The organism is Lysinibacillus odysseyi 34hs-1 = NBRC 100172, assembly GCF_001591965.1.
GTDB lineage: Bacteria > Bacillota > Bacilli > Bacillales_A > Planococcaceae > Lysinibacillus_B > Lysinibacillus_B odysseyi.
Map to the genome: position 1 here is coordinate 230687 of NZ_BCVX01000006.1, position 57131 is coordinate 287817.

Here is a 57131-nt window from a genome sequence, read left to right on the forward strand (position 1 = left end):
TTGTTATTTCTTCACCATTATCAGACTTGATTAAGGTGTCATCTGTTATTTTTACTTTACAAGAATAACCAATGTCATCATTACTTTTAATGTTTTTTTCTCTTGTAACATAATTTGAACAAATTATTTCCAAGGTGTCCTTTTCTATATTAGTTATTTCACCGTTAATTGAAGAAACTTCTTTTGAACAAGCGCTTAAACAAATTAAACAAAAAATTAAAGCAAGTCTTTTCATAAAGCACTCCTTTCGTCAACTATAATTTAAAGGGGTAAAAAGGTGCTCCCTTTTTTCAAACAGTATAACTTTATTTTAAACGGTACAGCTTTTTTATAAACGATATGACTCTATTTCAAATCTACACTTTTCAACTAATAAATTTTCTAATTCATCAACCAAACAGTTGCCGCTATTGATTTTATCTACTAGATTCATAGAGTGTGCTCCTTTTCCCTCGTATGTAATTAAAGTCCTTTTCATTTGTGGGTAATTACTTGTCATTCAATTTGCTTTCGGAAAGGCAGCCTTATTTCCCTCTATTAGCTATATGTGATTCAACAGCCTCATCTAAACTCATCGCTTTTTCTAAATCATCATCAACAAGTATAAGTAAAGGCCCCTCTAACATATCTTCTTCTAAAGTTCTAACTTCAAAAGTAGCAGCCCAATATTTCATAGAAATTTTAGATACCCCCACCTCAATTAGTTCTAATTTGAAGTTTTTATTCTTATCTTTATTTACATAATCAAGCGCCAGTTGTTCTGCTTTTTCCCTTGTTAACTTCACTATCGAATTCCTCCATATTATGTTATATACCAGGTAGCATGTAGCTTTTCGTTATAATGTTCAATACCAAGGCTACCTGCTTCCTCTACATAATCAATCGTAACCTTACCATTATCAACTTTCTTGCCACTATCTTTCACGCTACCTAGAGCATCCGCTATACTGTCTACAGCTTTTGGAACCAATACGGTCCTGATGTTTTCCGTAAGAAATCAAATACAACTTGGTAGCTGATCTCCCTCACCTGATGTACCAGAGTACCCGTTTACTTCCAGCACTTTCTACATTTCTCCATATGTTGATAAGTTTTATCAAAACAAAAAGCACTTGCTGTCCAAAATACAATCAAGTACTTCTGTATATTTTCAAGTTTAATAATATTAGCGACTTTTTATAATTTGTTTTGTTGCAAAAATGCTGCTAACATCCTTTCAATAGGTAAACTGGCGTTTTCCTGTAATTTCTCTACTTTGGTCTTTATTTTCTTATTAGACACAATTAATTTTCTATACTCTTCATCATCAAAAGAACGTAAAGAATCTATTGCATATTCAGCCACCTCATCACTCTCATTAAGTAGATCTAGCAATAAATTAAATCCATATACTCCGTTACCCTTATCTATACAGTAGGCTAATCGAATTTTATATTTATCACCTTTATCTTTTAACCTTCGGATGAGTTTCTCCCAATCATTATTAGTAAAATCCTTCATCAATTCTTGCACATACAGAAATTCATCGTCATAAAAATAATTATCTGCACTATTTTCAGATAATACTACGTCTACTTTTTCGTACATTCATTTTCCACCTCAATTTAATGGAAGAGACAAATAATAAAATCAAATTCATCAAAGGACATGGATTCCGCTACTGAAATGATGTCCCCCAAATCCTTCTATTACGTTTGGAAATAGGACATTAATTTTATTATCCCCAACTTTTGGTGATGAGATATCTACTTATTAATGCTCATTATACAAATTGATTAATTCAAATTTGAAATCTTCATACATTAAAAATGCCGTTTTTAATATCTCTTCTAATTCTTCATAATTTCGATAGACCGGCTTTTTTATTCTTACACTTGAATCGATTAATGATCTAGAGTAAACACTCCACGGGCTCCCCAATCTTACTTCATTTTTATGATAAACAACCCAAATAAACTCCGTCATTCCATATTCTAAATTCACATTGAACCATACCATATAATCCGAAGAATTATCTACAACCCCTACCTTAAAAAATCTCTCTTTGTTATCAAAGGCTGCTTCATATCCTAACTTTATAAATATTTCATTAACCTTTTCTATGTCATAATTACCTAATCTATCATTTATATCATTCGGATTTCCCCTAAATTGTTCAGACAATACTTTATACCGGTTAATAAATTCGATTTTTTCTAAAACTTTCTTGATTTCAGGTTTCATCTCCAAGCTCATTTTCTACTCCTTCATAAATTTTAATTTTATTTCATCTAACCTTAGATTTTTCCGTTTACTTCAAACTGTATTATTCTCTTATTGCAAAGCCTTATTTCTTAACATGTTCATTAATGTGAAAAGATGTCACAAAATCATTAAGAGAATCTTATAATTCTTGAGACGATATTTCATCCTTTAAGAATCTCTCAATTAAATTAGACATGTCATTCGGTAGCCCCACCAGCAAAAATTTTAAAAAGCATGAATCTAATCAAGGCCTTATCTTATCACCAGTCCCCTTTATCAAAGTTCTCGTTATCAATTTCTCTAATGTATACCGAAATCCATAACACAGTGTTTTCAACAGGGTCAGTCTCAATATAAATCCCTTTAGGACTACAATATACTTCTTCAAAATCGTCGTATTCAAAGCTTGGCTCTATTTCTAACACCTCGTCAATAGGCATACCAATATGAATGACATCAAATAACTTTCCAGTATAATTTTTTAGGGCAGTAATTTTAAATAACTTCCCATTGAATAAATTAAACCACAAGTCAACTTCATCTCTAATCTCATATCTTACAAGAGATTTTCCCAATAAAGCATCAGTATCATCGAGATTATTAATAATTTCATAAAAATCGCTGATATGACTATAAAGTTTTATTCCACCCATTTTTTCCCACGGAACAATGGGAGCATTCAATAACACCATAGTTAATTCCCTCCTTCGTAAATTAATATTGCTGTCTCTTTACCGGCCGTTTTCATACCAATTGCTGCAGTGATAACAGGCAATTTAAAAAGCTTATTCCTTTTTATCGTTAGAATTAGAATAAGCTTTTTTGAAATAATTAAGTAATTATTAATTTAAAAAAATTTATTATTTAGACTCTTTCACCAATCATATAAGGAGATTATAAAATCTGATAAAGTATCACTGACCTTATTAAAATCATCTGATTCTATACTTTCATCATAACAATATACCGCTGGATCGTCGCCATCATTTAAATAAAAAAACCAGAACATATATCCTTGGTGCATCATAAATATAAATTGATCATCTGCAATTTTTCTTGCGGAGTTATTTTCCTCTAAAAGTTCAATAGCTCCCTCTTTTAAATCAAAAATATCCCCCATGGAATAATCCGTACCAACTAAAAATTCAATTCCATTACCAGCTTTATTCATAAAATCCAAATAGATTTTAGGTAGTGTTCGAGTTGGAGACAATTTTACTAATTTTGATATATCATCCTTACTACATGGTTTCATTGGATAAGAGACCTTTTCTAAGGAAGTGAAGAAATCCTCTATATTGCGATTTTTATAAAAGTTCATCCTAAATCTCCTCCACATTCTACCCATCTGATATTTATACTTCCGTTATATTAATGTTTGGTAAACCTTTTTTAAATTGAACCATAACATCGTTACCACTCTGACAAGTTGCCTTGTGACAAGTGATTTCAATATTCCCATTAACCTTACTAGTCAAGACATTATGATTTTATTGTATTCAGGTGAGGGTGTGCTTCTTCATGCTATAAAGATTTCAAATATTCTATTTCCTCATCTGTCCATCTCCTATGAATTAATACATCCAGTTTTTTTAGTTTTTCAAATATTTGCTCCCACTGTCCTGATGTTTTTATTGCATTAATATTCCAATAAGGTCCATTTACCATTTCTAATAATTCATTTCTTATGTTACTTGAAATATCATAAATATTTTTATCAATAATTCCTTCGTTTTCTAATCTATCCAACGTATAAGAACTTATATATGCTGTTATATTGCCTAAAAACTCATCAAAAATATAATAATAAAGCTCTTTATCATTCATTCTTGTAACGTCGTCACGCAATTTTAAGCTCCTTAAATAACCATCAAATGATTCACCAACTGTTAATCTCTTCAATTTGTTCCCCTTTATTCAATTATGATTATCTTTACATCATCCTCTGGTGTTGGGATATAGTTATCTCCTGGAGGATAAAATACTTCCATCTCTTTTATTAATCTATTAAGCGCATTAACTCTTTTAATTCGCTTTCTATACATTGGTAATAAAATTATTTAATTTCAATTCAATAAATAAAAGTTTTGCTACATTGATATGTAATTGGACTATTAAAAGCTGTTTAAAACGAAGAAATTATGCAATATTTGTACATAAAAAGATAATAAAGTTCTTTAATTTTTATTTCATTAATCTCCCCAGTAGTTTAATACGAAGGCGAATAAATTTCATTTGTATCAGTATCAATAACAAAATCGACCTCTATATTACAGTCATAAGGCATTAGTTCAAATTTATAAAGTCTACAAAATATATGCGGAAAATCTTTAACATCATAGGTTAACTCTTTAGTCTGTAAATACTTTTGTTTTAACTGTTTTTTAGAACACCTTTTTCCGGTAAGTAAAGATTGATGAAAATAACCGTCAATTTTAACTAACAATATACTCACGACTGGTTGCTAGTCCGTCATATAGCTCTGATTTTTAATGAACTTTCCCTCATTTTACCATATTCTTTTGCAAAATCTGCCCTTTAGTGATTTTTGAACGACTTTGTTATCAATTTAACAACTTTATTATTCATCTACACTTTCTACGCAGCTCCTTCTGCTATGATGCCAGCACTTGCTATATGAAATCCTACTGCTATTTTATATCTTTATACGGGGCATCATATGGGTTAGATACTCAAATGGTTGATGAGATAGATTCATTTAGTAATGGGTAGCCTATACCAATAAGCTAAAAAGGCCAAGATGAAATTAATACACTTCTATACCAGCCCTGATCATGAAAACGTATATACCACCGATCCTAATCGGTATAAGTTCGGATTTAAAAACATCAAATTTATTACCCATGAACAAGTAGTATAAAACTCTACACTTGAAACCCTTATTTATCACCATGTGTTTTATCATTTTAAATAGATCAAAAAATAGAACTAGCTGACTTTCTTTGTTATTGTAACCAATATCACACATGCCCTCATCATAAGTTTTTAATTCTTCGAATTACAAAAAACAAAGGAAGTTATCTTAAAGATACCTCACTAATTTCACTTTAATATCAATCCCTTGAAATCTAATATTTACAAGATCCATTCTATTTCAGATTTAATTCTATTTAATGTATTTTCAACTACCTCCATATCGAATTCTCCTGCTAAATAGTATAGTTTTAACCAATAAGCATTATTATCAAGATTAGTTTCAAGCGCTTTTCTAATATTTCCCTCTGTAATTTCGTTAACAATAATCATTGGAGGCATGGCAGGTAGATATTCAATGTTTTCTCTTTTCATTAATGTTTCAAGGTTTTTGGGAGTACAGACAACTAGAGTATAGGTAAAACCATCATCTAGTTCCACAAAAATATCAATATTATCGTCTTTACCATTATTTACTTGTAGTAATGAAATTGGAAAACTAATTTTATTAATTTTCATCCATACTCTTCCTCTCTTTTCCTATAATACCTTTTTTGTTAACTTAGCTATTCACCTTATAACCCCTTGGAATATAAAAAGCACCTGACCAAATAACCACTATTTTCTACCATTTATGTATTATAATAAACTCCCTTAAGGGTATTACCGCCAGAATTTCTCAACTCTCAAACAAATCATTTTTTTGTTGTCTCCTACAAATGTCCGCTGCTTTAATATAAATTAATACAAAAAACCTTGAAAGGTATATAGCCAGTCAAGGTAATCAAATTATTTACTCATTTTCATATACAGTAATGAACAATTCTCCGTCCTCTTCCTCAAACACCCTTACTATTATCTTCCGCTTTGGGAATCTGTTCTTAAAGCTAAGTGACCAAAATATTTTAAGAACCTCTCCTAAAGCCTGTATTTGCTCCTCCAAGTTCTCATCTTCCTCAACATTAATATGAAAAAAATCTCTCACTTGATATAAGTTCATCATTTTTTCTATGTTAACATTATTTCCTTGATATTCCTTCTTCCACATTTCGAAATGTTTTTCCGAAAACTTATCTTTTAATAAAAAACAGCCTTCGACTTCCAAAACATCAGGATAAAAAAATTTCGCAAACCCAAGTGCTGTTTTTATATCTGATTTCATATTTACATAGCTCCACCATGTAAATTTTCCTTCATTAACATCTTTAAATTCCATAAACTCACCATTTATTTCATCATTGAACAAGATTGTCACACCCTAATCTTTTCATAGATTATATTTACATGTTTATTCATTCTTCTCGTTTTATTCATAATCCACAACCCTCGTTAAAAATTTATATATTAAAAATGAAAATATTTTTTTGGTGCAGGAACTGGATATGTAGTAACTAAACTACCATTTTTATCAGTTATTACTTGTATCCATGTAGTTTCAGTGCCTTTTACATCTGGGATACTTGGCTTTACAGTACCTACAGTTTTCATCTTCTCTACAAAGAAATCGTTATTAGGTAGACCATAACAAGAAGAGAAAGAAACCTTGAAAGTCATTTAACCAATCCAGGCTTCATTATATAATTATTTTAGTTTGCTTATCTGATTTGAGAGATAAACTCCTTGGTATTTGACCATACCTTCCCCATCGCCAAATTCAACCTTATAAGCTTTATTATGTATATCATAAATTATTATTATAGTACCTACCTCTCTTTCTCTCCCACTACTTTTGATTGTATCTAGTTTTTTCACGTTCCCTGCTTGCTTGTTACATTTTCTATATCATATTATTTAATTTTATTTTTTATTATGTTTACATAGCCTTTATACATTTCCTTTTCTTCATCGGACATGCAAACATCTGCAAAATCTATGAAGTTGTTCCTTTCCACATTTTCAATCATCCTATCTAATTTACTCTTATGTGCTGAGAGTATCTCCGGACTAATGGATGACAACCTTTCCATCATTTCCGTTGAATCAATGTCAGCATAGAAAGATGTGTTCTGTTCATCAATCCTTTCAATAATTTCAAACGCTGCTAAATCTTTAAAAACATCTTGGCTAATACAGCGAATCAAATCAAAGTTCGATAACTCACATAGACATTTATTTGTAATTTCTAAGTACCATACAGGAAGTGACATATCAGAATATTGAATTGCATTTTGTATTACACCTTCATATTCTTCATTGGTCAAAAACTCTTTTAGTTTCATTTTTCTATTCATTACATACATTACTCCCATTATTATTTAAGTGGTTACACCCGCCATTGGGGGTAAACATATCTTCTAATTATTCTGGGCAAAAATCTAAAAGATCAAAAAACAAAGCATATTCAACCGTTACCTGGGGACCAAAAATCGTAACTTGCGGCTTGAATGATAAATCAGGGATAACTTCATTTAATTCCCCATAGGATAATATTGTATATCCTTTTTGGGTAAATATATTTTTAATTAATTCGTCAAGCGCTTGTTGCTTTCTAGTATACGGTTGGGTATCATAGCCATCAAGAGTTGAAGACATACTATTCGTATCCTTATTTTCAACTTCAAATTCATGCTGAAGATAAATTAATGGAGCAAGTTTAGATATCAACAAAGTACTGCTATAGATAACTTCAAATTCTCCTTTCTTATATTTCTCATATCCAAAAATCAATTTTGAAGAGGGCCATATTTCCCCCCGCTCATATCGATGATTTCTATGTCGTTCTCCTCTGCAAACAAATTTAGTTCTCGCGGTATTTTTATGCTTTCTTTACACCTCACTAAATAGTCTTCTGTGTCCTTATTTCTGTAATATTTCTCAATTCCCTTTTTGATTACTTCATTCATCTGGTGCTACTCCTTACTTCACTTTTAAATCACGACCACTTGTTTTAGTTAATTTTGAATTCCATTTCCAACTTCTCTGCTTCGCTATGTCAGCAGCAGGAGTTCTTATAAACGCTATTTTTATTTACCTTCATTTTTACTTATTGCCTTATCAAAAGTTGTTATATCAAATTAAGATTTATCTTTACTATCCATCTTCTCATCCAGCTTTCTGGCCATGTAGATGGTCTTGTTTTTTATATCATTCGTAAAGTAGCCCAAGAGTTTAGAATCAAACACTCTGCCCCCTTCTGCAGCAGGGACTTTATATAATCATCTTACACTTTCTTGGTCACGTCTTTCATCTCGTTTGTATAAAGGACATTTTCCACCTATTCCAAAACTTCTCTTCTCATGTTTCTTTCCCTTGTAGTTTGATGCCTGTAAAAAGTTTAACATTTAGTAAGCTAACTAAATAACCTTATCTTTTCAAACTATGTACATGAAGCTATAAAAATATGAGAAAAAGCACATATTACCCGCAATAGATAATCATGTGCTTTCAGTTCCTATATTTTCTCGTTTGTGCTGTAATTATGAAAACCATTGGGGAGTCCTAACCGAGTTCACGGTAAACTCTTTAAGAGCTATAAGTGCTTCTTCAATTTCCCCTTTTATAGTTCCTTTATTTATTTACATAAAATAATTTAACGTTTAATAAGATGATTCATATATTAATTGAGTTATCTAGCTAAATACGATTACATTTGCTCATACATCGTAATAGAAAGACCTAATTCCCCCATAATTCCATCCCTTATTTCAATAATAATATTTTTATCGGGAAATAATTCTTTCACCCTTTTATCCCAAAAATATACTAATACCTTAGCAAATTCATCCATTATTTTATCATTCTTCATTGACCGAGTATAACTACCAATAAAAAAATCACCTAAGCTTCTACTATTTACCCATTGTTCAATTTTAATCTTATCACCATTAAACTGTTCTTCAAGTCTTCTAATTCTTTCTAGCGCCGCTTCTCCTTCTGCATCAAATAAATCTGCAATAAAGATATATCCGTTTATTTCTATTATATCTGGACAGAGGGTGTATGCTATTGCTAAGAAATCATCTATACTACAGCAATTTGCTGAATGATTAAATAGAGTTACTCCCTTTTGCTCTTCGAATTCCTCAAATACTTGATTATCAATAACACTTTTATTTAATTTATACTTCATCATTTTATTCCCATCCAAATTCATTTTTAATAAAGTTGGGTATAGCTCTATTTGACTTATAATTCCTAAAACCTCTTTTTCCACAGGGTTAACATTGATTTTAAAATGCTTTACCTCTTTATCTACTTAAATCATATGTATGCTATGCTTCATCAATAATGGGTAATCCAGTAGGCTCAAAAACATGACAATGTGGTAAAGTTTTTATTTGTGTGAGCAACCGCTTTATCTTTTTCAGTCTAGGCCATTTCACACCTCCAAAATTCTAATAGACTGGGCCGCTTTTTTACTAACTTAAGTGTCTCCTTAAAATTTGTAGAATGCTATGGCATTGTTTTACTCCGTAAGGGAGGTAATTAAACTTCTATCACTTTTTCATTGCCCCAAAATTCTCTCAAGTTGAAGCCGAGTAAAATTCCTCTAAAGAGATTGCCTCAATAGAGCTGCAATAAAATTCAATAAATTTATATCCATCATTTTCTCCATATCCGCTATCATCATGAACGTGATACCTTTGAGTGCTATCCCATCCCGACTCTTTTTTATCATGTATAATTAAACTATTTGTTAAATAAAGTTTTGTCACTTTCTTTAAAGAAAAATCTGAAACATTATAATATCTTTTTTTCAATTTAAAACATTGTTTTGTTTTTATTATTTCTACTTTAAAGGTAAGATCCAGTACCGTTATATAATTATCTTCATAATCTGGTTCGATATTATATTTAATTTCAGTTATTTCTTCAAAAGTCCATGCTCCCTTACAATTCAACTTATCTACGATATTTTGATAATTTTCAATATACACCTCAAGTTCTCCTCCTATTAATCAATAAGTTCCATATGATTCATATCTTTGGTTGTCTTTGCTGTCCCCTACCTTCCTATTTGATTATAAATAACCCTTTTTATTCTCAGTATATCCACCCTTTTCTTACTTCCTTATTTCAATACCTAATCTCTTTTTGATTTGGGCTAAGTCCCCTTCAACAATTAATTTATCCTCAGGAAATATGGATAGGTACTCCTGGGCTATTTTAAGTAAATATTCGAAAAACACCTTATAATCCACAATTGAATGTACTTCTGTACCAGTTACTGGTGGGGTTGTTGTAAAGTTTACTCCAGTATCTCCAAAGTACTCCTCATCATTCGGAGTGCATTCAGTTGCAAAGTAACAGCTAGTATAACCAATACCAAATCCTTTCCCGTTTTTAAATTCATTAAGGGCTTCTAAAAAATATCCATAACCTAAAGTATTGTAGTATGCTTCCATATTCTTGACCTTTTCTTGGGTGTCTTTTACATAATAAATTTCATTATCCATAAGTTATTAAACCTGCCTTTTAATTATTGTTTCGAGTTTACAGGGAAGACTTTATCTTTAAATTAAATTGAACTCGAAACCCAGAATTAGTTACTCAATTTATTTGAGATAATGTAATGGCTAATCCAATCTCTCCCATATCATTTAAATAAATTAAGTCATATCTATAGTTTGCTTTTAAACTATTTTTCCTTAGCCTCTTTTAAAATCTTTTCCTCTTGAATTTTTGTAGCACCAATCACTCTGGTACGGCATGCTAGTAATTTTATCTAGGTCCTCTAGAGTATAAAACCATTCTTCCTCTACCCATATTTTTGCTGCCGGATAAATCTTAAGTATAGCGTGTGAAAATCGCAATAATAAATCTTCATTATCATCAAAATCGTCAGATACTACTGCTTTAAAATATTCATTATTCGTATCATCCCATTTAAAACTCACTAATTGATATTCATACGGTTCATCATATAAGCTAAAACAAATAGTTCTTGAATAATTCTCCCTAAATGGTATGTCACTTATATAAACTCGGGTGTATTTTAGTGTCCCGTCTCTATCGTAAGTTTCTTCGTCATTATCAAAGAAAAGATTCTCCTCTATACATATTTTATTAAGATCCCTCAATAAATCATTTGCTGGAATACTTTCTCCACGTTTAAATAATAAAAAAGATGACATTCCCATTACTACAGTACTCCCCCTAACTCTTCAAGCTAATTTACAACTGTTACACCCTTGCTGTTAAGTTCTTGATTCATTTTAGTTGTTTGTGGATTTGAGGTATCAATAATCTCATCAACATACAGTACAGTCTCTCTGCCCTCATAATTAAAGAATGAAGAGCTACTTGGATTAATACACTTATCAATTTGATCCATTTTAACAGCATACATTGACTTCTTAAACTCAATAATTTGATGTTGTGTCATAATATCAATATCTCCTGCTGATTTACAGATGGGGATATTATGTAATTTTAAACCTACCCTGTTACTTCCAACTTTTGTTAAACATAATTTCTAACTTTACCCTCTATGGCTTTACCAACATTACCACTATTCCTTGCACTTTCAATTGCATTTGGAATATTCTTAGGGTTTTGTTCAATCCACTTTATTTTACTACCGTGTGGGTTTTCACATTCAACTCATAAATTTAGATGTGTTATTGAATAAATCGATGACTTACTCGGTCCTGGCAAGCCCCATGAGTCTGTAAAAGAGATTACACAAAAATCTTTACAAACCTTTATATAATGACGTTAAAAGGTGCATGACCTGTTTCAGCATTCCTTAATAATGTTGGTTTTCTAAAACGTAAACTAGTTTCCAATTTGAATATGGCGACATCTCCTTGCATCTCCATAAAAGATATATTAATCCACATGGGAGCTTTTGGGAAAAGTCCTCCTAAAACTCCTACCACATCCTCTAATAGTAGTTTTTTATCACCAATATTCTCTTTAGATAATACAAGACGTTTCATCATTTCATCGCTACCATCTAATAGTTTCCCATGTTCCTCCACAGGCTCTATAACAAATTTAACTATATCACTTGAAATTTCCCTACCCTCTTTTATCTTATCAACTGCTTTAGATAAATTTGTTGAAAAAATTTCTTCATTCATTTGAGTAACTTTTGTCAAAACTTCTCCTCCTTTATTTCCATTTAGTTGATTGTATTTTCTTTAATTTAGCTAAATCAACATAGCCATTGCTCGTTAGTTCTAATTGGTATATTTCTAACCACGAGTTTTTCGTCTTTATTCCAGCACTATTAAAAATTTGCTCATAGTTTTTGGCTTACTCAGCTGTTGGAGTATAGTGTCCTGATTCATTTGTTATTTTTCTAACATTTCCATTAGCATCAACTTTTTATTTTCCAGCAGCTTTTTTCGCTAAATGAGAATGCCCTCGTTTAATCTTTAATTTACCATTTATATCTATGATGAAGTTAACTTCTTTAATTCGATCTCTAATCTTAACTTGACCATTCTCCAAAACATATCCAAAGCTCTTCCTTGCTGAATCTCATTTAGATATCTGTTTTGAATTATTTGAACTGGTTGTCTAGATACCGAAACAACACTATTATCCGTAACATTATCTACAGCCTTACCTGCATCCCTCGCAGCACCTATAACATCCCCTGCCTTATCCAATAGCTTCGCAGGCTTAAAGAAGGTGAACCTAATTGCCATTGCTTTTTTAACTACTGTTGCTTCTGGGTCCAGTATAGTTCTAATATCCCCTGCAAAGAAATCATACGCGGCCATGGCATATGGTGCCAGTCCGCCTGGGCCATTGCCGCCCAGCACCTTCCGCATGCCTTCATAGGTAAGCTCTTCCTTCGAAACTACCTCCTGCATATAAATTGTCATCTCCCCTATTTATCATACTTCCTTCGCAAAGCAAGTATTAAAACAAAGTACCTTGATGGTACAACCATCATGAGTTATGAATTTCATAAGCATTTTTTACATTGTCTATAACTCATAAAAAACACTTGATGCCTGAAATGGCAATCAAGTGTTTTACAACTAGCTATATGACTATTGTGAGTATTGATACTTTATGAAATTAAACTTCTTCTCCTTTTGATCAGTAGTTATCTTTAAAAATTCTATATTTCTGCTGTCAACTTTTAATATTTATCCATCAATTCAGGGTAATCAGGGAAATACTCATCGTCGTCAGCAAAAACTAATCCTGCATGAAGTTTATCCTCATATCATTTGTCGTGCCTGACACCTTTATCTTGAAATAGTTGATCGACATTGTCTTGCTCCGTTATGGAATACATATATTAATCGAATAGTTCGATGTCGTTTCAGGTACCAAGCGCAGAACATCCTATTATTTTTAATTTTAAAAAACGTTGCCGACTTAGTAGCAACGTTTCTTCATATTGTCCTCGTATTAGGGACCAATTCACACATTTTTCTTTCGTGGTACCTGGTCCTAGTATTTCTCTTTCAGTTTTTCGATCATATTTTCATAATCAAGAAATTCTGTTAGTTCTATGGCTATTAGTGAATTGATTGCCGTTTCCAATTGTAAATGGAAAATCTCCGCAATATTTTAATTTTTCACTAGGGCATAGACGATTTCTATCATAAATCGATTTAATAGGAAAGATCTCTTTTTAGGATTGGTTGTGGTGACTTAATTAGGACAAAAAAAGATCTTCTTTTTCTATTGAAACTTCCTTTGGCACAAAATATTTTATACTATCCTCTAAATCCCTAATCCTTGTTTTACACTTATCAATAAAGCACTTTTTTCATCTTCTTGAACTATATATTTTCCAATATTCCTCTCCAAATAACTATAAAATTCTTCAAATGTGAGATATGCTTGACTATCTTCATTTATAGTGGAAGCTATTGAATCAATTTCAATCAAAACATGGTAATCATCCAAAGGAATTTTAAACTGCGCCAAATCATTTTCATCTAAATCATTTTTGAATAAAATAGCTTTTCTTTCGACAACACATCCTTCTTTCAGGCTAAAATTTTGCAATACATCTTTCATTCTTTTCCTCATATTTATTTCTGTAAAAATATCTTCTAAAAGAATTTCTATTTCTTCATAATCATTCACTAGTTTGTATACCATATTTTACTCCTTAATCTAAGATAGGATAAAAATTCTTTATTTTTCTGCTATCATCAAATTACTTTACAACACACTCGGGATTAAAATTTACAAACACAGAGTCTGTACCATCATCCATCATTCTTTTTAATTCTCTCCCTAGTGAATAATTGGAACTTGGTTCTGTTTGCAATACACAAATGATATTTCCACCTTCTCCTTGTGAAAGACAGGTTAATTGTAAGTAGTCATTATTATCATATATAAATGACACTATATAATCATAGAACTCTTTTTCAGAATTATTCACTCCAAAAACCCTAACTATAGTCCCGCTCCAAATTTGAGTCTCGTCTGAAATTTCCCTTACAGGGATCCAATCACTCTTAAGCATCCCACTACATCCTTTCTATTTAACTTTTAAATTATGACCACCAGATGCATCGGCAGGTTTAGTTGGCATAAAATCAAAATCAACCTCCCCTAGATGTTTTCCTTTGCTATTTGTTTTTTCAAACCTACCATGCTGTGTATCTACCGAATACAAATCTCCTGTTTTTGGGTCTTTATATACTTCTCTACGATTAATCTTACTTAACTTTGAATCCTTTACTCAACTAGCATTTTTAGCAACTTCCTGAGCTTTTGCTTTAACAGCTGCAACACGCTCGGCTGGTGGCAACTTGACTAACGATTTTTCAAAATCTTTAGCACCATTACCTGTACGCTTACCGCCAACCTTCTCATCCAGCTTCTTCGCCATCTGAACAGCGGCTTTCTTTAAGTCCTGTACCACTTCACTTACTGTCTTCAGAACTTTTATGCTGCCTAGCAGTGTAGCCGCTTCATACGTAAGAGATGTTTTAACATCCCCTAATTTTTTCGTATAATTTTTAAAGTACGTATACCCCTTCTGCAGTGGGGACTTTATATAATCGTCGTACACTTTCTTGGCAGCTTTTTTCACCTTGTCTGGATGAAGGACATTCTTTACTTGTCTCACCACTTCTTTCCCCGTATTAATGGCGCCTTTGCCTACCTTAGCTCCTACTCTGACAAGCGGCTCTCCGGGAATAGCTGCTAATTTTGTCGCCGTTGATTGGATTTACGCCGAAGACTTCTTCGAGTCCGTCCTTAATATTAGAGATACCCAGCTAAAAGACTTCTCTTCCGATTTATATACCTTTTAGGATTCCTCCTTCGTCAGATTCAGCGCCTTTATCATAATCTTCACTCTTTAAAACTCCAGCAATTTCATTTACACTCTTCCCACTAGATGCACTTGGGTTTGATTCAATTGTTTCAATTGATTTAACTGTAACTTTACCATCATTATTTTAAGGTTCATAATATATGATCAACTAATCAAAGATTTTTAGAAAACAGACTCCTAAATAATTTATCACACTACTGTTTTTTCATCTTTCAACTGAAAAAATCCGACAAAAAAGCTGATAGATCAGTTTTTCTGTCGGGTTTTGTTATATGTTAATGAATAATCTAGGATTAGAATAATTGTTTTTTCGGAAGAATATTTTATTGTAGTAAAGTCTTCATCTCATAGTTTGATAAGCCACTTTTAGACTCTCCATTAATTACAATTGTTGAATTTACAAATTGGGTCTCACTAAAACCTGTAATATTTTGAAATGTCGTTTTCTCAAAGTAACAATTAATAAATTTTACATTTTTAAAAGTTGAATCATTAAATGATGCTGATTTAAACTGTGTATTTTTAAAAACCACTTCTAAAAAATGCGAATCATCCAAATAGGTTAATTCATATTTGGAATCGAAAACGTTCACATTGTGAAATTGAGATTCATAAAAAGTAGTTCTAAATAAATCAAATCTATTTATTTCTGTTGAATTAAAAATTGAATAGTCAGCATTACCTTTCCTAAAAGTATTTTCTGAGAACTTACATTTATCAAAAATACTACCACAAAGCGTTGCTCCACTTAAATATACTTTTGAAAAATCACAACTATTAAACTTAACCTCTAAGAAGTTGCTATTATTTAAATCATATCCCGTGAATACTATGTCATCAAATGAAGTATCTTCGTAAATTAGTTCACACACTTCTTTAGATAATCCCATTGAAAACTCTGTATATTTTTTTAGTTTGGTAAATAAATCCATATATTAGCACCTCCTAAGGCCACACTACTACCTTACCCTTTAAACCTCGATTAGAAATTTCTTGCAAAAGTCCTGTTTTATTTTCCTTACTCATATTAGAAACATCAAGTATAACATTTTCTCCTTCTTCTAAAGATTTATCAATTGACTTCATTGCGCTTTTAAGTTTATAACCACCCTTTTTAGGAGGATAATTTGAGTTAAAAGACTTGACATCCCAGGCTTGCCCTTTGGTATCAAAAATTCAGCCTTGCAAGATGGAGAGCGGATTCTTTTATATTATGTATGACTTCATGTAGATGGCTGCTATGCACCTCCTCCATTCCATCCACCAATCTTATCCCCTGTGATCAGATTTACACCAAAGACTCCTTCAAATCCGGCCTTAATATTGGAAACACCAAGTACAAAGTCCACAACTGTCGAGACTAAGTTAAAAGACTTCGTTCCAGATTCTATACCTTATTAATATTCCTTTTTGGAGAACTTCAGCACTATTTCAACGAAAGCCTCTCTTTCCTCTTTTGTCCCGCTCAAATATCAGCTGATTTAATCTAAACTAAAGTAAAAAACCTTGAAAAGCATTTAGCCAATCCAGGTTCTAAAGTAACTATTTGATTAAATCATTTATTACCTTACATTTCATTTCCGCTTCACTTTTATTATTCGATTTTAGTAAAAGATTATTTAAAAAGTCATCAATAAAATTCTTAATAGTAGATTCAAATAAGTCTAGCGGAATATATTCAATGCCATGTGGATGAGTAAAAGAAATTCCTTCTAAAGAATATGTCAATTCGTTATTCCACGAAATTTCTATTTCATCATTAACTCTTCTAAAAAATACATCAGGTAAAAAGGAACCTGCTCTACTTGAAAACCAAGAATGTTTAAACTCCCAATCTTGCTTTTTATCGAACCATTCATCAAATTCATCGTCATCATCCGAATCGAATAACAAACAGTTATTTATAAGTTCAAGAGAGTTTTGCCCCTCAACAGGAAGGGGGAACTGCTTATCATTTAAAATATATTTTAGATTTTCACTGAACCATTCAACGATATAAATCAAATTCCATTGAAAATCTCCAGCAACATTATTTCTACTAAAATGACATACATCCTTTCCACTAATAAACAGTGCAAATCTTCCCCATGTTTCCCTACTCAAACTATTCTCATTAAAAGGATTATTTATAAACTCATATTGAATAGCAAAAGTATTTTTATTACCGAATATCTTCATAATTAATCACCCCATTTATTTTTAAGGAATTTATTGTATTCTACTTTAGTTATTTTACCGCCTTTAAGCATCTGTCTTAATTCATCAGCAGGTACTTCCTTGTTCGGATTTTTAACTTCATATGGATGCCGACCTGTTTGACCTTATGGTTGAAACTTAATAGGCTTTCCTTCATAAATATTATAAAGTTGCTTATTTTTAGTAGATGAATATGCTGAATCCAATAGTTCTTGCCCTACACCTTCTTCTACATTGGCTCAAGCGACAAAAGTAGCTGTACATCTTACAAAAGGATTAAGGAGAGATATCTAGCACATTGACCCATAAATTCTTTGTTACCTTAACTCCTATTAAGAACCAAAAAATTACATAATTTTATAATTTTAAATTATATTACCGCATTTCGTTTTCCTGAAAATGATTTAATACTGATTGTTTAATCTCCACATTCCTACCATAAAACTCAAAAAATGAATAATCGAAAGCACGAATTTCTATTTCTGCAAAGGGGTGTTGTAAACCCTCACTTTCTTCAGTTCCGGGTAAACAGCCGAAATCCCAATTAACCTCCTTCCCTTTTTGAACAGCGATGAATACTCCTGACTCAAATTGTATTACCTTCTTTACTTTATCTATTAATTCATTTGTCGAAAGTACAACACAAAGTCCCGATGTATTCAGGGGAAACAAATCAAGAAGGCCGGAATTACTAGTCCCTAGCACATCAAAAATATACCAATCATAATTTTCAGTATGATTTTTTATGGATTTTAAAACTTCAGCAAATTGCCATCCTAAACAAGAAAGCTCTTCATTAAAAAAATCCATACCACGTATCGTTAGCTTAAAAGCAGGCTCTTCTAAAATCACAACTTCATTCCTTTACAAATTATTCTTTAATGTTTCATGCTTCGCTCTTAAAAACAGCTTTGTGGAAATGTGGGTTCATATGGTCTTCTCTCCCATGGTCTGTCCAGTCTGTCCGTTGAATAAATTTCCTCCATACTATTGTAGACTTTTCCTACTGGTTCCCAAATCTCATACAGAAGGTACACTTCAATATATCGTTTAACACTTTTATAATGTTTTTAAATACTCTATTTCTTCATCTGTCCATTTTTTATGAATCAACTCACAAATTTGATCAGAGAGAGAGAAAATCTCGTTCCACTCTGAACTTTTTTTTATAGAAGGACTGTCCCATACTTTTATTTGATCTACCAAAAAGTATACACTTTGTAATTCCCGACATTTCCCTAAAATTTCCTCATCTATAATTCCTTCATTACTTAGTCTATCAAGAGTAAATTTACTTAAGTAAGCTGGTGCCTCTATTGCAAACTCTTCAAGAAGATAATACTCAATTAACTCATCTGACAATGTTAAAACATTAGAATTCGAATGTTTTAAGGTCTCTAAAAGTAGTTCAAATGATTCTCCAATTGTCATCACAATTTACTCCCCTTCTTTATTCAGTCCGTATTGTAGTACCTTGATCATCAATAGCAGGAACGTAACCATCCCCTTATACATCTTTTTTTGTAAATCCAGTGCAAATCCTGCCGCCTAGCCTGTGCTTATTCTAAAGCACAGCTTCTCAACTTCTTTGATAAATACTGAAACCCATAAAATTAGTTGCTTTTCAGGGTCTGTTTCAAGTAGACCTATCTATTTTTGGTTGATTGACAGGTCTACTCCACTCAGCATAAAATTGTCACAGTTTTAAAACAGTCTTTATCCTGTCCATAAGTAAATGCACTTGGTGTTTCCGATGCGGATTTTCCTGAATAAATTCCATACAAGTTTCTTTCAAACAATCATAAAAATCTGGACTATTCATAATGATTTCGTTATATGATGCAGTATTAATAAATATCATTATCCCTTCTTTAAATCCCATCTCCTCTGAATGCTCTGGAAGTTCATAACCCATCATATGATCCTGCCACGGCTCTCTCTTGGATAGACTCTCTAGTACTTTGATTAAATCACTCTTTAAAAAAGAAAAAAAATCTTGGATGACTGGCTGTTTTTCTATTAACATAATACCCCTCCCAATTGTTTCGATACTGGATATGCATTTCATATAATCGTCATAAACTCTCTTGGCCACATCTTTTGGCTTATCTGAATCGAGAACGTTCTTGATTATATGGAGATCCTATCATTAATTTTAAAGATATCCTTGCCCCATCTGATAAGCGATCTACCTAAGATAGCCGTTCATGCAAACTCCTGATTCTAACCACTGATCTTGTTACTAGTAATCGAATTTATTCTATTTTACATGTAAAATTAAAGGAAAACAGATGCTACCTTTACCGCAAAGAGCTTAGCCGCTACTCTAAGTATACTTATCTTGCCTTGTTTATTTCTCATCCTTAATTTCTTTGTATGCCAAAAAGGCTCACTCCTAACTCATAATTCAAGTTGGAAGAGCCTTTGAAAATTAATCATATGTGATTGTCTTTTTTTAAGTACATTACTTAAATTCTATTCATTGCTTAAGCTACTATTTTCCAGCCATTTTCTAGCTTCCTCATCTATTGGAATTATTCGGAAATTCATCCTATGAGGTACACTCATGAAAGTTACTAAAGAGGGTTACTCTTTTCAATGAGACTGCGTTCTCAAACTGTAATCATTTCTTAGTAACTACTAATTTTCATCAATTACTTGTATTCCTTTAACTTGAGCACGGTCATTAATCTCTTTGATTAAATTGTTTCTATAAACTGATATTGCTCCGTGTATTTCTCTTTCACCATCTGCATCCATATATTCCGGAAATAAAATAAAATTTGTTTGATCCATTTTTTTTATTATATATTCATTTCCTTCAAATTCTCCACATCTGATATGATAGGAAGTTATAAAAGACATGATATCTTCATATAATTCCTGTGTATTAATTTCTGCCTGCAAAAATCCTTCTAAAACATTCATAATAATCTCACCTTTCTATTTTATGGGATAAGCAGATAACATGCCTCCAACTTCTGATAATACAACTTTAATTAAGTTTTCTCCCTTTGTTCCTATAGTTTTTCCAGCGTCAATTATTACTGAATAACTCTGTTTTCCCATTTTAGTTAATCCATTATCTGTTATTGACTGGACTGTTCCGTTTTTCATTGAATCCTTCAATATTTGCTCGGCAGCACCTTTAGAATCTCCTAAAAACTTTGCTCCATTACCTTTAGTTGTTGATAAATGCTTTGGTTTGACATATGCATCATCAATATTAAATTTATCAACTACTTTTTTGCCTTGTTTAAAAATCTGATCAACAGCATCAACAGCCTTACCTGCATCCCTCGCAGCACCTGCAACATCCGCTTATCCAATAGCTTCGCAGGCTTAAAAAAACTATTTATATCCTTGTTCATCGCCACGAGCTTTGTCATTATCGTTTATTTAGTCACTATTCCATACAAAAACTATCTCCTGCATGTAAAATGTCATCTCGCCTAATTCTCACACTTTTCTTCCTAGAACCTGTTTACATAGAACTCCTTGATGGCCCAGCCTTCATGAGTTTTCGATTCTCAAACAAATCATTTTCTTATTGTCTCACACAAATATCAGCTGATTTAATATAAATTAAAGTAAAAACCTTGAAAGGCATTCAGCCAATCAAGGTGTTTGCTTGGAAATCAGGATTAATCTCTCTTGATACAAAATATCATTATTTGTACCTCAAATTTAATCCATGTACTCCTCAGCAATTTGTATACTTTAAAATGGATCTTTAATTACTATCTTCCCTAGATCAAAGATATCAAGACTTTAAACATTGTAAGTTTGGATTTTACGGTATTCCACACTAGTGACAGACTATTTAAATTTTTCCAAACTATAATACGGATTAGAAATATTCTCGCCTACTTCCTCTATTGTTTCCTGTATTTCATCTAGGATTGATTTATCTATATCCTTATAATGTTCCAGTGATTCTTTTATTTTATTAAAGCAAATTTCTAGACCGAGATTTACTACAATAGAAAGAATAATATCTACTTCATCATAGGAATCTGTATTCCATAATCTAGAGAGAGTTCTATCAATATCATTTCGTATATCACTTCTTAATAACTCGTATGTCATAACTTGCCTGTCTGTTAATTGACTAAGGATTAATAAAAAACCATCTTTTTCTATTTTATTATTTCTAAATTGATCTAATGCATTTTGAAACATTGATATTAGTGTTCCAGTTGGTATTCTATCAGGTAGATTCTCAATTTCATTTATATCCATATTTTATTTCCCTTCTATTGGAATATGAACCTCATTTAAAGATTGATTTTTTGTCCATGTTCCGTCTGATTTTAGCTGTTTATTTCCGATTTTTATCTGTGCAGTCCATCTTGAACCTGATGCTGATCCTGGATATTTGCTTGCCGCTATAGGGTCTGGAGAATGCCATCGAATAATAGCCTTTTGTCCATCGGCAAGAGTAAATTCATATTTTGCTCCATCAGTAATAGTATCGGTTGGTTTAAATGAATTTGGAATATTCGAAGGAATCATTGATTCCAAATTAGACATACTAATTTCTCCATTTTTTAGTTGATTTTGAGCAGTATGTCTGGCCTGATCTCTGGTCTGATTCCCGATATTACCCGTACCCTTAGTTCTATCTAAAGTTATACATTAGATAAGGTAACAGTTTAGTATCACCGCCACCTTTATCCATTAACTAGTTTTCGTCTTTACCTGTTCATGCATGATATATGCTGTCTAATTCTTCATCATGCCATAGATGATATTAACCAGCCTTCTCATGATACATATAAGGGCTTGTTTATTCGTTTTCCCCTCTCATAGCTTTTTCTGATAGTACTCGTAAAATGCAGGATTACGCGGTGTTTTCCTTCACTTACCTACTTGGACTTGTTGGACAGCTAGGTTGTAAAAAATATGATGAAGGTTTCTATTCCCTTGTTGACTTTTCTGATAAGTTTCTTTACCGCCCGAACCGAATAATACGGGGACGTTTCTTGCATAACGTGCAAGTCTATTAGAATTAGAAAAGTAGGAAGAAAGCGAAGGTAGACTATTCGAAGCTGGAAATAGCGGTATCTGATGATATTTTGGATATTTACTGATGGCGATCAGAAGTAATTAGGATATTCATTTTAAAATGATTTGGCTCTCTATATAATTTGATTTAACATCATATAGGGATTACAAAGGGTACCTCTAATACCTGAATAAAAAGTGGTTTGTTCGGCATTGGGTAGCCCCGCGAAAAAGAAACCTTGAAAGGCATTTAGCCAACCAAGGTTTTCTATTTAAACAATTCTATTTTGTTTTCACACCTTCTTTTATTTGCTCTACTAATTGAATTAACCACTGGAGCGGGGTTAATTCAATTGCTGGAAAATAAATTTCTGCATTATTTTGTATATTGTTTTCCTTTTCTTGTTTTGTTAATTCACTATTTAAAAATTCTTCACAATGCTTTATTGTAACCATCAAACATTTTTTACTAGCTTCTTTTATAAACTCATCTAATGCTTGTTCAGGAGAACCGATATCTTGGTGGAATGTTCCACTTAAAAAATCTTCTAACTCCTCTAAGAAATCAAAACTTTCATCCATTTAAATTCCCCACTTTCTTATTTTTCTAGGTATCCCGTAAGAATAAAACTACCTTCCTTATCCTTTTTCAGTATAATCTTTGCTTTGGTAACATCTTCTACTACATCTGAGTCCCTTGATACACTTCTGCCAATTATCTCTCCATCTCCCTCGTATCTTAATGGTAATTGTGGGAGCTTTATTTAACACCTATACTGTAAACCACAAATTCTCACAGTAAATATGGGTTGTCTTCCTAAAGTCGTATTGTTTTAACCATAACAAAAAACCTTGAAAGGTAGTTAGCCTATCAAGGTGATAGTTAAATATTCAAAAAGTAATTTTATTCCTACTCCAAATTTAACATTTAACCCAAATAATACTTCTTCTCACATATATACTAGTACTTTTGATTAATCTAAAATCTGGTAAATGTGTCTTAAAATATCTATTTCTTCTCCATCTTAAATTATGATAAATTTAATATTTCTTTTATTTCTTTTAAGGAAACTTCAACTCTTGTTCGATCTTGAGGGCGTCTTGTTAAATAGTCTTCCCCAGCCTCTGTTAAATATTGAAAAAATACATTTTCATCTACAATAGCATTTTCCTCAACTTCAGCCATAGGAGGTTGTATACTAAAGTTAACACCAGTTTCACCAAAATATCCCTCTTCTCCTGGCTTATATTCATTTGAAAAAATACAACATACTGGATCAATCCCAAAACCTTGTTTGTTTTTGAAATTTTCAATTGCTTCCATAAACTTCCTATCACCTATTATTTTGTAATATAGACGCATCAACTCAACTTTTTCTGAAAATTCTTCAATAATAAAAACTTCCTCACTCATAACAAACACTCCTTTAACATTTAATCTAGAACTGGGAAGAAATTCGAAATCTCACCTGTATTTTTGTATCTAAATCCCATAAATTCTAATCTTTTCCCATTTACATTGACATACCCTTCTACCATATTACTTGGTGACCTATCTCCACCTTGAATTATCCTATTATTACTAATACCTTCTTCCATTGCTTCCCTACCCAACTTTAATATCTGTTCATCAGAAAAAACCTTTGGGTCATATACTGTCTTAGGATTCTTATACTCTTTCCACTGTCCAGTAAAGTTACCTTTTCCACCATTTTCTTTACTCAATCCATCATAAACAGGAAGCTTATATTTTACCTCATAAATTCCTGAAATATCAGGATGAGGCGTTTTAGTAACAGCTTGATTAATATCCTTAACTTGATTACCAAAGTTATCTAAAATCAATTGTTCAAAGTTCTCAAGATTGTGACCACCCTTTATTCCAATATTCGGTTTTGCTTTAAAACCCTCCACTTCGGTTAAATGTGTATCATAACCCTTTTTAAAAGTAACATCTTTTACGGTACCCTTATCTACCGCCTTACCTGCATCCCTCGCAGCACCTGCAACGTCCCCTGCCTTATCCAATAGCTTCGTATGCTTAAAGAAGGTGAACCAGATAACCATTGATTTTTCAACTGCGGTATTCTCCGAATCCAGTATAGGTTTAATATCCTCTGTAAAGAAATCATACGCGGCCATGGCATATGGCGCAAGCCTGTCCGGTGTACTCTGGCCATTACCGCCCAGCACCTTCCGCATACCTTCATAGGTAATCCCTTCCTTCGAAAACTACCTCCTGCATGTAAAATGTCATCTCGCCTAATTCTCACACTTTTCTTCCTAGACAACTGTTTACATAGTACTCCTTGATGGTCCAGTCTTCATGCGCTCTCGATTCTCAAACAAATCATCTTCTTATTGTCTCACTCAAATATCAGTTGATTTAATATAAATTAAAGAAAAAACCTTGAAAGGCATTTAGCCAATCAAGGTTATAACAATTAATTATTAGTGATTATATAGCATACATTAAACAATATTTTTTTATTTTTTAAATCTTGAATAAAATTACTAAGTGATATAGTGCCTTGAATAATCTCATAATCACCACCCTGATATCTAGCTAAAAACATTAAGGTATTACTTGGAGATTGTTTAATTAAAAATTCTAATATTGCTACAAACTCTTCCGAATATTCTTTATGAATAACTAATGGAGTTAAGTTATAAATAACATCCTCATCGTCAATCCAAAAAGGAATAGGTAATTTTTCTGACTCTATTTCAAAATCAGAGGTACAAAGTAAAAATGCATTTTTAATCCCATTATCCTCTTTAACTAATGAGTACCAAATTCCTTTTGTTTGACTCATAAAATTCCATGTACAATCCAACCTCAAAACCATTTTATCGTCCACTTCATTTATTACTTCTATAAAAGAGAGAAATGGAATCGGTAATGGTTTATTTTGATTAACCACTAATATATTTATTTCAAATGACATAGCTATCACCTTTCTTACGGTAGAAAATCGTTTATATTCCAATTAGTATCAAACGAAGTCTTTCCATTTCTAGACATTACTCTGATTGTACCATCTGAACTTAGATGAATATCAGGATTATTACCCACTTTTTTCATAGAGTCTTTATACGGAGAGTTTTTATTGGTAAGGTCTTTAACTATATCCTGTTTCACTTGGTGGAACTCCCCTTTCTTCAAGTCAAACTTCCTCTCTATTTCTTTAGCTGAGTAGTTTTTAAAATCTTTACCCGTACCCTTATATCCAGACAATAGGATTGTATAGAACATTTATAAAAAACACAAACCACAATACAAGCGCCTAGCTCACATTGTGGTTTATTGATTATATTGTAAGTTCTGCTGATAGGATTGAAAATAAAATATCTGGATAAATTATTATGTGTCTAGCTTTCTTTGAAGATATAGACAATGAGTTTGCGTCTACTGCTAACTCTAATCTATACGCATTAATCAACATCAATTATCTAAAAGGAAGATTATTTTTACTACAAACTATATTCTAGCTCATAGATTAAATTTTGTACCATTTTTATATTTTCACTTTTTAATAATTGTGGATTTAATACTGATACAAAGCTTAATAACTTTTGTGCATTTATGAGTGTCTCTTTTACAAAGATATCTATATCAGTTAAACTTTCTTTCCAACTCGAATATCTAAATTCTTTATGAGGTTCATAGATAAATAAATCTAGAATTAAATCTCTTTCGATGTCTTCTACTAAGCTAACACATACTTGATTTTCTTGTCCTATAAATTCGAACCACCAATTTGCACTATCCGGAATTCGATATGCCACATAATTATACTCTTTAATTTTTTGAGCTAACATCAATAAATCAATGAATCACCTTATTAACCTTTCGTTACCAAAGGGACAATCATCAAAAAACATTCCATATTTATTACCATTAAAATTTAGCTCTATTATTCCTTCTATATCTTGTTTAGTAAAATCAAACTCTTCTGCAGACATTTTCTTTATTTCACCAAAATTATCACATGCTTTAAAAGAAATTGTAAAAATACCAACCACTCCTAATCTATTCTTTAATTTTAAGCCTTGGTATCTTTGATTAAGTGAAGATAGTAATCCAAGATCTGTTTTAACCGTTGGAAACTTGGCTGATGGGGATTTCATTCTAGCAACAAATTATTTAAATTTTTCTAAACTATAATAAGGATTAGAGATATTCTCACCTACTTCGTCATAGGAATCTGTATTCCATAATTGAGAGAGAGTTATATCTATATCATTTCTTATATCACTTCTTAATAACTCATATGTCATAACTTGCCTTTCTATTAGTTGACTAAGGATTAATAAAAAACTATCTTTTTCAATTTTATTGTTTTTAAATTGATCTAATGCATTCTGAAACAATGATATTAATGTTCCAGTTGGAATTCTATCAGGTAGATTCTCAATTTCATTGATATCCATATTTTATTTCCCTTCTATTGAAATATGAACTTCATTTAAAGATTGATTTTTTGTCCATGTTCCGTCTGATTTTAACTGTTTATTTCCGATTTTTATCTGGGCGGTCCATCTCGAACTTGATGCTGATCCTAGATATTTGCCTGCCGCTATAGGGTCTGGTGAATGCCATCGAATAATCGCCTTTTGTCCATCGGCAAGAGAAAATTCATATTTTGCTCCCTCAGTAATAATATCAGTTGGTTTAAATGAATGTGGAATATACAAAGGAATCTTTGATTCCAAACTAGACATATTAACATCTCCATTTTTCATTAGATTTTGAGCAATATGTCTGACCGGATCCCTAGTCATGGATGAAGGACGTTCTTTACTTGTCCTACCATTTTTTCCTCATGTTAATGGCGCCTTTGCCTACCTTAGCTCCTACTCTGACAAGCTGCCCCCGGGAATAGCCACTAATTTTGGCGACATTGATTGGATTTACGCCGAAGACTTCTTCAATTCCGTCCTTACTATTAGAAATACCCAGCTAAAAGACTTCTCTCCCGATTATATACTTTTTAGGATTTCTCCTTCGTCAGCTTCAGCGTTTTCTCAAAGAAACCTTTATCTTTTCACACTACGTGCATGAAGATATAAAAGTTTGAAAAAGCACTTGTCGTCTCTTATAGACAATCAAGTGCTTTAAGTTTATAGATTTTCTAAGTTTATTAACATTCGCAAGTTTTATAAGGTTTTCTATTGTCTCAATTATTTAAGTCAGTGCAAAATAACCAATTAAGGTCGATAGAGTTACTTAAAAACCTCTGACCATTCCTTTATCCAAATCTCACAATGGAAGTTCAGCCCTCTTGCCGCCTAATTTTTATTTTAAGTTCGTTAGTGGATCTTTTGCAGAACCTGCAACCTCTATTACATACCAATTTACTGCAATAAGAAAATCTGATTTTTCATTTGATACAAAGTACTCCATACCATACGAGTTTTCCATTAGTTTTCCTATCAACTTAGCATCCTCCACTACAACAACTGTATTCTTATCACGACTTTCTTGATCAAAGAAAATATAAGCAGGTTCACTTTTTAAGTATTTTGAGTACGAATATTCATTTTCCTCCAATGGGATATTCAGAGTTTCTTCGCCAATCGATAAGTGTCCAGTAATTTTAAAAGGTTTATAGATATCGATTATTCTTTTAATAAATTGTTTAGAATCATTCTCATCCAATATAACTATATCTATACCTAAATTACTGCTAGTTTGAAGTAATTCCTGTATATTTGGTTTGTCATTCATATACTCATCTCCTTGTAGCTGGAACATCATCTACAAAAATATGTCCCCTAGTTCTATTAGCACCTTTTCCAGGTGTTTGATAACCGATGTGTGGTTGATGTGGTCCTTCCCCCAGAGCTCCGTTAGGTTTAACATTATTCCATTTTGGTATATCCATGTTTACATTGGCTCCTCCTGATCCTGACCACTCTACCGGTATACTTTTACCGTTAGCATCTTTCCCCCACTTTGTTACTATAAATTGATCTCTTGAAAAACCTGTTCGCTTAAATGCTTCATCGATTCCATCCTTATAAGACTTACCAGAGCCACGTAAATCCAAATCTTTCGTTGGATCGAATCTCCAATTATTACCTAATAAATCTTTACCCGTATTCCCCTTATCAACAGCCTTACCTGCATCCCTCGCAGCGCCTGCAACGTCCCCTGCCTTATCCAATAGCTTCACAGGTTTAAAGAGGAAAGAACTCAACGCCTGAAAATATTCACTATTCGATGCATTCGGGTCAAGGATAGTTTTCATGTCCTCTGCAAAGAAATCATACGTGGCCATAGCATATGGCGCCAGCCCATCCGGTGTGCCTGAGCCATTTCCCCCAAGCACCTTCCGCATGCCTTCATAGGTAATCTCTTCCTTCGCCGAATAGGTACCAGGTGAGGACGGGCTGCTAACATCCATGCCTTCTGCCTGCTTGGCCAGTGCGGCATAGATTTCCTCCAGATCTGGATCGCTGCTTTTGCTTACCTGCTGCACCGTTTCACTTGTTTGATTCCCTCGAGATAAGTTCCCTAAGCCGAGCATCACCGGGCCATACGTTGGGTAGGACTTTTGCGCAAATCCGCCAAAGCCAAATCGGATTGGCGCCATATTAGATAAGGAAGCCTGCAGCATCAGAGTAAGCTGATTCTGTTCATGCAGCGCATAGGCCACACTGCCGACTCCTGGACAGCTATTGCATCCCAGGAGTCGGCAGTGTTCAGGAGAATTTACAGCGCCATTATAATAGAATCTTTTGATATGTCCTACTATATTATTACCTAGAATTTTCTCGTTAACTTTTTGCTATCCCTACTTATATCTCCCCAAGATGTTCTCTCTTCAATTACTCATAATTTTCTTCTAGCTCCATATTAAAGTAAAGCCTCTTAAAGAGTATTACCATCTGGGTCTCTTGATTTTTAAATAAATCATTTTTTTGATGTCTCGCTCAAATTCCAGTTGCTTAAACGTAAATTAACACAAAAAACCTTGAAAAGCATTTAGCCAATCAAGGTTCGATTCAAAATCAGAGTAATTTTTCACCACATAAAACTATTATCATAAACATGATGCCCGAGATTATATTTTCATAGTTTTACAGTACTTTTATTGAATAGATTGTACAGAAGAGCCCATTCTTATTTAGTATATATATTATAATTACTCCAACCCGAATGAATTTTTAACTTCTTTCAAAAGCTCATTAATTTCATATAGCTGTTCAGATTGGTTTAATATATAATTTCTGCTTTTAGCAACCAAAAAATCATAAAGCCGCAAAAAATCTAAATATCCTATTGTATCTTCTGCTACTACGGGATATTCCATAATTAAGGCAACTTCATTTTCTTTGCAGCGAAACTCATCCCACTCTTCAAAATCACTATAAAATAATATATGGATATTCTCCATACCAAATCCCGTTCTATTTTTAAATTCATTTAAAACTCTAATATACTTCTCCACTGCCATATTCCTAAAAAAGGTTTCCATAAACTCTTTTATCTCTTCATTTGTATCTATTTGTAACATTATACCATCACATCCTATGCATTAATTTATCAATCAAAAGATGGAAAGAAATTAGTTATTTTACCATCATCTATTAACCCAGTGAATCTTATCCCATTTGGAGCATACCCTACAACTTGTCTACCCACAATTCTATTTGAATCAATAGCTTCTTGCATTGCTTCTTTACCACTTTGAATTATCTGCTCATCAGAATAAATTTGTGGATCATACACAGTTTTGGGTCTTTAATATTTCTAAATTGACCTGAAGGTACTAAATTTCCATCTGGACCATATTTCATTGATGGGAGCCTGTAATTTATCTCATACAATCCAGGCAATTGAGGATGCTTTAATGGTTCCCCGACAATCAAATCATCAATATTTACACCAGTCTGCCTTAATGTATCATAAAAATGATTAACTAAATAATCCTTATCTTTTCAACCTATATATATGAAAATATAAAAAAGCACTTGTTACTCGCAATAAATAATCAAGTGCTTCTAGTTTATATATTTTTTAGTCTGTTCGGTGCTTATGAAACCCTAAGGTAGGTTTGACTAACCCAAAGGCATGTTGACTGTTCTAAGCCTTCCTGCTTTATTATCAAAATTGTATCCCTTGATGGTCTCGCTTCATGAGCTATTAATATTCAAATATAAAGATGGGTAGCCCGTCCATTATTATATAGTATATTGGTTATTTTTAAAATTTCACAAATAGTCAACTACATTTAATACAGTGTCTTTTAACGCAACATAACTTACTTCATTATAGGGTAACACTTCTTCGTAAATTTCTAAAAATGCTTTTTTTAATTCTAATTCTTCATGTTGAGTTAAATCCTCTTCGTTCTCCATTTTCTCAATTAATTCAAAAAATCTACCTAGAATTTCACATAAATTCGATTCAATATTTTCACTTACATCTACTTGGTAAAATGCATCAGGTAGTAAATGGTTGCTGGCTTGATAAATTAAAATTCCTCTCATCTCATTATTCTGTAAAATAACGGAAAGGTCTGAGGTTATCTTTATTTCAATAGAGACGCCTGCTCTATCCCATTTTTCAGAATGGGATAGTAAAATATCCTCTTCACTATAGTACTCAGAGAAATCTGATAAGTTACAGTTAAAGTTTCTTTCTTCACTTATTTTGATGTTTCCCTCTCTCTTTTCCCATAAGCTTTCATCTAATTTTCCACTTTTCACTATTATTGGTTCGTTTAACTTTATTACGGCTCCTGTAAAATTCAAATCTTCCTTATTAAATAAAATAGTATTTGAATCAGACCATAGCCAATCAAAACTTCCATAACTTTTATTTTTTAATTCTTCAATCTCCCTGTAATCTTTCTCTTTACCAATCCATATAATTTGGCTCGATAAGTACCACCTTACATCAGAATTACTGATAATTTGTTTATTATTAAAATTTATTTTCATATTTTCATGGTAATATTTGCGTAGCAGGCGGCATGGTCCCCCCACTTGGAGTTGGAATAGTTCCATTTACAATTGCGTCATGTGTAACGGGCATTCCTGGGTCTGTCGGTTTACCACCAAAGATGGCAGCACCACTTTCTCCTCTTGCTCCATCTAGCCCATAACTTGTAATTGTGTTCCCCTTTGAACTGCCTCTACTCTCAACTATTACTACATTTCCTCCCTTCATATAAATTAGGTTCTGTGAATTATTACCTGCAATATAAACCGAATCCGGATTGGATAATATCTCTAGTTCCTTTTCTTTTCCAAGCCTTCCATGATAATTTCTTGCGTATTTAATTTTCCCTTCAGCGGCTTTTTTACTAATATCATTTGCTGACTTAGCTTGTTTTTCAAACCCTTTTGGTATAGTACCTTTATCCGTACCCTTATCAACAGCCTTCCCTGCATCCCTCGCAGCCCCTGCAACGTCCCCTGCCTTATCCAATAGCTTCGCAGGCTTAAAGAAGGTAAACCCGATAGCCATTGCTTTTTCAACTGCTGTTGCTTCTGGGTCCAGTATGGTCCGAATATCCTCCGTAAAGAAATCGAATACATACTTGGCAGATGGCCCCACAGATTTGGCATATAGCGCCAGCCCGTCCGGTGTACCTGAGCCATTTCCCCCAAGCACCTTCCGCATCCCTTCATAGGTAATCTCTTCCTTCGCCGAATAGGTACCAGGTGAGGACGGGCTGCTAACATCTATGCCTTCTGCCTGCTTGGCCAGTGCAGCATAGATTTCCTCCAGATCTGGATCGCTGCTTTTGCTTACCTGCTGAGCAGCTATCGCCATGCCCAGGCTGGACCGTGAAGCCATCGCAAACCAGGTATCAGCGGGGAAATCGACATCTGTCAACCCCGCCTGGAACAGCCCTTCGATGTTTTTCACCCATTCTTTCATCGACTGAATACTTGTTTCAATGGGGAGCAGCTGTGCCGTCTGCGTGCTATCAAATGTATGTAGCGCTTCTACCGTATCGTCCCGCTTCGTTTTGGCATCCGCAATACTTTCATGGACAAGCGTATCATCGAGCTTCGGCAGGCCGACAATATCGGCCACCTCGTCCATAATGGCATCGGCTTCGTCTATCAGCGTTGTCGTGATATCGGCGCTCGCTGTGAGTCCTTCCTCTACCTTCGTCTCAAGGAATTCCTCTACATCAACTCAAGCAACCAAAGTAGCTGCACACCTTACAATAATCAGGCATCATACAAAATATACTTGGTGGATATATACTGATGATAATGATTATATCTAACTCCCTTTTTTATATTATCAATTGAGTTTGCTAATACATAAATTTGAGGGCATATAGTAATTAAAAGGGAAACTAAAAAAACATGGATCTGGTAGAATACCTGATCCATGCCCAACAAGTTACTTACCGAAATAATTCTGCCTAACCTTTCTCTAATTTGTATCCCGTAACTCTTAAAGCTCTTCTTTCTCTATAAAATCTACTTCAATTACTTTATAAGTTTTTTGAACCGGAGCTCCTCCAAATGCTTGAAGTATTTGACTAATGGCTTTAAATAAACTCATCTCAACGGTAATCCCTTTTCCTTTGAACATCTGTTCATCATTAGTAAAAATCTCAACCTTATAGCTTGATCTATCATAAAATAAGGTGAATTTACACTCCATCTCTTCTAACCAAGTTATTAAATCTGTCATTGAAGGAATCCATATTCCTCGTTTGTATACTTCTTCCTCACATAGTAAAGTAGTTGAAGGGACAATTCTTCCCCCAGCTATCCAAGTAGCATTTTCGTACTCATAAATATCTTGCGGATACACCTCATCAGCGTACTCAGGCCTTTTAAATCCTAGTTTAAATAGTTTTTCAGCCTCAGTTCTTGATAAAGACATTTATAATCCCCTTCCGTTATTTTATTTTTATTACTGTTCCAGTTGAGCTTTTATGTTTATCTAAAATGTAATTCCCATATTTATCACTATCAGCTACCCAATGAAGTTCTTTTCCGCCCTTTGCTTCCTTAAATACTTTAAAAGTAGAATTTGCATGCCCAGTTGTATCTTTGGCCCACCATAAGCCTGTCTTTGGATCTCGGTACGCAGTAACTATGCCACCATTAAATTTGTATTTTAATGTTTTATCTGCAGTTGTTTTAATATCCCATAATGTTGTAGTATTCTTTGTAGATTTACCTGTACCCTATGTTGTAATCTTAAAAGCTATAAATAAAAAACAACCTATCGAAACCCCTATTAAACTACTTCCTTCTCTTTTATTATCGGCATTTCATAGGTTGTTTTATGCTTCATCATTCCATAGATAATGTTCACCAGCCTTCTCATAATACAAACCAACGCTTGTCCCTTTGTCTTACCTTCTTTAAGCTTTCGTTGGTAATAAGTATGGAAAACTGGATTCCTAGGCAGCTTACTCCCCTTTGCTACTTGCACTTGCTGGACTGCTAGGTTGTAAAATAAAGCATGCAGCGCCCGATTTCCCTGTTTGCTTTTTTGTTCCTTGCCTTTCCCACCAGAACCAAAATAAACAGGCGCAATCCCCGCAAATCGTGCTAATTTATTGGCATTAGGAAAGCGCCTTACATCACCTATCTCGGCAATTAATGCGGAAGCTGTCACAAGGTCAATACCTGGCATGGAGTCTAGTTGAAAGTCTAGTAAGCTCATTAACTCTTTTAATTCTCTTTCCACCTTGCCTATTTCCTGCTTTCCAAACAAAATGTGGCGCACAATGCTTTCTACCAAAAAGTTTCGCGTTTCCTGATATTCTTTTGTTGTGTTCCCATCTTCTATTACTAGCTTCAATATTTCATTCGCTTTTTTCACCGAACAAGTATTATGGCTCACTTCTAATAAGAAGGTGGTCAATTGTTTTATACTCACACCTTCTAAACAAGACGGTGATGGGTACCGTTCCCAAAATGCCAAAGCTGTTTTTCCATCTACTTCGGAGAAAAACTTCTTATAGCTTGGATAATGGTGGCTCAATTGAATATGCAGTTGATTCTTCAAAGCACCTTGTGCCTTTACTAATGCATTTCTTCTAGTGACCAATTGTTGTATCGACCAATATAAATCATGTGGTTTAGCATCTGGTAATTGGTCAAGTTTATTTACCAATATGCGTGCCACACATTCTGCATCCCAGCTATCACTCTTTTGTGTGGTCATATGGCTTTTTCGTTCAGCGTATGAAAGTGCTGGGTTTACTTCTTTTACAACCTGTCCATGGTCGGTTAAAAACTGTGCTAACGATCGTCCATAGCCTCCAACATCTTCTAAGCCAAATACAGGCGTCAATCCATCATCTATAAGTTTATCAATGTCCAATAAAAAAGTTGAGAACGCAGACGGTTTATTTTCAAACTTTATTTCATCCAGCTTCTCCTGCCAACAATTAATAATCACTGCCACATGGTGTTGTTTATGCAAGTCTACTCCGACATACAAGTGTTTCTGTTTTTCGTGCATTTTCCCATCTCCTATTCAATTAAATGAAAATGCCGGCAACCTTAGTTCGAGCGTTCACCAACTGGGCGCATTGGTACGAAAGCCTATCCATTTTCATCGTTATATGAAGATATATAAGTAAATGAGCACCTTTTTTAAGTAGCCCTTCAAATTATTGCAGGGTGTTGCCCATTTGCTTGTATTTTTCCATATTTATATATCCCTTGATAAAAACTCTCTCTGTCTAAAATTCTTTTCACTTGTACTTTCGTAAATGCTTTACTTTGTGTTGTTTGATAACCTTCATCATTTAAGGCTTCTGCCAACCTAGACAGTGACCATTTCCTATGTAGCTGTTTAAGCTCAAACAACCGTTTAACAACTTCTGCATGCCCGTTATGTATCTTTAGTTCCTTTTCACCCTTTTGTTTCGTATAACCAAATGTTGCCCTTCCTCCTGCATATCCACCTTCCTTTGCCTTTTTATTTCTTCCTTTCGTTAGCTTCAGCGCTATTTCAAGTCGTTGATATTGGTCTAATAATTCCATTAATCCATTGACCAAAAAATCATTTGGGTCTTTCTTATGGATACTGTAAAAGGGTTGTTCAATGCTTTTAATGTCACAGCCGTATTTTTTCAACTCTCGCTGTATCAATACCTTCACAATATCTGACCGCCATAATCGGCTTGTTTTCAGCACCACCACATAATCAATTTGGACAGACGAAAGGTGAGCCAACATTTCCTGTAAGCCCACCCTGTCAATTTCTAATGCTTCTTCATTCAGTTTTGCACCACTAATTCCTTCATCTCTAAAAATCTGTATCAAGTTCAAGCCATGTTCTTTACAGTATGCTTTAATTTCATCTTCTTGATATTTCAAGCTATATCCATCTTTTGCTTGCCCTTGTGTCGAGACGCGTATATACCCAACAACGTTCAACTTCTTAACCTCCCGTTACGAAAATTAAAATTTATGTAACGCTTTTTAAACGAATAGCGAGTATTATACGACCGTCTCTAGTAAATATACAACCCAAAATATAAATGCCAAGGCAATAAAACAACTCTCTTTCACGTTACCCATTGTTTATCGCCACGAGCTTTGTCATTCTCGTTAGTTTGTTAGCCAATCCTTGTCATAACTACCCCTGCTATGTAAAATGTCATCTCGCCTAATTCTCGTTATTGTTCAGTTCATCCAACTGTTAACACGATACTCCATGATGGTACTACCATCATGAGCTCTCGATTCTCAAACAATTCATTTTTTTATTATCTCAATCAATTATCAGCTGTCTTTAAAAAAAATAAAGTAAAAAACCTTGAAAGGCATAAAGCCAATCAAGGTTTAAACTCCTTAGGATTCAAATGTCATTTTCTCAGGAAATACACCGCCTTCCTTAACTAGAAATCTTGCCATTCTTTGAGCCGCTCTATCGAAGTAAAATTGACTTGAATGATTTGGGTTGTTAATCGGTTCTAATTCGGAGAACATTCTAGTTTCTTTGTTTAATTCAATCTTTCCCATTATCTCTTCTTTTGGACCGAATCTATAAATCACAACTGATTCATCCTCGTAGTCTTTCAAGAGTAAAACAAAAGCTCCCATTTATAATCACCTCTAACGGACGACCTGACCTAATAGCAGCGTCGTGAGCAGTTTCATAGTTTGTCTTAAATATACCTTCAAACCTTGACTCAAACAATTCATGATTCAATAAATCAATGTCTTTCGAGTTGTAAGTGCCTTGCTGTAATCTAGTCCATGCTTGAGCAATTTCATAATCAGGGTCAAACCTTCCATTTCCACTTGACTTGATATGTTCATTATTAAATACATGGTCTTTGATGCGTTGAATTCGAATTTCTGAAATTCCTGTGTTCTTTGAAATCGCCTGAACATCTGAAGTTGATGCTCTTATACTATCATACATTTTCGATGCTTCAGCTTCTTGACGGAAATATTCATCTACTGAGAGGTTATTACGACCTCCAGTTTGAACATTACCCGTACCCTTACCACCAATCTTCTCATCCAGCTTCTTGGCCATCTGAACAGTGGCTTTCTTTAAGTCCTGTGTGACCTCACTTACTGTCTTCGGGACTTTTATGCTGCCTAGCGGTGTAGCCGCTTCATATCTAAGAGGTGTTTTAACATCCCCTAATTTTTTCGTGTAATTTTTATAGTACGTATAACCCTTCTGCAGTGGAGACTTGATATAATCGTCGTACACTTTCTTGGGAACTTTTTTTACCTTGTTCGGGTGAAGGATATTCTTTACTTGATCCATCAATTCTTTACCCGTGTTAATGGTCCAACTTTCATGAGATTTCAGATCAAATATTAGATTACTTTTTAACCACAAACTTCTTTGAGTCAAGAAAAAACCTTGAAGGGCATAAAGCCAGTTAAGGTATGATAACAATCACATTATATAAGTACCAACTACTTCACCTACTGATTATCGGTGAGAATATCATAATTGGTTTTTATACTCTTTCTAATACATTAAGGCTATTTTAAAGTAACTCCACTCCAACTTGTTTATAAAATTTAACTTTTAATTTCTCTTCTTCCCCCACATTTATTACCATAACTTTGTCATCTTTTTTTATACTTGTTACATTATTTAAATCACCTGTAAATACTTTAGAATCATTAAATGTAATACTTAGACTACACGTTTGTTGATATACATCTAAGGTTAAAATCACCTTGAAATTTTGGTCATCTTTGTAAGTATAAATTAATTCTCCATCATCTATATTGCCTGTTATACTCACTGGCTCACTTTGAAAAAGTTCTAATAGCTCATATTCATCATACTTTATAAACATTCATATTCATCCTTTTATTAATTATTTCGGTATAACTGTGATAACATCGCCTGCTTCATTTATAATTACTTTGACATCCTTTGTTTCATGAACGTACGTTCCACTTCTATTACCAGGAGTCTTTTTCGTATTCATTATAGCGTCTTCAATAACTGAAGGTGGAATATTTCTTGGATCAACATATTTTTTGATAAAGTCACTAAATTCTTTTATTTGTGGTTTATATCCTAATTTTTCAGCTTTTTTAATTGCTCTACTTGTCAATGTAGCTTTTACTTCAGGAGTATCAGGTGCCATTCTTTCCAAAGCATGTTGAGAATAATTTCTTCCATTTATTTCTCCTCCGCCTTTTGGGAAACTCCAACCAATTTCACCCGTACTCTTATCAACGGCCTTCCCTGTGCTCTTTACATCATCAACAGCATCTGCTATTCGTTTAACGAAATAAAGGGTAAATCAGACACACATTTCAAAGGCGCTGCACGTACGGCTTAATTCGTAAAAACATAATATGGAGCTTACAGGGGCTACTACATATTCTCTGTCTAAAAAATGAATTATTCGTCACTGGGAAGCCCCACAACAAAAAGAGAAACCTTGAAAGGTATTAAACCAATCAAGATTTCATCATAAAATTATATTAGTTTAGCTATCTGATTTGAGAGATAAACCCCTTGGTACTTCACTCTACCTTCTTCATCGACAAACTCAACTTCATAGGCATTATTAGGTGTATCATAAACCATTATTATGGTGCCTATATCCCCTTTTTTTATCCCCTCGTGAGGGTCATCTTCTAAAACTTTAACAGTTTCGTATACATCAAAACTCATTGTCTTGTCTTCACCTACTTTACAAATAGTGTAGTCATTTCAGGTGTATTTGAGCCACTTTTAATAATCCACCCTGTTCTAACTGTAGCAGTTTTACCGTTTGGACCTTTTATTAACATATCAACAGTATATCTTTGACCGTATTGGTCTGCTTTTCCTAATGTAGCAGATGTGTTAGCTAGATTTTTCTGAATTTGTTCCATTAGTTGACTAGCATTAGATTGATTATAACCTAAAGCACTCTCAAATACTTTTGCTTTATTCCCTCCAACTGGATGATTAGGATTTAAAGCATAATCAGTTAATTTCCTAGGGTCTATTGTAGCTTTATTAAAGTTAGGAATAGCATTATCTATACCCTTATCAACAGCCTTCCCTGTGCTCTTAACATCATCAACAGCCTCTACAGCCTTCCCTGCATCCTTCGCAGCCCCTGCAACGTCTCCTGCCTTATCCAATAGCTTCGCAGGCTTAAAGAAGGTAAACCCGATCGCCATTGCTTTTTCAACTGCTGTTGCTTCTGGGTCCAGTATGGTCCGAATATCCTCCGTAAAGAAATCGAATACATACTTGGCAGATGGCCCCATAGATTTGGCATATAGCGCCAGCCCATCCGGTGTGCCTGAGCCATTTCCCCCAAGGACCTTCCGCATCCCTTCATAGGTAATCTCTTCCTTCGCCGAATAGTTATTAGGTGAGGAGGGACTGCTAACATCCATGCCTTCTGCCTGCTTGGCCAGTGCGGCATAGATTTCCTCCAGGTCTGGATCGCTGCTTTTGCTTACCTGCTGCACCGTTTCACTTGTTTGATTGCCTGGTGATAGGTTCCCTAAGCCCAGCATCACAGGGCCATACGCTGGGTAGGACTTTTGCGCAAATCCGCCAAAACCAAACCGAATCGGCGCCATATTGGATAAGGAAGCCTGCAGCATCAGAGTAAGCTGATTCTGTTCATGCAGCGCATAGGCCACACTGCCGACTGGTGCCTGCTGGGCAGCTATCGCCATGCCCAGGCTGGAGCGGGAAGCCATTGCAGACCAGGTATCTGCTGGGAAATTGACATCCGTCAAACCCGCCTGGAACAGTCCTTCGATGTTTTTCACCCATTCCTTCATCGACTGGATACTTGTTTCGATGGGGAGGAGCTGTGCCGTCTGCGTGCTATCAAATGTATGTAGCGCTTCTACCGTATCGTCCCGCTTTGTTTTGGCATCTGCGATACTTTCATGGACAAGCGTATCATCGAGCTTCGGCAGGCCGACAATATCGGCTACCTCGTCCATAATGGCATTCGCTTCGTCTGTGAGCGCTGTCGTGGTATCAGCGCTCGCTTTGAGCCCTTCTTCTACCTTTTGGCTTCTATGGGTTACTCATATTCTCCGTATAAAAAATGTACTATTGGTCACTCTCCTACAAAAATAAAACCTTAGAGAATGTCTATATCCCTAAGGTTTATATAATTTATTCCTGTGTTAGAGGTGTAATAAAACAATTATCTATTGAAAACCTGTTTAAAAAATCCAATGCTTCTTGAGTTACAACTAACTCACCTTTCGGTGATAAACAGAAATGATGTCCTGACCAGTTTTTGAAGTTCTCTTCTTCCACTTCAATTTTACCAAGCGGAATAAATCTGCTAAATGCAGGTATTTCCTTATTTGGATACATATCTATAAATTCATCTGACGTTGTAATCAAACACTCTTCAAGTTTGTAATCTATAAAATCACTATTCTCTAATTCTGTTCCAAGTTTACTTGACACGATGAAGGTTGGTGTTGACTCTAAAAGGTCATCTCCTAGCCATCCTTCAAATTCATAATGTAAATATTTTAACTTTCCTGATATACCCTTTATTGTCATTTCCTCTTCTGTCCCATAAATGGTATATTCACCATGACCACCTGATACTTCTGGTTCTAAAAAATATAATATCATTAGTTACTCCTCCTACCACAAACTTACCTTTTTACTGGCGGATTAAAATTTTCACCATATTTCTTATCTAACTCTATCATATAACTTATTACTTCTTCTTTTGTAGGATTTGGATTATTTCTATAAAATCTATTCCAATCCCTTCTTATTTTTGATAAATGTATATCACTGTTTATTTCTTTTGGTATCCCTCTCAGGTTTTCTAAAGCGTGTATTTCTTCAAGTGTAAATAAATTAGGATGTCTTTTTGAAATTTGTTGCTCTATTGCATGATGAACCACAACACTACCTTTAAGATCAGGATATTCATTAAAGAATGTCTTTTTATAGTCCTTAATATTTTTGCCTTTTTCTATACCCTTAGTTTTATCAACGGCCTTCCCTGTATCCTTCACATCATCAACAGCCTTACCTGCATCCCTCGCAGCACCTGCAACATCCGCAGCCTTATCCAATAGCTTCGCAGGCTTAAAGAAGGTAAACCCGAAAGCCATTGCTTTTTCAACTGCAGTCGCTTCTGGGTCCAGCATGGTCCTGATGTCTTCGGTAAAGAAATCAAATACGAACTTGGTAACTGGATCTACTTCACTCGATGCACCAGAGTTCCCGTTTCCGCCCAGCACCTTCCGCATCCCTTCATACGTATCCTCTTCCTTCGCTGAATAGGTATTAGGTGAGGAGGGACTGCCAACATCCATGCCTTCTGTCTGCTTGGCCAGTGCAGCATAGATTTCCTCCAGGTCTGGATCGCTGCTTTTACTGATCTGCTGCACCGTTTCATTTGTTTGATTGCCTCTTGATAAGTTCCCTAAGCCCAGCATCATCGGTCCATACGTCGGGTAAGACTTTTGCGCAAATCCGCCAAAACCAAACTGGATCGGCACCATATTAGATAAGGAAGCCTACAGCATCATAGTGAGCTGATTCTGTTCATGCAGTGCATGGGCCACACTGCCGACTGGTGCCTGCTGGGCAGCTATTGCCATGCTCAGGCTGGAACGGGATGCCATCGTAGGCCAGGTGTCGGCAGAGAGGCTGAAGAATTTACAGTGCTATTATAATAGAATCTTTTGATGTGCCATACCATTTATTCCCAATAAATTTCTCATACTCGTTAACTTTTTGCTACTCCTACTCATAACTCCCTAAGATGTTCTCTCTTCAATTACTCATATTTTTCTTCTAGCTCCATATGAAAATTAAACCTCTTAAGGGTATTATCATCAGGAGCTCTTGATTCTCAAATATACCATTTTCTTGATGTCTCGCTGAAATATCAGCTGCTTACACATAAATTAAAACAAAAAACCTTGAAAGGCTTAAAGCCAATCAAGGTTATAATTAATATATTTAAAAAGTTATTTTGCTCTTATTTCAATTGCTCATCACTTCTAACCATTTTCTAGCTTCTTCACCTATTAGAATATTTGGTCGTTCTGGCGTCCCAATATTAATACTTTTAATAAAAGCCTCTTCTAACCCTCGAACCCCTGTTAGTTTAGCTCCTTTTAGCAATACTTTTTCAAACGTCGATTCGCTTACGTCTACATTTTGAAGGTTTGCATTACGAAAATCCGCCTCATCAAAAAGACCTGCTACTAAATTAGCTTCTGATAGATTAGCTTTAACAAAAACTGTTTCAATACATTCACTATCAGCAAGTCTGGCAGCTTTAATATTGGCATTTGTGAAGTCTACATACGAGACATTAGATTTACAAAAGTCTGCTTCTTCTAAATTTGCAGATATAAAAGTTGATGAACATAGTAAAGATGCCGAGAAATCCTTGTTATTTAAATCCATGCCATCAAAGATACAATCTGTTATATACGCTTGGTTTAGTGGATAATGGGACAGATCCACATTTCGCAAATCAATCTCATCGATACCTAGCTTTTCTCCTTGATTCCCAATAGTTTTAATCCAAAGACGGTGTAACTCTAATTGAACGATAACTTCTCTCATATCAGCTATCATATTAACCTCCCTTATGAATACCAAATAACACCATTTGATACTCCAGCTTTCTCTATTGCCTATTTTAATTGCTCCCCATGTTCGGTAATCATGTCCCGTACATCCACAATTACATTATAATTTTTTCAAGTTCTTTATTAATACCTTTCATTCTATTACTTACTTTAAATGCCTCTTTCTTTGGGGATGTATGTCCATTCAGATACAATACGAAAAACATCCCATTTAGTATTATTGGTTGTATTAGATAGGCTACACTAAGTTGGACAGATAAAATAAGGGCCTGTAAACTTAGACTATAAACTTGAGAGAGCGTGCTACTATGTCACGTCAACGTCGAACATTTACACCCTTCCATTACGTAAATTGTAATTTCGATATCGTTTTTTAAACGAATAGCAAGTATTATACGACCGTCTCTAGTAAAAATACAACCTAAAATTAATAAGCCAAAGTCATTAAAAGAACGCTCTTTCACCTTATCCATTGTTTATCGCCACGAGCATGTACGCTCTCGTTAGTTTGTTAGCTATTCCGTGTCATATGTACCCCTACCTTGTAGAATATCATCTCGCCTATCTATCGTATTTGTCATTCTATCCGAGTATTAAAACCAAAATCCATGATGGTACTATCATCATGAGCTCTCGATTCTCAAACAAAACATTTTCTTATTGTCTCACTCAATTATCAACTGTTTTAATATAAATTAAAGTAAAAACCTTGAAAGACATTTAGCCAATCAAGGTGTTTGCTTGGAAATCAGGATTAATCTCTCTTGATACAAAATATCATTATTTGTTTCTTCTAAAGAAGTAATTAGTCTAAGTAAAGTATTTTTTCGCATAAACTTTTGGATTCAAAACTTTGATATCTCAAATTTAATCCATGTACTCCTCAGCAATTCGTGTACTTCTCTTTAAGTTTAAATCTAGGTATCTTTGATCTAGGCAATATATTAATTCAATATACTTTTTACTTTGTAAATTATAAGCCACTTCTTCAACAACTTCACTTAAAAATAAAAGTTCTGTTTTTTTGTACAAACCTTTAAAAAACTCAAAGTCAAGTTTTCATCTTTACTTAGTAAAACAATTAACTCTTCCTATTACTGCTCAATTCTTAGGTCATTATCATCTAGTAATGCTCGTGCACCTAAGACTGCTCTAACTTTTAGTTAGATGTTAATTTCTTCCATAACTATAATGGTTTTATTCGTTTATAATAACCAAATGCCTAGTTTGGCAATTTTTCTTTAATGTAAGAATGTTCAAGAAAACTAAGCAAACTCTTGGTTAAATATTTTACCTGGTATTGATCTAAATCACTATTGACAATTAACTGACCATTCTCTTTTCTAAGTAATTGATCCGAACCGTTTTCTAAAAACAATAGATTTCCGCCAACTTGTCTCATAAGATTCCCAATAACTTTAAACAAAACTTCTATTCCTTGATAGAAAGTGTTACCAAATAATTGAACTCTAATGCATACATTTACATCTAAATCGTAATGCCTTCTAATAAAAGCTATGTCAGATATATCCTCAATTTCTAGAGCTAATGAAAAATACTTAATCCCAATAACTATTTCTTCTTCACTAATGTGAACAGTTATCTCTTCGTTCAAAGATTCAACTATTATACTTCGAATAATTTCCGCCAGGGATTTACAACTTAAATTAGAGCTTAAAAACAATTCGTAATCCATTTATTTCTCCTCTCCAAATACTCGTGTAATTTTTCCGTCGTTCACAATAAGTAATTCTTTTAAGTTTTTCAAATCTCCATTTGGATTAGCTTTTCTTTGAATACCTTCAGTAATTTCAAGAATTTTCTCAGGTGGAAAATTATCCACATTAAGAACAATTCTTTCTGCCTGTGTTTTTGTTTTACTTGTTATGGTCCTAAGGACATTATCTGTCTTCGTATTTGGTGTTGGAGCATAACAATCAAATACTTTGCCTTCAATGAGAAAATCTGGATTAGATGTTGCTTTTATACCGTGACCATTACCGCCATTTATTTCATTTAATATTTTTATTTCATAGCCCTTATTTGCCAAGAAATCTGCTGTTTCATTCTCTTTCTTAACACCAGGTGAATCACCCTTTGTGTATTCTCCTTTTGGCTTACTCCCATTAGGTAATGAAGGTTCAGTCAGATTAGTATTACCCGTACCCTTATCTACCGCCTTACCTGCATCCCTCGCAGCACCTGCAACGTCCCCTGCCTTATCCAATAGCTTCGTATGCTTAAAGAAGGTGAACCAGATAACCATTGATTTTTCAACTGCGGTATTCTCCGAATCCAGTATAGGTTTAATATCCTCTGTAAAGAAATCATACGCGGCCATGGCATATGGCGCAAGCCTGTCCGGTGTACTCTGGCCATTACCGCCCAGCACCTTCCGCATACCTTCATAGGTAATCCCTTCCTTCGAAAACTACCTCCTGCATGTAAAATGTCATCTCGCCTAATTCTCACACTTTTCTTCCTAGACAACTGTTTACATAGTACTCCTTGATGGTCCAGTCTTCATGAGCTCTCGATTCTCAAACAAATCATTTTCTTATTGTCTCACACAAATATCAGCTGATTTAATATAAATTAAAGTAAAAACCTTGAAAGGCTTGGGAGCCAATCAAGGTCAAATAAAAATACTAATTAATATAATAATTAATTAAGTCATCACGTAGTTTATCAATTAATTCATCTTCACTCATTGAAATCGGATATAAGTCACCATCTTCAAAAACATTATTAACCGCTTCATTATAACTATTGGCAAATTCGATAACGTACGATTTTAATCCTTTAACAAAGGTTACTTTATAATAAATGCCACCCTGTGAAAATAGTGGGATACCATTCACACTAACTTTTTCAAAACTCAATTCCTGAAATATCTCTTCGATTTTTTTCTTTAGTTCCATAATCTCATCCTTATGAATTATTTAATAAAATTCCCTTGCATGTCATAACGATTTGTTCCAGTTTTACCTGAAGATAACTTCCAATATGGAACTCCACCATGGTGTCTACTCCCAGGATGATATTGTAATATCCTGTCACCACCCCAATTAACCTTAAATCCACCACCAACTTCAAAAGTCTTTCCTTTTAATGAACCTCCACTTAGTGGTTGTGGATTATATCCATTATCTTTTAGATATTTATGAAGCTCATCAGGCTTAACTCCTTTTAACTTACTTGGGTCATCTAATATATCATCTAAACCTCTAATACTCTTTAAAGCATTACCCGTACCCTTATTCTCATCAGGCTTTTTATTCGAGCCATTTTGTGGTGGTTGGGAATTAGATGGCTTCGGACTTGGAGTTGTTGTGTTTCTTCCAACTGTCCCTGTATCCTCTATGCGTCTGACGTTTACACCTGCTCCTGCTAACTCCATCTCTGGTGATCGCAGCTGACGCAGCTGTTGTTTGACTTCGTCTACTTTGGCTTGGATCTGCGTTTTTACATTTGAGACTTGCTTGTTGACTTTTTCTTTTACATTGCCTAAAAGACCTTTATTCGCTTTTTGAGCACTTTCACTGATACCCTTCGCTGCCTTCGCACCTTTATTGACCCATTTTCCAGCTGTTGCTGCATTGCCCACTACTGGAATCATAGCGCCAAAGGAAAGGGCCGCATTGACCTTGTCACCTCTTGCCGCATAAATAATACCATTCACGCCATCTGCTACTTCTCCTACAACGGGGACCATCCCGACTATATCTAAGCCCGTTTGGAGCGTATTTAATAGATTTTTAGGTTTTACAGCATTTTTCACTGCTTTGGTCGTTGCTTGTGCAGCTTTTTTCATCGCTGGTAGTACTTGTTTCTTGACGACCTGCTTCGTCTGTTTGACAGCGGCCTTTACCTGTTGCTTGGCCTTCGAAACAGCCGCCTTTGTTTTTTTCACAACCTTTTTCGTGATCAGGAAAGCTTTTTTAATTGCCTTTTTCGCCCGTTTAACCAATTTACTCTTGGATAAACTATTTTTTAGCTTCCGTGCCTTGGTAAAGAATTTACCCCACTTCTTCTTTTTCTTCTTGCGTTTTTTCTTTTTCTTCTTTTTATTGGACTTCCGTTGTTTTTTCTTCGTGGAGCTCTTTTTTTTGGAGGATTTCTTAGCGCTCTTTCCTTTTTTCTTTCCACCTGGGGAGCCTACTTTCGGAATCATCCCTAGTAAGCTTCCTGCTAATCCTAATAGACCCATTAGACATCATCCCCACCAACAGGGATCATCCCCATGACGTCTAGGGCTGCCTCCAGGTCTGCTTCCTCTTCTTGCGCAGCGACAGATACAGGGGCTTTAATGGAGCCATCCATCGTCACTACCTGTCCCTGAATATCGGTATTGCCATCAAACACTAGACTGCTTGAGTCGCATGTAAAACGCATCGACTCTGCTGCACTCATGGACACACGTTTTCCGGCAAAGGTGATCGTGTCGTTGGCTTTGACCAGCAAGGATGGCCTATGCACAGTGATGCCGCTGTCCTGCTGTGTGGGATATACTGTCTATTATATATTATGATTTTGACCCTAGAATCTTATTATTTTAACCATAATAAAAACCTTGAAAGGTGATTAGCCAATCAAGGTTTATTTGGTAATCAAAATAAATCTCTCTTGATACAAAATAACATTATTTGTTTCTTCGAAAGAAATAATTAGTTTAAATTAAATATTTTTTCGCATCAACTTTTAGTTTCAAAAACTTTGATACCCTAAATTTAATCCATGTGTTTCTCGGTAATCTGTATACTTCTCTTTAAATTTAAGTCTGGGTATCTTTGATCTAAGCAATATAGTAATCCAGTATACTTTTTACTTTGCAAATTAGGCCACTTCTTCAAAAACCTCGCTTAAAAATGAAAGTTCTGTTTTTATACAAACCTGCAAAAATTCAGAGTCAAGATTTCATCTCCGCTTAATAATATAATTAACTCTTCCCATCTTTGTTCAATTCTTGGATTGAGTTATCCTCTAGTAATGCTCGTACACCTAAGATTGCTCTGACTTTGTCTTCAAACATTTTTTATACCTCCCTTTATAATTTGAGGGGGGATATAACATTATACACGACCTCACTATTACCATTAGTTCAATTATTCATGTTATTAACTATTCTTATCACAATTTCTTTGTCCCACTCATCAAGATTAGTCATTAATTCTTCATATTTCAATTTCGATTCAGGCGTGTTTATAGTCCCAAGTGCCGCAATGCTATAATGGCCTATTGTATCAATACCGAAAAGTTTATTTACTTTCGGGTCTCTAAATTCACTAATCTCTACTAACCTCGATATAATTTTCTCATTACATAATTTTCTACTGACAATTTGATCTATAGCACTAACCAATACTTGGTTATGGTGAATATCCAAACATTTAATAATCTCTAGGTCGTTTAGTTTTCCCTCTCTAATTTCCCTTGATAAACTTAAAGGTTTCATTTCTCATCGCCTCCCTTTATTCATTTATAGGACCAAATGCATCTATCAAATACTGTCTTTCTGCCCTATAGTTGTTCCACAGTTGTTCAGCAAGAGCCTTGTTACCAATCCTTTCAGCTTCTTTGATTTCAACCATATACGCTCTTAGCTCCATTATAATTCTATTCTTGAACTCATAGGTAACTTCCAATTTTGGATACCCTTTTGACATATCATCTAAAAAATGTTGATACTCATGTCTCAAAGCACTTATTGATGCATTTTCATAAATATTTAATTGCCCCGGACCATTTCCTTTTGGTGCGTACGCCATAATATCACGATCTAATATTCTTACTTCTACCCCTGCTTCCTTTGTTTTCTTAATAATACTTTCCCATTCTTCAGGATGTGAGAGACGTCCTGGACCATATATATCTCTAAATGGGTCAGCATCATTTTTCCCTAACATATGATCAGGTAACCTACTATTACCCGCACCCTTACCACCAATCTTCTCATCCAGCTTCTTCGCCATCTGAACAGTGGCTTTCTTTAAGTCCTGTGTGACCTCACTTACTGTCTTCGGGACTTTTATGCTGCCTAGCGGTGTCGCTGCTTCATACGTAAGAGGTGTTTTTACATCCCCTAATTTTTTCGTATAATTTTTAAAGTACGTATACCCCTTCTGCAGTGGAGACTTGATATAATCGTCGTACACTTTCTTGGCAGCTTCTTTCACCTTGTCTGGATGAAGGACATTCTTTACTTGTCCCACTACTCCTTTCCCCATGTTAATGGCGCCTTTGCCTACCTTAGCTCCTAATTTGATAAGCGGCCCGCCTACGATGGCCGTCAATGCAATCCCTTGCTCCAGCCCACTGATCTTATCGCCGGTAATTGGATTGACACCGAAGAAGCCTTCGATTCCCGCCTTAGCATTCGATACGAAAGGTACAAAGTCAGCGATTGTCGACATCCAGCTAAAAAACTTCTCTCCTGATTCGATCGCTCCGCCAATTTTCTCTTTCGGGATGCGCTCCACAAAGGTATAGGTCAGCGTACCGGAAGGCCCATAAAATTCCCGGAGAATCCGTCCATCTGCAAGCGTATAGTAGGTGCCTGCAATATCGCTCACTTCATCGATATCATTATATTCATCGATGACAACCTCTTTACTGACCGCTTGTTCGATAAAGGAGGCTGCTTCGTTTTTGCCCAGAATGTTACCGACCGCCATGCCCATAGCTGTCAGCTGCTTGGTAATGGCGCTGCCAACAGCCATGGATGTCCATTGATCTGCCGGGAAATTGACATCCGTCAGCCCTTCCTTAAACAGCCCCTCCACGTCTTTTACCCAGTCCTTCATCGATATGATGCTCTCTTCTATGGACACAAGCTGTGCCGTCTGCGTGCTATCAAATGTATGTAGCGCTTCTACCGTATCGTCCCGCTTTGTTTTCGCATCGGCGATACTTTCATGAACAAGCGTATCATCGAGCTTCGGCAGGCCGACAATATCGGCCACCTCGTCCATAATGGCATTCGCTTCGTCTGTCAGCGCAGTCGTGATATCAGCGCTCGCTGTGAGTCCTTCCTCTACTTTCGTCTCAAGGAACTCCTCTACGATATGCCCATCATCTACCGGCTCTAATGACGAAAGCGCCTGTTGTGTCTGCTGGAGAACCGTATTGAATTCTTCCTTAAACGTCAGGAAATACTGAAGAAAAGGAAGATGGCAGGATGTGTAGAAGTCACGGATTGCCTGACCGCCTTGCCCTTTCAGCGCATCCTCCATGGCCGTCAGTTCCTCTACTGCCTTCTGGATGGCGGTTATTTCCTTTTCCAGCCGGTTCATTCGGTTTATGTTACGGGTCAATCCATCTTGGAGATGATCGACATCCACTACTTTCATTATATCACCCACTCCAATTCGTCTGGAAGTATTTCCACAGTCTTCCGGCATCATTTCCTACATACTGCTTTCTCTTTAACACAAGAAAACCTTGAACGGCGCTGGACCATCCAAGGCAAATAATAACCATATTATTACATAATAAGGAACTTCTATAAAACCGCTTTTCCTCCTGTTTTTTCCTGTTCCATTTTATCCAATAATACCTATAGAATCATCCAACCTTATATATCAAAAAAATCATTTTTCCTATCCGTCAGTAGAGAAAATACTCATATCCAAACGAGTTTTCATAAGATAATTCAGCCTATGATTATTAATGGATTATTGGTCTTTCCAATGGATATATAAACTGGCGGCATCCCGAAAGTGATACAATGGGCAGAAGGTTGAATCTGTTCAAAGAGGAATATCAAAACAAAGCCTTCCGGTGGCCGGCATTTTCTATGACCTATACATATCCTCTTTTTGTTTATTCATGCAAGATAACTAGCGGATATTTTTCTAATTGACAAATTTTTAAATGGGATTATAATAAACAACAATATCTGCATAACGAAGATTTGTTTTAACATTTCGGAGTATAAGAGTAAAAGCGATGAAAAGAACGAGTAGTGTTGATGGAACTTACAGAAAGCGGCCGGTTGCTGAGAGGCGCAAGGAAAGTCAGCATGAATACATCTTGGAGCTGCGTACCGAAACATAAAGTAGGCTACGCCGGGGTTGCATCCGTCATCCATGCAGGAGGTATCGCATTTTGCCGTACCGAATGAGGAGAGTTATGTGAGTAGCTCTCGAATAAAGGTGGTAACACGTTCCTACACGTCCTTTAGGGTTTTCCCTAAAGGGCGTTTTTTGTTTTTCTCTTATAGAGCTTGCCATATTAAATTTTTTAATATCACAAGGAGATGTTATTTATGTTTTTAGTACCAAAAGAGCAGCTGGAAATCATTAAAAAAGGTGCCGACAAAATGGTCGATGAGGCCGAATTATTAGTAAAGCTGCAGCGCTCCTATGATGAGCAGAAGCCTCTGACAATCAAACTCGGCCTGGACCCTTCTGCACCTGATATCCATTTAGGTCATGCGGTGGTGCTGCGTAAGATCAAACAAATGCAGGACCTTGGTCATCACGCGGTCATTGTAATTGGTGATTTCACCGGACGTATTGGTGATCCGACCGGCAAAGCAAAAGGACGTACTGCTTTGAGTGATGAAATGGTGGTGGAAAATGCAAAAACATATTGTGAGCAAATCTTTAAGGTACTCCACCCGGAAAAGACGACGGTCCGCTTCAATAGCGAATGGCTTTCGACCTTGACGTTCGAGGAAGTAATCAAACTAGCGGCAACAACGTCCGTTGCACGGATTTTGGAGCGCGATGATTTTCAGAAGCGCTATAAAAACCAAGTCCCGATTGGCATCCATGAATTCTTCTACCCGCTTATGCAGGCATATGATTCAGTCGAGCTAAAAGCCGATATCGAGCTCGGCGGAACAGATCAGACGTTTAATATTCTGATGGGGCGTACACTGCAGAAGCATGTAGGAATGGAAAAGCAAATCGCCATTTTCATGCCGCTTCTTGAAGGGCTCGACGGCATAGAAAAAATGAGTAAAAGTCTAGGTAACTATATCGGAGTGAACGAAGCACCGGAAGTAATGTTCAAAAAGATAATGGAGGTTCCAGATTCTTTGATTATCAAATACTTCGAACTGGCAACGGACGAACACCCAACTGTTGTGAATGGCATAAAAGAGCTGCTGCAGCAAAACGAAAATCCTCGTAATATCAAGCTGGAGCTGGCGCAGATCATTACACGCCTATACCATGGGGAGGAAGCAATGAAGGAGGCTCTTCACTACTTCAGGACCGCTTTCCAGAAGAAAGAGATTCCTGAAAACATTCCAAGCCTGGTAATTGAAATCGGCCAGGAGCTGCTGCAGGATGTTATTCCTCAGCTGATCGAGATGGGACTTGTGAAAAGCAAAAGCGAGTTCGTACGATTACTGAAACAAGACGGCGTATCGCTAAATGGAGAGAAACTAACTATAGAAGAGCTTTCCCGTGTCCTTATAAATGATGAAGTGTTGCAAATTGGCAAAAAAAGATTTGTGCGGTTTGAGAAATAAATTCTCTTTATTGGAAAGGCGTTAAGTCCATAAAAAAGCTGTCCGCAAAAGCCATTTGACTTTTGGGACAGCGATTTTTAGTTTTTAATTTTTTTAGCGACAAGGGTAAAGCCTTTATCCTCTCGTGTCTCAAGGGAGAAGCTGGCGCCTCTTCCTTCCGATACGCCGAGGACAAGCTGCATCCCTTCCCACATCGGCATCATCGATTCGTGCATATAGTAAGGGACATCCCCTATATGACCAATCAGCTTGTCGCGGCTTCCCAGATAGAAATCTCCTTCCAAAAAGCACATCGGCGCTGTGCCGTCACAGCAGCCGGCTGATTGGATGAATACAATTGGACCGTATTTTTCACGCAGTAAAGCGATCAGCGCCAACGCTTCATTCGTTGCGATGATTTTTTCAGTCATCGGTTTAGAAGAAGCCCATTGGTTTTTGGTTATAGCTTACTAGTAAACATTTTGTTTGTTGATAGTGTTCTAGCATCATTAAGTGGTTTTCACGACCGATACCGGATTGCTTGAAGCCGCCGAATGCTGCGTGAGCTGGGTATTGATGGTATGTGTTTGTCCATACGCGGCCCGCTTGGATAGCACGGCCTGCACGGTAAGCGATATCGATATTGCGTGTCCAAACACCTGCGCCTAAACCATAGTCTGTATCGTTGGCGATTTCCATCGCTTCATCAAAGTCTTTGAATGTTGTTACAGCTAATACCGGACCGAAGATTTCTTCTTGGAAGATACGCATTTTGTTATGACCTTTGAATACAGTTGGTGCTACATAGTAGCCTTCTGCTTGGTCACCTTCCAATTTGTTTTGGTGGCCGCCGATTAATAATTCAGCGCCCTCTTCATGTCCAAGCTGGATGTAAGACAAGATTTTTTGCATTTGTTCATTTGAAGCTTGTGCGCCCATCATTGTTTCTGTATCAAGCGGGTTGCCGATTTTGATTTGTTTGATGCGCTCTAATGCACGCTCCATGAATTTTTCATAGATAGATTCTTGTACTAATGCACGTGATGGACATGTACAAATTTCACCTGAGTTCAGTGCAAATAATACAAGACCTTCAATTGTTTTATCCAGGAAGTCATCATCTTGTGCCATCACGTCTTCAAAGAAGATGTTCGGTGATTTACCGCCAAGCTCTAATGTAACAGGAATGATGTTTTCTGTTGCATATTGCATAATTAGACGGCCAACAGCTGTTGAACCAGTGAATGCTACTTTGTTGATGCGCGGGCTTGTTGCAAGTGATTTACCGATTTCTGCCCCGAAGCCGTTTACAACGTTCAATACGCCTTTTGGTAAAATGTCTTGGATTAACTCGATAACTACAAGCAATGAAGCTGGTGTTTGCTCAGCTGGCTTCATCACGATTGTGTTACCTGCTGCAAGTGCAGGAGCGATTTTCCATACAGCCATTAATAACGGGAAGTTCCAAGGAATGATTTGTCCTACTACCCCGATCGGCTCATGGAAGTGATACGCTACTGTGTCATTATCTATTTGAGAAATACCGCCTTCTTGTGCACGAATTGCGCCTGCAAAATAGCGGAAGTGGTCGATTGCAAGTGGAATATCAGCATTTAATGTTTCACGTACTGCTTTCCCGTTATCCCAAGTTTCTGCAACCGCTATCATTTCTAAATTTTGTTCCATACGGTCAGCAATTTTATTTAAAATTTGTGCACGGTATGATACAGATGTTTGTGCCCACGCTGCTTTAGCTTCGTGTGCTGCGTCTAGCGCTTTTTCTAAGTCTGCATCAGTTGAACGTGCTGCTTTTGTGAATACTTTACCTGTAACTGGTGATTTCACGTCGAAGTACTCGCCGTTTGCCGGTGCTACCCATTCACCACCAATAAAGTTGTCATAACGCTCTTTAAAATTAACAAGTGCGCCTTCTGTATTTGGATTTGCATAAATCATACTCGGATCTCTCCAAATCTATTCTGTATTTCATTAAATACAGCCTTCACAAATCTGCCATATTTAACGCTTGATACTATATTGCTATAAAAACATAAAATAGGCAAGTGAAATATATTTTGTGTTTTATAGTCGAAATATTCTATATTTTGCAACATTCTTGTTATGCAACAGCATTCTTTTACTATATCACAAAATCATCTGTTTGTGTGTATTAGCACAGAATATGGTAGAAGAAATTTTCTCTTTTTAAATAGGAGCACTAAAATTCGTTTTCTTCTATCTTTTACCTCTACTAGATTAGCTTCCTCTTCTATAAAATCCCTCTATCTTTATCTTATTTTTTACCGTACATAAAAGTCTATTCAGCGGCCTAATTGCTCAATTCATAAACTCATATAATAGGTTATAGCTCAAACACTTTGTATTGGAATGAAGAAGATGGATAAAGCGCAGATTAGTGCATGGCTTGAAGCGATTGGTACAGTACTCTCCGCCATTGGCAGTACGCCTTCGAATATTTTATCATCCTCCATGCTAAACGATTTCAATTTAATCGGAAATGTTCTCCAGGCAGTAGGAAGTAGTATACTTCCTGAAAATGAGGACAATCTTGATCAAGTTGGAAATAAAATCGGGGCAGTAGGAAATATCATAACAATTCAAGGATTTTTCGTAGAGAATCAACAGACAAGCCAGCTTTTGAATACCCAAGGTAATCTCCTCCAAGCTTTAGGCAGCGGAGTAAGTCTGGATCTGGAAAATGACCAAACAGTTAATGATGTATTAAATAATATTGGGAATGTGCTGCAAATAATCGGAAATAGCTATCAGGCGTTCTCGATTAAATATCCGCCAAATAGTCAAAAAGCACAGGAGCTTAATACAGTTGGCAGTTGGATTCAGGCTGTAGGCGCCGTCCTTTCTGCACTGACAGTCAATAGTGGATGAAGCAGCTATCCACATCATCACATCGGCATGACAGCTATTGAATGGAGTGACGGCTCTTCTACTATTCTCTCTCCTTCTCTATTTCCATTTAATAATTAGATTACTGTCTTTACAAATTTGAACGATTTCCCAATATAAAGTTTTACCCTTCTGAACATAGAAATACTAATTGACGTGTTTCCATCAGAAGGTCATGGGTATGCTAAAGGTAGAAAGGAGAGGACAAAAAGCATGCCAAGGAAATTGATTTCAGCTATTAAAGAGCATTCCCTTCCATTAAACGAACAAAGTTTGGACAGGCTGGCAGAGGCAATTGGCGATGCCAGAATTGTTATGATCGGTGAAGCATCGCATGGCACTTCGGATTTTTATACTCTTCGCGCCGAGCTTTCCAAAAAGCTGATTGAGGAAAAAGGTTTTACAGTTATTGCAGTAGAAGGAGATTGGCCATCTGCACAGGCAGTTAACCGTTATGTCAAAGGCTATGGGGAGGAAGAACGGTCAGCAAAAGAGGTACTATCCGAATCATTTCATCGGTGGCCGACTTGGATGTGGGCAAACGAAGAGATCGAACAATTTACTGAGTGGCTTAAGAAGAAAAATACATCCCTGAACAACAAGGTAGGATTTTATGGTATTGACCTATACAGCCTTTATGAATCTATTGATGAGGTATTGAACTTTTTATCGGAAAATCCAAAGTATAATGTTGATTTGGAGCACGCAAGAAAGGCGTTCTCCTGCTTTGAACCTTATAACAGAATGCCCGAACACTATGCCCTTTCCGCTGCTCATTTTACAGAGGAATGCATCAGCGAAGTATCAAGCCTATTACACTCCCTGCGCAGTAATGAGGAAAAATACTCTGACAAGCATGAAGAAGACTTGAATGTAATTATGAACGCCCTTGTCGCAAAAAATGCCGAAGCTTATTACCGCGAGATGATGCAGGACGCTATTTCATGGAATACACGCGACCTTCATATGGTGGAAGCAATCAATGAATTAATCAACTACCATGGAGAGAATGCCAAAATCATTATTTGGGAACATAATACCCATATTGGAGATGCCTCAGAAACAGATATGAAGGACGAGCAAATGATCAATGTCGGCCAGCTGATAAGGGAGCAGTACGGAAAAGAGAATACTTTCGCCATTGGATTTGGCACTTACGAAGGTACAGTCATCGCTGCAGACAGCTGGGGCGAGCCCTTACAAGTCATTGATGTTCCTCCTGCTAAACTAAGCTCATGGGAAGGTCAGCTGCGTGCAGCCGGTGAAGAAGATAAAGTCCTGCTTTTTACAGAGGAGAACCGGGAGCTGTTCAATGACTGGATCGGCCACCGTGCGATTGGCGTTGTTTATAATCCAGACTTCGAGGCGTATGGAAATTACGTCCCTTCCCGTGTCGGCAGCCGATATGACGCCTTTATCTATATCCATCAATCGAAGGCTTTACGTCCCTTGCAGTAATGAATAAATGGCGTATAGGTACTTATAACATTAATGTTTTCGTTAATTAGATTGAACAACTATTTATAGACAATTATTATTTCAGCAGCATAGCCCGTAAAAATATGGTGTGAAGATACTGTTTCATACCATATTTTTATGCATTGTTACGAAAAAGCAAAGGTGTTTCACTATTTTATAGCTATGGTGCATTGCTGTCTTCCTGTTTTATGATAGGTTCTTTTTCTTGCTGGCTACTGCCCTTTAGAAGGAGCTCGATTTACCTATTGGGGAGTTGAGGTTTTTATTTATATACTACTATTCTCCTTCGGCGTTTGGCAGGTTGGAGTAGTTTTTAATAAATAAAAAATTCAATCCGTTAAGATTAGGTTCTGATTGCGAAGCGATGTCCTACTCTCACAGGGGGCGCTCCCACTACCATCAGCGCTCTTTCGCAGCGCGATGACTGGCGAATGACTGCGTCATCTGCGCTCGCTCTTTCCGTCACGTACAGAGTACGCTCCTTCTTTCGCTCCCTTGTTTCCTTGCCCTTCTTGGTCCTCCCACTGCTCGGGGATTTCATACCGTATCCTTTGATTTCCTTAGTTAAAATGAATGCTTTGGTTTACGCGCCGGGCACACCTTCGGTGTTTGATTGTTGGGAGCTTTTTT

Annotated in this window: 76 protein-coding genes, 4 pseudogenes and 1 other annotated feature (1 of these 81 cut by a window edge); of the genes and pseudogenes, 3 read left to right on the plus strand and 77 right to left on the minus strand. The window is 35.4% G+C overall.

Features of this window, described 5'->3' with window-relative positions:
• The 75 genes and pseudogenes from BOD01S_RS11885 to BOD01S_RS23845 all read right to left on the minus strand — a co-directional run.
• Window positions 1–235 carry the 5' portion of a hypothetical protein gene (locus BOD01S_RS11885; RefSeq protein ID WP_036153625.1) on the minus strand. Its footprint begins 122 nt before the window's first position, so 235 of the gene's 357 nt are visible here — the first part of the coding sequence; it begins with the start codon at window positions 233–235; its stop codon lies beyond the left edge, outside the window.
• Between the two features lie 289 nt (window positions 236–524).
• Window positions 525–785, minus strand: a complete 261-nt coding sequence (locus tag BOD01S_RS11890; RefSeq protein ID WP_036153623.1) for a hypothetical protein — start codon at window positions 783–785, stop codon at window positions 525–527.
• A gap of 17 nt (window positions 786–802) precedes the next feature.
• Window positions 803–925 carry a hypothetical protein gene (locus BOD01S_RS23840; RefSeq protein WP_280520959.1) on the minus strand — a complete coding sequence of 41 codons (123 nt, stop codon included), beginning with the start codon at window positions 923–925 and terminating at the stop codon, window positions 803–805.
• Window positions 926–1176: 251 nt separating this feature from the next.
• Window positions 1177–1587, minus strand: a complete 411-nt coding sequence (locus tag BOD01S_RS11895; protein WP_036153621.1) for a hypothetical protein — start codon at window positions 1585–1587, stop codon at window positions 1177–1179.
• Window positions 1588–1752: 165 nt separating this feature from the next.
• A complete protein-coding gene (locus BOD01S_RS11900; protein WP_036153618.1) occupies window positions 1753–2235 on the minus strand; it encodes a hypothetical protein in 483 nt (160 codons plus the stop codon).
• 269 nt (window positions 2236–2504) lie between these two features.
• Complete coding sequence (locus tag BOD01S_RS11905) at window positions 2505–2936, minus strand: hypothetical protein (protein WP_036153615.1); 432 nt, start codon at window positions 2934–2936, stop codon at window positions 2505–2507.
• A gap of 182 nt (window positions 2937–3118) precedes the next feature.
• Window positions 3119–3565 carry an SMI1/KNR4 family protein gene (locus tag BOD01S_RS11910; protein ID WP_036153613.1) on the minus strand — a complete coding sequence of 149 codons (447 nt, stop codon included), beginning with the start codon at window positions 3563–3565 and terminating at the stop codon, window positions 3119–3121.
• A gap of 203 nt (window positions 3566–3768) precedes the next feature.
• Entirely contained in the window at window positions 3769–4146 is a 378-nt protein-coding gene (locus BOD01S_RS11915) for a hypothetical protein (RefSeq protein ID WP_036153611.1), read from the minus strand.
• Window positions 4147–5340: 1194 nt separating this feature from the next.
• The gene (locus BOD01S_RS11925) at window positions 5341–5697 is read right to left on the minus strand and encodes a hypothetical protein (RefSeq protein ID WP_036153607.1); all 357 of its coding nucleotides are present in this window, start codon (window positions 5695–5697) and stop codon (window positions 5341–5343) included.
• Between the two features lie 274 nt (window positions 5698–5971).
• A complete protein-coding gene (locus BOD01S_RS11930; RefSeq protein ID WP_036153606.1) occupies window positions 5972–6424 on the minus strand; it encodes a hypothetical protein in 453 nt (150 codons plus the stop codon).
• Window positions 6425–6759: 335 nt separating this feature from the next.
• Window positions 6760–6930 carry a hypothetical protein gene (locus BOD01S_RS22960; protein ID WP_156117020.1) on the minus strand — a complete coding sequence of 57 codons (171 nt, stop codon included), beginning with the start codon at window positions 6928–6930 and terminating at the stop codon, window positions 6760–6762.
• 35 nt (window positions 6931–6965) lie between these two features.
• Entirely contained in the window at window positions 6966–7409 is a 444-nt protein-coding gene (locus BOD01S_RS11935; RefSeq protein WP_233153134.1) for a contact-dependent growth inhibition system immunity protein, read from the minus strand.
• A 67-nt stretch (window positions 7410–7476) separates the two neighbouring features.
• Window positions 7477–7845, minus strand: a complete 369-nt coding sequence (locus BOD01S_RS11940) for a hypothetical protein (protein ID WP_036153603.1) — start codon at window positions 7843–7845, stop codon at window positions 7477–7479.
• Entirely contained in the window at window positions 7842–8021 is a 180-nt protein-coding gene (locus BOD01S_RS11945) for a hypothetical protein (RefSeq protein ID WP_036153595.1), read from the minus strand. The genes BOD01S_RS11940 and BOD01S_RS11945 overlap by 4 nt, the downstream gene beginning before the upstream one ends.
• Window positions 8022–8761: 740 nt before the next feature.
• Window positions 8762–9331 carry a hypothetical protein gene (locus tag BOD01S_RS11950; RefSeq protein ID WP_052124792.1) on the minus strand — a complete coding sequence of 190 codons (570 nt, stop codon included), beginning with the start codon at window positions 9329–9331 and terminating at the stop codon, window positions 8762–8764.
• Window positions 9332–9641: 310 nt separating this feature from the next.
• On the minus strand, window positions 9642–10055 hold the full coding sequence (locus tag BOD01S_RS11955; RefSeq protein WP_036153592.1) for a hypothetical protein: 414 nt from the start codon (window positions 10053–10055) through the stop codon (window positions 9642–9644).
• A 126-nt stretch (window positions 10056–10181) separates the two neighbouring features.
• Entirely contained in the window at window positions 10182–10574 is a 393-nt protein-coding gene (gene cdiI / locus BOD01S_RS11960; RefSeq protein ID WP_036153589.1) for a ribonuclease toxin immunity protein CdiI, read from the minus strand.
• Between the two features lie 192 nt (window positions 10575–10766).
• Complete coding sequence (locus BOD01S_RS11965; protein WP_036153588.1) at window positions 10767–11258, minus strand: hypothetical protein; 492 nt, start codon at window positions 11256–11258, stop codon at window positions 10767–10769.
• A 29-nt stretch (window positions 11259–11287) separates the two neighbouring features.
• Complete coding sequence (locus BOD01S_RS11970) at window positions 11288–11503, minus strand: hypothetical protein (RefSeq protein WP_036153586.1); 216 nt, start codon at window positions 11501–11503, stop codon at window positions 11288–11290.
• Window positions 11504–11822: 319 nt separating this feature from the next.
• Window positions 11823–12221, minus strand: a complete 399-nt coding sequence (locus BOD01S_RS11975) for a hypothetical protein (protein ID WP_036153585.1) — start codon at window positions 12219–12221, stop codon at window positions 11823–11825.
• A gap of 297 nt (window positions 12222–12518) precedes the next feature.
• The gene (locus tag BOD01S_RS11980; protein WP_156117019.1) at window positions 12519–12956 is read right to left on the minus strand and encodes a hypothetical protein; all 438 of its coding nucleotides are present in this window, start codon (window positions 12954–12956) and stop codon (window positions 12519–12521) included.
• 856 nt (window positions 12957–13812) lie between these two features.
• The gene (locus tag BOD01S_RS11985; protein ID WP_036153581.1) at window positions 13813–14196 is read right to left on the minus strand and encodes a hypothetical protein; all 384 of its coding nucleotides are present in this window, start codon (window positions 14194–14196) and stop codon (window positions 13813–13815) included.
• A 58-nt stretch (window positions 14197–14254) separates the two neighbouring features.
• A complete protein-coding gene (locus BOD01S_RS11990; RefSeq protein WP_036153580.1) occupies window positions 14255–14569 on the minus strand; it encodes a hypothetical protein in 315 nt (104 codons plus the stop codon).
• 15 nt (window positions 14570–14584) lie between these two features.
• Entirely contained in the window at window positions 14585–14764 is a 180-nt protein-coding gene (locus tag BOD01S_RS23540) for a colicin E3/pyocin S6 family cytotoxin (RefSeq protein WP_081977916.1), read from the minus strand.
• Between the two features lie 24 nt (window positions 14765–14788).
• Complete coding sequence (locus tag BOD01S_RS23545; RefSeq protein WP_036153577.1) at window positions 14789–15178, minus strand: hypothetical protein; 390 nt, start codon at window positions 15176–15178, stop codon at window positions 14789–14791.
• 533 nt (window positions 15179–15711) lie between these two features.
• Window positions 15712–16320: a pentapeptide repeat-containing protein gene (locus BOD01S_RS12000; RefSeq protein ID WP_036153574.1), complete on the minus strand. Its 609-nt coding sequence runs from the start codon at window positions 16318–16320 to the stop codon at window positions 15712–15714.
• A 13-nt stretch (window positions 16321–16333) separates the two neighbouring features.
• The gene (locus BOD01S_RS23305) at window positions 16334–16474 is read right to left on the minus strand and encodes a hypothetical protein (protein ID WP_156117017.1); all 141 of its coding nucleotides are present in this window, start codon (window positions 16472–16474) and stop codon (window positions 16334–16336) included.
• Between the two features lie 152 nt (window positions 16475–16626).
• Window positions 16627–16779 carry a pre-toxin TG domain-containing protein gene (locus BOD01S_RS23990; RefSeq protein ID WP_081977915.1) on the minus strand — a complete coding sequence of 51 codons (153 nt, stop codon included), beginning with the start codon at window positions 16777–16779 and terminating at the stop codon, window positions 16627–16629.
• A gap of 151 nt (window positions 16780–16930) precedes the next feature.
• On the minus strand, window positions 16931–17566 hold the full coding sequence (locus BOD01S_RS12005; RefSeq protein WP_052124791.1) for a hypothetical protein: 636 nt from the start codon (window positions 17564–17566) through the stop codon (window positions 16931–16933).
• Between the two features lie 393 nt (window positions 17567–17959).
• On the minus strand, window positions 17960–18436 hold the full coding sequence (locus BOD01S_RS12010) for a hypothetical protein (protein ID WP_036153572.1): 477 nt from the start codon (window positions 18434–18436) through the stop codon (window positions 17960–17962).
• Window positions 18437–18643: 207 nt separating this feature from the next.
• Window positions 18644–19015 carry a hypothetical protein gene (locus BOD01S_RS12015; protein WP_036153569.1) on the minus strand — a complete coding sequence of 124 codons (372 nt, stop codon included), beginning with the start codon at window positions 19013–19015 and terminating at the stop codon, window positions 18644–18646.
• 265 nt (window positions 19016–19280) lie between these two features.
• Window positions 19281–19610, minus strand: a complete 330-nt coding sequence (locus BOD01S_RS12020) for a hypothetical protein (RefSeq protein ID WP_036153567.1) — start codon at window positions 19608–19610, stop codon at window positions 19281–19283.
• A 614-nt stretch (window positions 19611–20224) separates the two neighbouring features.
• A complete protein-coding gene (locus tag BOD01S_RS12025; RefSeq protein WP_036153565.1) occupies window positions 20225–20512 on the minus strand; it encodes a hypothetical protein in 288 nt (95 codons plus the stop codon).
• Window positions 20513–20527: 15 nt separating this feature from the next.
• Window positions 20528–20701: a hypothetical protein gene (locus BOD01S_RS22970; RefSeq protein WP_156117016.1), complete on the minus strand. Its 174-nt coding sequence runs from the start codon at window positions 20699–20701 to the stop codon at window positions 20528–20530.
• A gap of 122 nt (window positions 20702–20823) precedes the next feature.
• Window positions 20824–20973 (minus strand): hypothetical protein, encoded by a 150-nt coding sequence (locus tag BOD01S_RS23310; RefSeq protein WP_156117015.1) that lies wholly within the window; start codon window positions 20971–20973, stop codon window positions 20824–20826.
• 430 nt (window positions 20974–21403) lie between these two features.
• Window positions 21404–21826 carry a hypothetical protein gene (locus tag BOD01S_RS12030; protein WP_036153562.1) on the minus strand — a complete coding sequence of 141 codons (423 nt, stop codon included), beginning with the start codon at window positions 21824–21826 and terminating at the stop codon, window positions 21404–21406.
• A 3-nt stretch (window positions 21827–21829) separates the two neighbouring features.
• A complete protein-coding gene (locus BOD01S_RS12035; protein WP_036153559.1) occupies window positions 21830–22117 on the minus strand; it encodes a hypothetical protein in 288 nt (95 codons plus the stop codon).
• Between the two features lie 192 nt (window positions 22118–22309).
• Window positions 22310–22603 (minus strand): annotated as a pseudogene (locus tag BOD01S_RS22975) (transposase); the annotation flags it as partial.
• Between the two features lie 270 nt (window positions 22604–22873).
• On the minus strand, window positions 22874–23173 hold the full coding sequence (locus BOD01S_RS12040; RefSeq protein WP_036153557.1) for a contact-dependent growth inhibition system immunity protein: 300 nt from the start codon (window positions 23171–23173) through the stop codon (window positions 22874–22876).
• 17 nt (window positions 23174–23190) lie between these two features.
• A pseudogene (locus BOD01S_RS23895) lies at window positions 23191–23346 on the minus strand (WXG100 family type VII secretion target); the annotation flags it as partial.
• Between the two features lie 275 nt (window positions 23347–23621).
• A complete protein-coding gene (cdiI, locus tag BOD01S_RS12045) occupies window positions 23622–24005 on the minus strand; it encodes a ribonuclease toxin immunity protein CdiI (RefSeq protein WP_036153555.1) in 384 nt (127 codons plus the stop codon).
• Between the two features lie 20 nt (window positions 24006–24025).
• Window positions 24026–24793, minus strand: a complete 768-nt coding sequence (locus tag BOD01S_RS12050; RefSeq protein ID WP_063180335.1) for a CdiA family toxin C-terminal domain-containing protein — start codon at window positions 24791–24793, stop codon at window positions 24026–24028.
• Window positions 24794–25035: 242 nt separating this feature from the next.
• Window positions 25036–25539, minus strand: coding sequence for a hypothetical protein (locus BOD01S_RS12055; protein WP_036150273.1), 504 nt, complete (start codon window positions 25537–25539; stop codon window positions 25036–25038).
• Window positions 25540–25553: 14 nt separating this feature from the next.
• On the minus strand, window positions 25554–25847 hold the full coding sequence (locus BOD01S_RS23315) for a hypothetical protein (RefSeq protein ID WP_036150274.1): 294 nt from the start codon (window positions 25845–25847) through the stop codon (window positions 25554–25556).
• A 218-nt stretch (window positions 25848–26065) separates the two neighbouring features.
• A complete protein-coding gene (locus BOD01S_RS12065; protein ID WP_036150276.1) occupies window positions 26066–26413 on the minus strand; it encodes a hypothetical protein in 348 nt (115 codons plus the stop codon).
• 15 nt (window positions 26414–26428) lie between these two features.
• Window positions 26429–26722 (minus strand): hypothetical protein, encoded by a 294-nt coding sequence (locus BOD01S_RS12070; protein ID WP_036150277.1) that lies wholly within the window; start codon window positions 26720–26722, stop codon window positions 26429–26431.
• Window positions 26723–26734: 12 nt separating this feature from the next.
• Entirely contained in the window at window positions 26735–27025 is a 291-nt protein-coding gene (locus BOD01S_RS12075; protein WP_081977850.1) for a hypothetical protein, read from the minus strand.
• 3 nt (window positions 27026–27028) lie between these two features.
• Complete coding sequence (locus BOD01S_RS12080) at window positions 27029–27337, minus strand: hypothetical protein (protein ID WP_244887310.1); 309 nt, start codon at window positions 27335–27337, stop codon at window positions 27029–27031.
• A gap of 553 nt (window positions 27338–27890) precedes the next feature.
• Complete coding sequence (locus tag BOD01S_RS12085; RefSeq protein WP_233153208.1) at window positions 27891–28322, minus strand: hypothetical protein; 432 nt, start codon at window positions 28320–28322, stop codon at window positions 27891–27893.
• 4 nt (window positions 28323–28326) lie between these two features.
• A complete protein-coding gene (locus tag BOD01S_RS22980) occupies window positions 28327–29253 on the minus strand; it encodes a polymorphic toxin type 47 domain-containing protein (protein WP_036150281.1) in 927 nt (308 codons plus the stop codon).
• A gap of 489 nt (window positions 29254–29742) precedes the next feature.
• Window positions 29743–30114: a hypothetical protein gene (locus BOD01S_RS12095; protein WP_036150282.1), complete on the minus strand. Its 372-nt coding sequence runs from the start codon at window positions 30112–30114 to the stop codon at window positions 29743–29745.
• 29 nt (window positions 30115–30143) lie between these two features.
• The gene (locus BOD01S_RS22590) at window positions 30144–30329 is read right to left on the minus strand and encodes an EndoU domain-containing protein (protein ID WP_081977851.1); all 186 of its coding nucleotides are present in this window, start codon (window positions 30327–30329) and stop codon (window positions 30144–30146) included.
• 482 nt (window positions 30330–30811) lie between these two features.
• Window positions 30812–31543 carry a hypothetical protein gene (locus BOD01S_RS12100; RefSeq protein WP_036150283.1) on the minus strand — a complete coding sequence of 244 codons (732 nt, stop codon included), beginning with the start codon at window positions 31541–31543 and terminating at the stop codon, window positions 30812–30814.
• A gap of 4 nt (window positions 31544–31547) precedes the next feature.
• A pseudogene (locus BOD01S_RS12105) lies at window positions 31548–32732 on the minus strand (T7SS effector LXG polymorphic toxin); the annotation flags it as partial.
• A 288-nt stretch (window positions 32733–33020) separates the two neighbouring features.
• Entirely contained in the window at window positions 33021–33458 is a 438-nt protein-coding gene (locus BOD01S_RS12110) for a hypothetical protein (RefSeq protein WP_036150287.1), read from the minus strand.
• 360 nt (window positions 33459–33818) lie between these two features.
• On the minus strand, window positions 33819–35054 hold the full coding sequence (locus BOD01S_RS12115) for an IS110 family RNA-guided transposase (protein WP_036150288.1): 1236 nt from the start codon (window positions 35052–35054) through the stop codon (window positions 33819–33821).
• Window positions 35055–35200: 146 nt separating this feature from the next.
• The gene (locus BOD01S_RS12120; protein ID WP_036150290.1) at window positions 35201–35977 is read right to left on the minus strand and encodes a recombinase family protein; all 777 of its coding nucleotides are present in this window, start codon (window positions 35975–35977) and stop codon (window positions 35201–35203) included.
• Window positions 35978–36394: 417 nt separating this feature from the next.
• Entirely contained in the window at window positions 36395–36646 is a 252-nt protein-coding gene (locus BOD01S_RS12125; RefSeq protein WP_036150291.1) for a hypothetical protein, read from the minus strand.
• A complete protein-coding gene (locus BOD01S_RS12130; protein ID WP_088321783.1) occupies window positions 36606–37463 on the minus strand; it encodes a hypothetical protein in 858 nt (285 codons plus the stop codon). The genes BOD01S_RS12125 and BOD01S_RS12130 overlap by 41 nt, the downstream gene beginning before the upstream one ends.
• Window positions 37464–37557: 94 nt before the next feature.
• Window positions 37558–37875, minus strand: a complete 318-nt coding sequence (locus tag BOD01S_RS12135) for a hypothetical protein (RefSeq protein WP_036150292.1) — start codon at window positions 37873–37875, stop codon at window positions 37558–37560.
• Between the two features lie 21 nt (window positions 37876–37896).
• A complete protein-coding gene (locus tag BOD01S_RS12140) occupies window positions 37897–38181 on the minus strand; it encodes a hypothetical protein (RefSeq protein ID WP_244887311.1) in 285 nt (94 codons plus the stop codon).
• A 329-nt stretch (window positions 38182–38510) separates the two neighbouring features.
• The gene (locus BOD01S_RS12145) at window positions 38511–38708 is read right to left on the minus strand and encodes a DUF4926 domain-containing protein (RefSeq protein WP_036150296.1); all 198 of its coding nucleotides are present in this window, start codon (window positions 38706–38708) and stop codon (window positions 38511–38513) included.
• Between the two features lie 14 nt (window positions 38709–38722).
• Window positions 38723–39739: a DUF6883 domain-containing protein gene (locus BOD01S_RS23710; RefSeq protein WP_407656000.1), complete on the minus strand. Its 1017-nt coding sequence runs from the start codon at window positions 39737–39739 to the stop codon at window positions 38723–38725.
• Between the two features lie 51 nt (window positions 39740–39790).
• Window positions 39791–40051: pseudogene (locus BOD01S_RS23995) on the minus strand (T7SS effector LXG polymorphic toxin); the annotation flags it as partial.
• Window positions 40052–40169: 118 nt separating this feature from the next.
• Window positions 40170–40646, minus strand: coding sequence for a hypothetical protein (locus BOD01S_RS12155; protein WP_036150139.1), 477 nt, complete (start codon window positions 40644–40646; stop codon window positions 40170–40172).
• Between the two features lie 23 nt (window positions 40647–40669).
• The gene (locus BOD01S_RS12160) at window positions 40670–41470 is read right to left on the minus strand and encodes a hypothetical protein (RefSeq protein ID WP_143815083.1); all 801 of its coding nucleotides are present in this window, start codon (window positions 41468–41470) and stop codon (window positions 40670–40672) included.
• Window positions 41471–42020: 550 nt separating this feature from the next.
• The gene (locus BOD01S_RS12165; protein ID WP_052124651.1) at window positions 42021–42623 is read right to left on the minus strand and encodes a pentapeptide repeat-containing protein; all 603 of its coding nucleotides are present in this window, start codon (window positions 42621–42623) and stop codon (window positions 42021–42023) included.
• A gap of 1236 nt (window positions 42624–43859) precedes the next feature.
• A complete protein-coding gene (locus BOD01S_RS12170) occupies window positions 43860–44333 on the minus strand; it encodes a hypothetical protein (protein WP_036150091.1) in 474 nt (157 codons plus the stop codon).
• Complete coding sequence (locus tag BOD01S_RS12175) at window positions 44334–45029, minus strand: CdiA C-terminal domain-containing protein (RefSeq protein WP_244887312.1); 696 nt, start codon at window positions 45027–45029, stop codon at window positions 44334–44336. It abuts the gene before it with no gap.
• 256 nt (window positions 45030–45285) lie between these two features.
• Window positions 45286–45558 carry a hypothetical protein gene (locus tag BOD01S_RS12180; protein WP_036150220.1) on the minus strand — a complete coding sequence of 91 codons (273 nt, stop codon included), beginning with the start codon at window positions 45556–45558 and terminating at the stop codon, window positions 45286–45288.
• Window positions 45559–45575: 17 nt separating this feature from the next.
• On the minus strand, window positions 45576–46847 hold the full coding sequence (locus BOD01S_RS23550) for a hypothetical protein (protein ID WP_052124658.1): 1272 nt from the start codon (window positions 46845–46847) through the stop codon (window positions 45576–45578).
• Window positions 46847–47101, minus strand: coding sequence for a hypothetical protein (locus tag BOD01S_RS12190; protein WP_244887313.1), 255 nt, complete (start codon window positions 47099–47101; stop codon window positions 46847–46849). The genes BOD01S_RS23550 and BOD01S_RS12190 overlap by 1 nt, the downstream gene beginning before the upstream one ends.
• Window positions 47102–47738: 637 nt before the next feature.
• On the minus strand, window positions 47739–48092 hold the full coding sequence (locus BOD01S_RS12195; protein ID WP_036150223.1) for a hypothetical protein: 354 nt from the start codon (window positions 48090–48092) through the stop codon (window positions 47739–47741).
• 16 nt (window positions 48093–48108) lie between these two features.
• Complete coding sequence (locus BOD01S_RS22610) at window positions 48109–49986, minus strand: T7SS effector LXG polymorphic toxin (RefSeq protein ID WP_158212496.1); 1878 nt, start codon at window positions 49984–49986, stop codon at window positions 48109–48111.
• A gap of 4 nt (window positions 49987–49990) precedes the next feature.
• Window positions 49991–50116, minus strand: coding sequence for a hypothetical protein (locus tag BOD01S_RS23845; RefSeq protein WP_280520960.1), 126 nt, complete (start codon window positions 50114–50116; stop codon window positions 49991–49993).
• 459 nt (window positions 50117–50575) lie between these two features.
• Window positions 50576–50819: a binding site (T-box leader), on the plus strand.
• A gap of 84 nt (window positions 50820–50903) precedes the next feature.
• On the opposite strand from BOD01S_RS23845, the gene tyrS reads away from it, so the two are divergent.
• Window positions 50904–52118: a tyrosine--tRNA ligase gene (gene tyrS, locus BOD01S_RS12205; protein ID WP_036150225.1), complete on the plus strand. Its 1215-nt coding sequence runs from the start codon at window positions 50904–50906 to the stop codon at window positions 52116–52118.
• A 77-nt stretch (window positions 52119–52195) separates the two neighbouring features.
• On the opposite strand, the gene BOD01S_RS12210 is transcribed toward tyrS, so the two are convergent.
• Window positions 52196–52528: a DUF779 domain-containing protein gene (locus BOD01S_RS12210; RefSeq protein ID WP_036150226.1), complete on the minus strand. Its 333-nt coding sequence runs from the start codon at window positions 52526–52528 to the stop codon at window positions 52196–52198.
• Window positions 52529–52532: 4 nt separating this feature from the next.
• On the minus strand, window positions 52533–54053 hold the full coding sequence (gene exaC / locus BOD01S_RS12215) for an acetaldehyde dehydrogenase ExaC (protein ID WP_036150228.1): 1521 nt from the start codon (window positions 54051–54053) through the stop codon (window positions 52533–52535).
• 432 nt (window positions 54054–54485) lie between these two features.
• On the opposite strand from exaC, the gene BOD01S_RS12220 reads away from it, so the two are divergent.
• Window positions 54486–55004 carry a DUF6944 family repetitive protein gene (locus BOD01S_RS12220; protein WP_156116993.1) on the plus strand — a complete coding sequence of 173 codons (519 nt, stop codon included), beginning with the start codon at window positions 54486–54488 and terminating at the stop codon, window positions 55002–55004.
• Window positions 55005–55235: 231 nt separating this feature from the next.
• The gene (locus BOD01S_RS12225; protein ID WP_036150229.1) at window positions 55236–56480 is read left to right on the plus strand and encodes an erythromycin esterase family protein; all 1245 of its coding nucleotides are present in this window, start codon (window positions 55236–55238) and stop codon (window positions 56478–56480) included.
• The last annotated feature ends 651 nt before the right edge of the window (window positions 56481–57131 follow it).

Coding starts and splice junctions, on each gene's coding strand:
- BOD01S_RS11945 (WP_036153595.1), bottom strand. CDS start 8,021: ATGAATGAAGTAATCAAAAAGGGAATTGAGAAATATTACAGAAATAAG.
- BOD01S_RS11990 (WP_036153580.1), bottom strand. CDS start 14,569: ATGCTTAAGAGTGATTGGATCCCTGTAAGGGAAATTTCAGACGAGACT.
- BOD01S_RS12080 (WP_244887310.1), bottom strand. CDS start 27,337: ATGAAAAATGGAGATGTTAATATGTCTAGTTTGGAATCAAAGATTCCT.
- BOD01S_RS12050 (WP_063180335.1), bottom strand. CDS start 24,793: ATGCGGAAGGTGCTGGGCGGTAATGGCCAGAGTACACCGGACAGGCTT.
- BOD01S_RS12005 (WP_052124791.1), bottom strand. CDS start 17,566: ATGAAGATATTCGGTAATAAAAATACTTTTGCTATTCAATATGAGTTT.
- BOD01S_RS11980 (WP_156117019.1), bottom strand. CDS start 12,956: ATGACAATTTATATGCAGGAGGTAGTTTCGAAGGAAGAGCTTACCTAT.
- BOD01S_RS12225 (WP_036150229.1), top strand. CDS start 55,236: ATGCCAAGGAAATTGATTTCAGCTATTAAAGAGCATTCCCTTCCATTA.
- exaC (WP_036150228.1), bottom strand. CDS start 54,053: ATGATTTATGCAAATCCAAATACAGAAGGCGCACTTGTTAATTTTAAA.
- BOD01S_RS12170 (WP_036150091.1), bottom strand. CDS start 44,333: ATGGATTACGAATTGTTTTTAAGCTCTAATTTAAGTTGTAAATCCCTG.
- BOD01S_RS23305 (WP_156117017.1), bottom strand. CDS start 16,474: ATGAAGTCAATTGATAAATCTTTAGAAGAAGGAGAAAATGTTATACTT.
- BOD01S_RS12165 (WP_052124651.1), bottom strand. CDS start 42,623: ATGATAGCTGATATGAGAGAAGTTATCGTTCAATTAGAGTTACACCGT.
- BOD01S_RS11925 (WP_036153607.1), bottom strand. CDS start 5,697: ATGAAAATTAATAAAATTAGTTTTCCAATTTCATTACTACAAGTAAAT.
- BOD01S_RS12025 (WP_036153565.1), bottom strand. CDS start 20,512: ATGAATGTTTTAGAAGGATTTTTGCAGGCAGAAATTAATACACAGGAA.
- BOD01S_RS23315 (WP_036150274.1), bottom strand. CDS start 25,847: ATGTTCTATACAATCCTATTGTCTGGATATAAGGGTACGGGTAAAGAT.
- cdiI (WP_036153589.1), bottom strand. CDS start 10,574: ATGGATAATGAAATTTATTATGTAAAAGACACCCAAGAAAAGGTCAAG.
- BOD01S_RS11970 (WP_036153586.1), bottom strand. CDS start 11,503: ATGACACAACATCAAATTATTGAGTTTAAGAAGTCAATGTATGCTGTT.
- BOD01S_RS11905 (WP_036153615.1), bottom strand. CDS start 2,936: ATGGTGTTATTGAATGCTCCCATTGTTCCGTGGGAAAAAATGGGTGGA.
- BOD01S_RS12195 (WP_036150223.1), bottom strand. CDS start 48,092: ATGAAACCTTTAAGTTTATCAAGGGAAATTAGAGAGGGAAAACTAAAC.
- BOD01S_RS11910 (WP_036153613.1), bottom strand. CDS start 3,565: ATGAACTTTTATAAAAATCGCAATATAGAGGATTTCTTCACTTCCTTA.
- BOD01S_RS12100 (WP_036150283.1), bottom strand. CDS start 31,543: ATGAAAATAAATTTTAATAATAAACAAATTATCAGTAATTCTGATGTA.
- BOD01S_RS12030 (WP_036153562.1), bottom strand. CDS start 21,826: ATGGATATAAATGAAATTGAGAATCTACCTGATAGAATACCAACTGGA.
- BOD01S_RS11900 (WP_036153618.1), bottom strand. CDS start 2,235: ATGAGCTTGGAGATGAAACCTGAAATCAAGAAAGTTTTAGAAAAAATC.
- BOD01S_RS12210 (WP_036150226.1), bottom strand. CDS start 52,528: ATGACTGAAAAAATCATCGCAACGAATGAAGCGTTGGCGCTGATCGCT.
- BOD01S_RS23550 (WP_052124658.1), bottom strand. CDS start 46,847: ATGGGTCTATTAGGATTAGCAGGAAGCTTACTAGGGATGATTCCGAAA.
- BOD01S_RS12220 (WP_156116993.1), top strand. CDS start 54,486: ATGAAGAAGATGGATAAAGCGCAGATTAGTGCATGGCTTGAAGCGATT.
- BOD01S_RS12125 (WP_036150291.1), bottom strand. CDS start 36,646: ATGGGAGCTTTTGTTTTACTCTTGAAAGACTACGAGGATGAATCAGTT.
- BOD01S_RS11935 (WP_233153134.1), bottom strand. CDS start 7,409: ATGAATAGAAAAATGAAACTAAAAGAGTTTTTGACCAATGAAGAATAT.
- BOD01S_RS23845 (WP_280520960.1), bottom strand. CDS start 50,116: ATGGTTATTATTTGCCTTGGATGGTCCAGCGCCGTTCAAGGTTTTCTT.
- BOD01S_RS12155 (WP_036150139.1), bottom strand. CDS start 40,646: ATGATATTATATTTTTTAGAACCAGAAGTATCAGGTGGTCATGGTGAA.
- BOD01S_RS12070 (WP_036150277.1), bottom strand. CDS start 26,722: ATGAAATCCCCATCAGCCAAGTTTCCAACGGTTAAAACAGATCTTGGA.
- BOD01S_RS12085 (WP_233153208.1), bottom strand. CDS start 28,322: ATGAATGACAAACCAAATATACAGGAATTACTTCAAACTAGCAGTAAT.
- BOD01S_RS12110 (WP_036150287.1), bottom strand. CDS start 33,458: ATGTCTTTATCAAGAACTGAGGCTGAAAAACTATTTAAACTAGGATTT.
- BOD01S_RS12095 (WP_036150282.1), bottom strand. CDS start 30,114: ATGTTACAAATAGATACAAATGAAGAGATAAAAGAGTTTATGGAAACC.
- BOD01S_RS12065 (WP_036150276.1), bottom strand. CDS start 26,413: ATGTTAGCTCAAAAAATTAAAGAGTATAATTATGTGGCATATCGAATT.
- BOD01S_RS23310 (WP_156117015.1), bottom strand. CDS start 20,973: ATGACAAAGCTCGTGGCGATGAACAAGGATATAAATAGTTTTTTTAAG.
- BOD01S_RS12035 (WP_036153559.1), bottom strand. CDS start 22,117: ATGTCTAATTTGGAATCAATGATTCCTTCGAATATTCCAAATTCATTT.
- BOD01S_RS12180 (WP_036150220.1), bottom strand. CDS start 45,558: ATGGAACTAAAGAAAAAAATCGAAGAGATATTTCAGGAATTGAGTTTT.
- BOD01S_RS22610 (WP_158212496.1), bottom strand. CDS start 49,986: ATGAAAGTAGTGGATGTCGATCATCTCCAAGATGGATTGACCCGTAAC.
- BOD01S_RS11965 (WP_036153588.1), bottom strand. CDS start 11,258: ATGGGAATGTCATCTTTTTTATTATTTAAACGTGGAGAAAGTATTCCA.
- BOD01S_RS12115 (WP_036150288.1), bottom strand. CDS start 35,054: ATGCACGAAAAACAGAAACACTTGTATGTCGGAGTAGACTTGCATAAA.
- BOD01S_RS12015 (WP_036153569.1), bottom strand. CDS start 19,015: ATGACAATTGGAGAATCATTTGAACTACTTTTAGAGACCTTAAAACAT.
- BOD01S_RS12160 (WP_143815083.1), bottom strand. CDS start 41,470: ATGATGCTGGGCTTAGGGAACTTATCAAGAGGCAATCAAACAAATGAA.
- tyrS (WP_036150225.1), top strand. CDS start 50,904: ATGTTTTTAGTACCAAAAGAGCAGCTGGAAATCATTAAAAAAGGTGCC.
- BOD01S_RS22970 (WP_156117016.1), bottom strand. CDS start 20,701: ATGAAAAACGGAACAGTCCAGTCAATAACAGATAATGGATTAACTAAA.
- BOD01S_RS11895 (WP_036153621.1), bottom strand. CDS start 1,587: ATGTACGAAAAAGTAGACGTAGTATTATCTGAAAATAGTGCAGATAAT.
- BOD01S_RS12000 (WP_036153574.1), bottom strand. CDS start 16,320: ATGGATTTATTTACCAAACTAAAAAAATATACAGAGTTTTCAATGGGA.
- BOD01S_RS12020 (WP_036153567.1), bottom strand. CDS start 19,610: ATGTTAATAGAAAAACAGCCAGTCATCCAAGATTTTTTTTCTTTTTTA.
- cdiI (WP_036153555.1), bottom strand. CDS start 24,005: ATGAGTGAGGAAGTTTTTATTATTGAAGAATTTTCAGAAAAAGTTGAG.
- BOD01S_RS12075 (WP_081977850.1), bottom strand. CDS start 27,025: ATGGATATCAATGAAATTGAGAATCTACCTGATAGAATTCCAACTGGA.
- BOD01S_RS12055 (WP_036150273.1), bottom strand. CDS start 25,539: ATGTCATTTGAAATAAATATATTAGTGGTTAATCAAAATAAACCATTA.
- BOD01S_RS11985 (WP_036153581.1), bottom strand. CDS start 14,196: ATGGTATACAAACTAGTGAATGATTATGAAGAAATAGAAATTCTTTTA.
- BOD01S_RS12145 (WP_036150296.1), bottom strand. CDS start 38,708: ATGAGTTTTGATGTATACGAAACTGTTAAAGTTTTAGAAGATGACCCT.
- BOD01S_RS23710 (WP_407656000.1), bottom strand. CDS start 39,739: ATGGCTTCCCGCTCCAGCCTGGGCATGGCGATAGCTGCCCAGCAGGCA.
- BOD01S_RS12040 (WP_036153557.1), bottom strand. CDS start 23,173: ATGGATGAAAGTTTTGATTTCTTAGAGGAGTTAGAAGATTTTTTAAGT.
- BOD01S_RS12135 (WP_036150292.1), bottom strand. CDS start 37,875: ATGTTTATAAAGTATGATGAATATGAGCTATTAGAACTTTTTCAAAGT.